This window comes from Paenibacillus sp. 10L310 (genome assembly GCF_056395745.1).
The window spans coordinates 576,716-634,386 of sequence record NZ_JBFTKC010000003.1 but is presented as its reverse complement, the minus strand read 5'-3'; the positions used below and the strand labels follow the sequence as shown (position 1 = coordinate 634,386).

Sequence of the window (57,671 nt, the reverse complement as noted above, 5' to 3'; positions counted from 1 at the left end):
GCTGCAACAGCTCATCATCGGCACACCTCCAAGGAGCTTATGAGTGACTCCCAGCGTTTCTATAAACGGGATTCAAGCATAGATCATGACATACAAATAGGGAATTCTTCACGATTCCTACAAGAAGAATATATGAAAATTGTACATGAGAAAATTCTGTCTTCAATAGATCATACGAGAGAAATCAGTGTTCACAAGCCAGATCAGGGTGAAAGAAATCTTCAGGTCAAAGGACAACTGGCTCAGTTCAATCAAGCCTTGCGGAATATTGATTTTGAAACGCAGATGCAGTATGTACAACAATGGGGGCAACGCAAAGATTTCGAAAACGGATTAGTCATGCGTCCACCTGTTCTGGCTAAACTGAAAACACGCCAATTCCCAAGTGTGGTACATCAGTCTCTCCGAATGGAAAGAGATACGAATAAAGAACTGCTTTTAGCGGAAACACAGTTATATAGACGAAGCGCAGAGCATGATATTATTTCTTTAAACGAGATCATAAATTTGGATCGGAGCCGACTGACAGCACCTACCTTGATTAATAAGGAAGGTCTATGGGGAAGTATGGCTAAAGGCGTGCAAACCTATATGGACAGATCTTCAGCCAATAGGTATCATCCTGCATTTGCGTTAAGAGATATTCGTAGTGGGCCCTGGGTGATCCAAAATGCTTTTCCAAGAGGACAACGTATTATAGGTCATAATCCGGCAACAATAGATCAGGAGTTTCCATGGGGCAAAAGAATCATAGATCATAATCCTGCTTATATTGAAAATGTGAATACGCAAATCAAGGCTCACCGACTTATTGTTGTACTTGGAGCAGTTGAGGACACGAATAAGCAAATTCTTGCATCAAGGGATGCTACGGAGTTCGGAAATGTCTTGCGAAATAAATCCGAAGCACATCGAGATACAGTAGAATTCGCTAATGTTGAGAGGGATAAACCTGAGGGCACTCGGGTAGATAAAGAAGCTGCACATCTCCTTCGAGAATATTCAGAAGGACGCAGGGTCGACAAATTTGAATCATTTGTATCTTCCCAATTCGATACGGGTCATGTTGGTCCGCGAACCATGTATATTCCCAAAACAGAAGTGCATGCCGAGCGAACGGATACATATGAGATAGAATTAAAATCCTCAAGTGCGGGTAACCGCATTACTGAGCAAGGAATCTGGTTACCTCAAGCTTTACGTGGAGAACGTGAAGATAAGACATTGACAATTGAAGATACGGTCTACGAGGCGCTGAAGAGTAGGGATAGTAAAAACCTTTTTCTTGACGATGATATGTATGTAGCACTTAAAGGCAGCAAAGAGCTCAATATAGAGAAATTGTGGCAATCCCTAAAAAATATGACGCAGAAGCATATGGTTTACTTGGATGACTTACTAAAAAAGTTCATCAGTGATGGTGGAACGATTGGAAACAAATTATATCCGGTTCATCTGGAAGATTCATTGCTGGCAGCTGAATTATTAGAACGCCCTGCGCTTGTATTGGAGATGATGATTGATGCGGTGTATCAGACCGATGATGTCGCCTTTATGGATGAAAACCTTCTCACTGGAATTCGAGAGAGAATCGATGCATTAATTGAAGTGGGTATCTTGAGTTCAAATAAACAAAGTGATAATGGACTCGTTACATTCAGTTCAGAGGGTATTAGAGAATTGAAACAAGTTATCATCGACATGGACATGCCAGAAGCATATCAAGAGCCCGATGATGCATGGACAGACACACCATATCTAGATGCAGATCACCTACCCCGTCAGGGGAATGTAGATGATAAAATGTCCGAGTCCTTCAAGGAAAAAGACAGTGAGTATAATCAAGTAGGGTTGCTGAATGAGCAAAATACGGGTTCAAAGTTTGATCGGCGCGGAGAAACCATCGAGGTGACTTATGCGGATTGGGATGCCAAACCGATTACTTTTAATTTTGATACTCCACTTGGTTTTGTTGATTCATCTCCAGGAGTTTTCGATGAGGATCTATCAGAAATGAACGCTGCTCACTTACAGGAAAAGTTCGGCATGGTGAATGAAACAGTCGATGGCTCTAATCACGATCGAGATGGATTATTTAACGAGCAAGATTATGCTACAGGAGAATCTATCCTTCGGTCAGGCGAGCACTCTAATACATACGTTGCGGGTTCGACAGATCTGCGAGAACTGCATATTAGCGAAGAGTACTCCATTGGTGCCCGTTTCAGTCAACAAGCGGATGTGAGTGAAGAATATAACTTAGGCAGTCCTGTTAGTCGTGAGCTTCAACAGACTGGAGAGATAGTCTCAGGAGCTTCTTCACAAATGAGAAAAGCACAGGTCATTCAGTTGTATACCTCCAGCACTTCTGGAATTCGTCAAGCAAATACAAGTGAGGGATATGAATTAGGAGATCCATTTTTACGCCAAGGTCTATCTAGTGAAGGCTATGGCCTTGGATATCAGGATTTGCGTGAAATGCAATGGGATGATGGTTATATGGGGGAAACGAATCATCGACTGGGTGTAACAGCAGAAGGATCATTTTACAGTTATATGGAATTAAAACAGGCAAACATGAATGACGGAATACAATTGGCCATGAACTCAGGAAGATTTTCAGAGCAATCAGGTCGAGTTGAACATGCTACTCAATTGAAAGATTCATGGGTGAATGAAGATTTTCTGGGTCAGGTATACAAACTTGGTAACCTGGAACAGCAGTGGATAGCTGATAAGCCGCAACAGGGAAATCTGGAGAGCCAGTGGGTTGCTACCAAATATCAATATGGTTTGATAGATCAATATCTTGACAGCGGGGATAAACCTAAGTACGCAGACGTGCCAGTAGAATCCATTGGAGGTTTGCCGCTCAAATATGGGCAGATTGAAGAGGAGTTGCAGGCAACTAAATACCGGTATGGGAACTTGGAAGAGCAGCTACTCGGAATTAAACCTCAGTATGGACAAATTGAAGAAATGCTATTTTCTACCAAGCCTCAATATGGCAATTTGGAAGAAAATCTTCTCGCGACTAAGGGTGGTAAAAGTTCCGAATATCACTTTACCAACAACGGAGATAAACGTGCAAGAGATACGTATGTTGAGGAACAACGGAACGGATCAAAGAGCGAGCGAAGGACAAGTCTTGAGGAAGATATAGAGGGAATTCTAAATCCTCTTCGGGCTACATTTGAATCCGGTTTGTTAAGCACAAAAGGTAATTCCCAGGCTGATTGGGAGCAATCTTTAGTGAGTGACAAGGCGAGCAATTATTCTTCAATTGTTACTATATCTGAAGCATTAAAAATTCAACAGCATGGGCATGTGGGAGAGCAATTGAATGCTAGCAAGTTGGAACAAGGTGCTTCTCTTCTAGATGGTTCAGAAGGAAAGAAAGTACAAGTGGATGGTGAATTAATCGATTGTACATGGACAGGCATGAACTCAGGGCACCACGCTAATGTTGGGGCAGGATTATCCGGTGAAACCGGACCACTTGATTCTACGGGGCATTACGAAATAACGACTGCATTTAAGAATATTCTTAATGGTGAATTAAATACAGAAGATACTAACATGTCAATCAAGTTAAGTGGATCTGGACAAGAAGTGGATGATTTTTCATATGCAGAATTTGAGGGCAGAGTGGCGCTTGTTCAACAGGATGTCATCACTGCAGAACGAGAGGATGAACGAATATCTCATCTGGAAAACCAGACACGAGAGGCAACATTTGCGAATGCTCGTTTGTCTGAATTGCAGAATCCGGAGGATACATTCGCAACCTTTGAGGAACGATGTACGCAGGTGATCACGGGCTTTATTTTCGCTGAACGACCTGAGATGCGTGCAGAGTATTTGGAACAGCTTTTTGCATTTTTGCCTGAACGAACAGCGCATCTTATGAAGATCTATCACGAAGCCAAAGTGGAAGGACGGGCTTCTGATGTTGAAGTCGATTCGGTGTTGGCTTATCGGGATCGGATTACTGAGGGATATCTGCCTCTTATGGATACTACCGCGCAGGGACTTGTTTTCGATTATACCGATAATCTGTTGGACCACGGAATGAATCCCGAAGACTGGGAGGGTGGTTTTGGCGTGCCCGAAGAGTATGATCCTCATGACCCGTTTAACGTTTATTTCCCATACTCCAAAGAGATGGATGCACTTGAACTTGTTCAGGCGGATGATTGGGTTCAATTCGGAGGCGGCGATTGGAAACGGGATGAGCTCCTCGGCAAGTTTTACAGTAAAAATGAAACTTCTCAAATCAACGGATGGTACCGGAATAATTTTCTGGGCGATCAGTATAAATTCTCCGTTGATTTCAAGGTAGATGAGAACGAGAAGGGTGACGATGGCGTTGGTATTATTTTTAAAATGCGAGATACCAATAACTATTGGATGTTCATGGTCAATGGTGGTGATTCTACAAATGCTCTAGATATGAGGACACCGATGCAGCTGTATCATGTCGTCGCGGGTAGAAAAGAGTCTGTAGGTTCTCCGATGCAACCTTTTAAATGGGAGAGGGATCGATGGTACACAATCTCAGTATCCATCATGAAAGGTAAACTGCAAATCTATACCGATTCCAAACTACAATACGATTTAACGGGCACTGATTAACTCAGTGTTCTTTTTTTCGTATAGAGCGAGTACGAGGTGATTTTTATGGGTCATACATTTGGATTATTTACAATGTCTCAAAAAGGCGTGTTGTTCGCCAATATGAGAGCTAAGATAGCTGATAAAGACGATTATGCCAATCCTAACCATCCAGAGCATCTCCCGGAGAGTCCCAATGCACCGAGAAGTGAAACGGACCGGCATGGCGAAGAAAATAATCCTATTCTAGGTGATCCTGGTTACGGTCAGATAGGACGATGGCAGACGGTTCAATTGGATGCCCTGGAAAACAGTATTGATCAAATCATTGAGCAATATCTGAGAGATAAGTCTTGGTATGCGAGTGTACGATGCCGTGAAGCTTTATGGAATATGTATCGCAGGATTGAATGGTGGGTAGAACAACAGCAGCCTCCAGATAAAACACAATATCAGCGAGTACTGCAAATGGTGAAAGACTGTATTCACAAGATTCTTGAAAACGCCCAGAAGCCTGGAGGTAGTCATCATGGTGTGTCATTACCGATCTGTCCGGCACCCTACTACCATCATTTTAGTGGGAATTACTTTAATCATTTTGATGCAACCGTATATGAGATCCCGCTCTTTTCGATGAAAAAGGACGTCCCGTTCTCGAATAAATTCCCTGATTTCTTCAGATATGTATCATCAACGGAGGATCAGGAATGGGTAGCTGTTCACTCCGTAGGCCGAAATGAACAATCTGGCTCCGAGATGATCTTAAAACTGGATTTAGGGCTTCTGGAGATTGGAAACTCATCCAAAATCACGTTTAACTGGCGTGTGAAGCGTTATGGACAGATCAGGTTCAAGTACCTGGCTAGCGCCAAGCGCGGTAATGGCATGCTGTTCTATATTAATGGGCAGCAAGTCGGAGGTGAATGGAGCGAGAACAGTGGATGGCAGGAAGCTGCATTTACGTTGCAGCCAGGACAGATGTACAAGTTCGACTGGTTAATCCGCAAAATGAGACCCGAAGTATGGCAGAACAATGGTATCTATATCAAGGATGTTGAAGTCGTTGAGATTGTGGATACACGCAAGCCGCCTGCGCCGAAAGATTACGATCTGGATGGTGAGGACGTATATGAGTATGGAAACTGGGTTGTAAGATCACCGCAAAGTGTGGCACAGGCGCATTTTAAAGGACAGTTCATTACGGATGATTTGCGTAAGAAAACTATGACAATGGATCTGGATAACGAATGTGATGGAACGGTTTCATTTGCTTACAAGATGGGGGTGGATGAAGAGCCGTATCCCAATCATGATTATCAGTTGTTTTTTGATGATGAATTCTTTCAGCGGACCCAGCGTGGAGATGGAGATCATGGTAGCTATGCTCGCTCAGTGCACGGTGTGGAATGGAAACTGAATGGGGACTATTCAGAAACAGAGACCAACCAGGCTAAAATCGAATATGAAATTGTTGCAGGGCCGGATACGACGGTGGATTTGAGAGGTTCACTCGAAGTAACTTGTCCTCCGCGAGAAATTGATCATTGGGAGCCGTTTCATCTTGGACAAGGTATTGGGAAATATCAATGGTTAATGTCGGGAAATCCGAGATGGATTCGTAAAGAAGATATTTTACGTTTGGACGAACCAACGGAAGGGAATATGATAGCACAGACAGAGGTGATATTAGATCATGAGGGGTGGTTTGTATTCAGTTACGCGCATTCGCTAAGACCGACTGAAGCTTTTGAAGTAAAAGTTAACGGAATGTTAGTACACTATACCTCCATGCAAAGTGCTAGGGAACTAGTGCGTATTCCATTAGAGGCTGGACACAACATCATAGAGTTTCATATTCAAGATAGATTGACAGAGGAGCCATTTAAATATCAGAAGAATCATTTGTTCACCTATGGTAATAACACGGGTAATACATACCGTACAACGTCACCGCTAGGTTCATATGTTGATGTGACACGTGGATGGGATGTAACCGATGCTGGAGCATCTACACAAACAAATGGAGATACAATTACATACAGCGCAGAGCTCAATCCTGGTGCCAAATTAGAAATTAAAGAGCACATGCGAATCTATCCTGCAATGGATTCCAATTATGACCCAGATAAAGGTACTTCAAGAGATAAAGAAATATTTGGAGAGTTATTTAATGAGAAGGATGTTTATAAACCGTCTTTGAAATTTATTGGTGGTTGGAAATGGAAAGATATCAAACCTCCGCAATATAACCCTGACAATCCCCCTGATCCAATCCCGGTTGGAGATGGTGTAATGTGGGCACAGGGACATAACCAAAATTTTATTTGTGAATTTACAGCTTCAATGAATAACTCTGGATATATATGCTGGCAGTATGGTGGCGACTTTGATACGGGGGAGAAGTTAGAACTACAAATAGATGGCATCAGCGTATGGACAGGAAGTCGATCTAACGGTGATAAAGGTACAGATTGTATGTATCCCCTTCCCGCTGGTAATCATATATTTCGCTGGATATATCAAGATGGGAAGGCGTATACTCCTGGTGTCAGAGGTTCAGGAAGTTCAGGAGATTCTGGAAATAGCAGTGGAAATGAGCCAGGAAATGATCAAATAGGAGATAAAGTCACAGATCCTTTTGGACAAAGATGTTTTCTAGCAGGTACCAAAACACACAAAATTGAATATGGGCAATCCCCATATGACGGAAACTCGGCACAATCTAGCCAGTGGGGATGGAAGAACGATGGATCACTTTATAGTGATAATGGTGTGCAGGGTATTAAAGTACTGGATGAAGGTAAGACAGTCACACGGTATTTTAAAGCTCCACCTACTGGAAATATCTTATACAGTGAGCAAATTACCGTTTATCCGGTAAAAAATAATAAAGTTCAGGGTTTAAGAAGAATTATTCCAACTATCATTCCAAGTGCAGGAGTAAAATCCCCTGAATTTTTAGGACAACCTTATTATTCTATAAACGTTAAAGGTACAGAGCCAGGAGATAATAATTCTGATTTTGATAGTAAATACACTAAAAAAATAGAAATTTCTTTTCATTGTGAAGGCAAATTTAGACTTAACTACAAATTTATTAGTTACCTAGTAGACAAGAACCCAAGAGCTAAACTTAGAGTATATTTCTATCCTGAAGGTCAGTCAAAACAAAAAAAGCTAATCCATGAAGAGAATAACAACAGAGGATACAATAGTACCACTGTTGATTATGACAGTTTCACCAATGAATTTTGGGAAAGATCGGCAGCATCCTATCAATCTGATGTAATTAATGTACCCCGACCAGGTAGATACACTGTAAGTATTGGCGTCACGGATATCTATCCAGATAATGATCAAAACAAGCAAAATGTCCGCTATCATGCGACTATTGGTAATTTGCAGATACATACTGAAGACCCTTACAGTAAAAATAAAAATAGTTTGATTGGGTATCCCGATTATGATTATGAAACGAAAGTACAAGCAGTAATATGGGATTTAACACTAAATATGCAAGCGGGAAGTGCCACTTATAATTTATTAAACGGAGAGCCTAGAAAATTTACAGACAGCTTTAAAACTTTAACACCTGGTCATACCTATCGAATTGAGTATAGCCTTCATAAAAAAAGGGGTGAAACTACGGCTTCTGGATTGGATGCTGGTGGATTCACTCTCAGCGGAGGTAGCTTTTTAGAGACATGGGATGCTTTCTGCGGAGACGCTCAGGGATTACTGTATGGAGAAGGAGAGTCTCCGCATCCAAGTGAAGACTCATGGAATCCGCCCGGACCAGTTACGACTGCGCCAGATGGTGGAAGTCATGCTTGGCTCGATGTAATTCGTTTATATAAAAATACAAGTAGAGCTTGTTCGGGAACTAAAATTGTCATCGAAACTCTTGAAGAAGGGCAAGTAATTGATACTCGACCAGTTACAAATGAAGATGATCAAATCATTTCTATTGAGGTAGAAAATACATCAGATCAGAAGAAAAATTACGAGATCCGCATTCGATTTGAGCAGGGCTGCCCGGGAGATGGAGCGATGATCTGGGGCGGATCGATGCAACTTGACGATATTAGCAAATTAGATCCATCCTGGGCAGAAGTGACCCACTTCGAAGTTTGGAATAACAAACCAATCTGGATGGGCGGCTGCGATAACAGTAATATGCGCGTAAAAATTACACGTGAGGACGGAAAAGTGTTATGGGATGAAAAGTATTACGGGGACGGGTATCGTGGCTTCGAACTGAATGATCTGGCTCCCAAGCCTTATAGCAAGTATAAAGTGGAGATTACAACAGATCAGAAGGGGCAGATCAGCGAATGGACAGGAAAACGATATCTGACAACCTTCCGGCTGCATGACTTCAAAGCCTACGAAAGATGGGTGTGGGTACCTGAGCCGTTTGATTGTCAATTGGATTTCTTCATTGACGATGAGCTGATCAAAACATTCACCCAAGAGGGTGGATACTATACTTTTTCACATCCAGTGCCCAAAGGCAAACATGAGTTCAAATGGGTGTTCACCTCCCTTCAGGAAGTGGGTACGCGTAGCTACGAATACGCTAATCTGGACTGGATGGAACTGACCAACTGGATATGTGATGACGTCTATGTCATTCCTTACTGCGAAGGTGGTGGGGGAGACAAGTGTGTGGAAGCACTGATTAAATGCCTGCTGGAAGTTTGGAAAGCAAGACCCAAGATGTGTGTGATCGGTAAGCGGATCTGGCTGTTTACGTAAAGAAAGGAGGATCTGGATGGGAATTGTGAAACGTCAGGAAAAAGGGTTAATCTATTTTGATGATTTCAATAAATCCGAACTTGACTCAGGGTGGGAAGTATTGACTGACGATCCTGGAAGGTACAATGCTGATCATGGGGTACTTGAACTAAGACATGGAGAGTCTCCAATATATATGTTTTTCACGGAGTTAACGGGAATTGAAGAGTTCGTGTTGGATGTCAAGAATGAGTATAATCCAACTGTTGAGGGAGACTCCGGGGGACTTATTGTATATGCAGACGATGAGAATGTGGTGAAACTGGAAGAGTATTTTGATGCGGAAAAAGGGATAGCGAGAAGTTATCCTTGGATCCGTCTGGTACGAAGTTTTAATGTATATTCCGCATACTGGTCAGAGGACGGGAAGATATGGCGGTTTATTGGTAATCAGGAAGTCATCTCCTCTGTACCTAAGATCGGGCTTTTCTTAGAATCAGGAACACAAGGTGAACCACTACTCATTAATCATATTCGAATTCAAAGAAGTGCCAGAGTGAAGGTAGATAATCTGAAACAAGGCTATCAGGTTGAACTCCGGGATCAGGCAGGAAAAACTCTTGAAAAGAAAATATGTAAATATGAGAATACCTCCATCATGTTTGACTTTCAACGATATGGTTATCCGTTTACAGGCAGCTTTGCAGTGACTTTGCCTGACGGCAATAGATTTGAGTCTTCAGACATATTAAGTATATACGGTGGCGATACATATTACTTTGAACCTAGAGTGGATCTTTACTATCGTGAGTATAGCGACAATGGAGAATTTCTTGACATGCGGTTACAAGACAACCAGGAACGTTTCCTCGGTTATATGTCCTCTGGTCAATCCGTAACGGAGAATGTATTGTTTATTGCCAAAAATTCATTGAACCAAGGTGTTTTTCAAAATGTTAACTTCGAGCTTGCCTCTTATCGGGGAGATCAGTACCAAAACGTAGTTCGGTTAGCGCCCGATGTTGAGGGAGAACCAGGAGCCTGGAGTATGCAAGTGAACGCAACCGAGATAACTCCAGAAAGCCCTTATCAATTCTGGGTGAGAGTAGAGAGGCTGGATACCAGCACCAATTATGAAGCCCAGGTCACGTTCGGGATCAACGTTTCTTCAACGTATATATAGCTCTAAACTTTAAGTGCTCGACCACGTATAGATTCAATAAGGGTTGAGTTGGAGGTGAGAATATGTCTGTCCGCTTTAGCGGGACAAGTTCAGGAACGAACAATGGCAAGTTGCTTGACCACAATAGTTTGTTAAACAAAGGGACCCGATCCCACAAAGAAATTGATGAGCATCTTTCAGAGATGGAGGAAGCCAGAAGCGTTTATGTCAGCCTCCCTGAGCGTTTGGAACAGATGGAACTTGTAGGCAAACAGAATGAAACAGGGATAACCGATCATGAATTGCGTATTGCTGATCTGGAACCTCGGGTATTGAATCAGGGAATATTGTTGGAAGACCAGAAGTCCAAGTTGGGTGAAGTTGAGAAAAACGTAACGGATCTCAGCATGGATGTTCATGAACAAAATGAACGGTTGGAGAGTTTGGAAAATGAATTAGGAAATACTCGGGGGAATCGTGAATCACTTGCAGATGTTATATCAGATATAGAGCATTCCATTGATGAACTAAAAACGATTCCACTATCTGATTTAGCAATAAGAGCGGCAGCTATCGATTCTAATGGTCTGCTTAAGCTTCAGATCAATGGTGGTTATGCAAGCATTAGCAGTATACTCGTTCAAAAAGAGGAGTCCCTCTATTCCTTTATTGCTGAGCAAGATACCAGATATTATATATTTCTAAAAAATGATGGAACCTTCGTACATCAGGTGGTTCCCGATGAACCCGATAACGGCATGATTTTGGGATCTGTCACGACAGGTGCGACCTTCGATGCGGTATATCTTAAAGACCAACGCTATTATCTAACCAAAACGGTGTCTACAGGAGATTTTCAAGATCTCCAGGCAAGAATCACAGATGCTCAATCTCAGATCAATGAATTAGACGGAGAAGTGGTCAGGTGGATTGATCATACCGGAGACTTGTCCAAACAAGTTGAAGGTTTTGGTGAGACTAAGGCTGAAGTTTCAGACGCTAGAACAGACAAAGATGGCTTTGAATTTGATAAGCTGCCGGATCGTTTAAATCACATGCAATCCAAGCTGGAGCTTGCTGCATCCAGGGGGACGATGGAAAATCAATCGATTTTTCGAATTGAGTACCCACCTGATATAAGGCTTTCAGAACAAAAGAGCTTTTATTGTCCAAAGTATAGTATTGGTTCTGATAGTGTAGAAGTACTTCTGGATGGCATTAGGGTAACTCCTGGGGAAGATTATATCGAATATACGGATACGGAAATTCGTTTTCTCTATGATATTCCGGTTGATTCACGTGTGACATTGCTTAGCCGAGGGTCGATCATCAATACGTCTTCAACTTCAGAGTATGAGTATGACTCCAAAGGCAGAATGAAGCGTGAGATTATTACTGGAGGTATTAACCGCGTTATTGATTATGAGTACGATCTTGAGGGGAATCTTCTAGAGGAGCTCATTACGGAGAGTGACGGGCAAGTTAAGACGATAACCTATGAACGGGAAGAAGGAAGAATTAGACGCAAGTTGAATAATGGGGCAATGTACTTTTACTTACAAGGTAGTTCAGCCTATGATGACCGCCCTATTAAGCAACGTGTGTCTGTGCTTGAAGATATGGAAGAACAGGACGTTTATTTTGAGTATGACGCTCTAAGCGGCCTAATTATCAAAGAGATTACATATAACAACGATATAAAACCATTAGTGACAAAGATTATTGAATACGGTTATAACTCTGATGGTAGTGTGGATACCGAGATGGTCGACTTTAATGGTTCGAAAATAGTAAAAAAATATAAGTACGATTCGGATGGAAATATCCTTGGCGTTCAAAAAAGAAAGGTAGGTTGATAGAGTGGAATCACATTTCTCAATGACCAAAATTAAAACGGGATTTCGTCCTTTGTTCGACAAAATGGTAGGTACGAACCTTACGCCAATTGCAGAGGAAGAGGTGGAACTCCTGATGTTTATGTTGCGGAGCGATATTATCTTCGATGGGACAGGGCAGCAGTACCTTCCGATGCTGGAAGCATTGGAACAGGCAGTTCCTATTGAGTTAATGGACGAAATTAGTCAGGAGCTAGTGGATCATGATTTACAGCGTCAGGAAGCAGATAGACAAGTGCAAATTCGCACCGTATTTCTGACAGCGCTGAAAGAGTCGATGCTTCAGGAATTGAAAGTTCGATATGGCATTTAAGGAGGTGAGCGCATGACAGCAACAGTGGTACAAGGGTTTAGACGGTACGAGTTTACGAGCACCGTGACCAGTTTTTTGAGTACATTGGCAAAGGAGATGAATACTTATCCATATGAGGATGTCAACTGGAAAGTAACTTATTATCCTAAAGATCCGTATTCTCAGCCTAAAGCTTTTAATGCTCCTAACCAGGGACAAGTGTATGGCAATCCGCTGGGATCCATAACTTTAGAAAATTTGAATAATAAATCACTGTTTTTTTCCCTTTGCTTAAATTATCCAGTAGTGTATAAATGGACCTTGTATGGATATCAATTAAGATGCGGACTAACCAGGCCTTCAACTGAAGAGGAATCATATCCAGATGTTTCTTACAATATAGGAGAAGAAGCAAATATACCTTTCCATACTTCAGCAGGAAATGTGACTTATGATATCGCTTATAAATGGACTGTTTTCCCAATGAAAGAAGCGATTTTTATTTTTGGAGAAGCGCTGAGTAATATTGGATATGCCTATCCATTCAGGCTTTACATGGGTAAGTTAAACGCGTACGAGAAGGAAGATTCTGCAGTTGAGGATTCTTTTGTGGGGATATTCTCTCATGCACCTATTGGCAGTGATGGTAACTGGGCTAATAATAATCTGTATAATATTGGTAGGGGGGTAGTTAGAGCTTCACGTAACAATAAAAAGTATGAACTCTATAATTTCTGTACAAGTGCTCAAGCTACCTCGCCAGGGCTGGGCAATCGATATTTTATTTCCCCATGGTATGTATTCCAGCCCCAAGAAGGAGTACGAGGTGAATTTCAACAAATGAAGTCTGTAGTATTTAAAGACGCTAACCAACATCCAGACGGGTCGATGATTGATCTGGATGGTAAAAGGTACCATGTATTTCACGTTACAGATCAACAACAACCGACAAGTTACAAATATTGGGTCGACATCTCAGGTCAGACTAGAAATATTCAACCCTACTTCTTTGACAGCAACACGCTCTTGGGAGATGGACAACGAGCCATATTATTCGAATTACCAACGGAGGTGTCCAAGTAATGGCAGTACCTAAACGATATTCATGGGTGAGTGCAATATCAGAATTTTCGAACAACGCCGAAATACAGATGGCAGGTGACTCATGGTGGGAAGTGAAAAAATATGCGGCTGCCGCAGTTGGCGGCGGGGGTAACTGGGGAAACACTGTTTTCAAAAATCTGGCAGATAACAGTCTGTGTTTCACAATGGCAAATCACGCAGCGTCATATAATGCCGTAATCAGATGGGGAATGATGAATAATCCAACTCCTAAGGTGGATGTATATATAGATTCTCCAGGAAAGGTGCTCTCAGAAACACCGTTTTCAGCTAGCGGTAATCAATATAATATCACATACAAATGGACTTTGTTCACAACTAAAGACATGGTACTTATTCACGGGGAATATCAAAATTATACAGGTTATGCGTTTCCTATTCGAATTTTTTTAGGTAGATTAACAGCACTTGAATTAGAGGACCCAGCGATTGCTAATGATTTCGTAGGTATATTTACACATATGCCTTCGAACGTAAATAATAATAACAATTTAGCTTCTGGTGATTTTAATGTGGGGAGAGGCGTGGTGAGAAAGTCCCGTAATGGGACTCTTTACGAGTACTATAACTTTACTACAGATGCCCAGCTTACATCTCCGGGTGTAGGTGGACGATACTATGTTAACCCATTTATGGTATTTAATCCATCCGAAGGAGTACGGGGACAATTTGCTGACATGTTCACAGCTTGTTTGAAAGATGCTTCACAACATCCGGACGGATCCATTCTTGATTTAGGTGAGAATAAGTATTATGTATTCCACGTTATTGATCAACAAATGCCTGCAACTTCTATACATGCACAATGGTACACATCATCTAACAATATTAGATATTGTAATCCTTGCTTCTTCGGCAGCAACCACGTCATGGGTGGACAACGGGTCATACTATTTAAAATATAAGGAGGTTTCCTAATACATGTCATTCTTCAATGGTAAAGTCAAAATGAATATGTTGTTTCAATCCTTAATTAATGGTTTCAAAGGAATTGCATCCTCTCCTTGGTCAATTTATTTTGAGACCTCAGATGCCTTTGTTATTAAATCGATAGGTTCATCTGGCAAAGACAAGCTATTTATTAAGTTTGAAAAAGGGAATACGAAGGAAACAAACGGCAACTATATTATCGTGACGGTAGCTGAAGATGTATTGCTGGCTGACGGAAGTATACCGGATGGGAAAATGTTTAGTACACGGAACTTCTACTGTCATACTGCTGTTGTTGACTCTAATTTGCTGACTGTCTATCAAGTTTCGGTTACAGCAGATCGTGTAATTATGTGGTTGGCTGGGGATGTGAACTCGGTAACGGGTATATCCAATTTGGGGTATTTCGGTCTGATGTATCGCTATTCCCAAGAAAATCACTCGGGTGCTCAGGGGATCGGAGTGAGCTACCAGGGATTCAATGGTATACGTACAGTCAAGGATCTGGATAATATTCAGACCAATAACGTGTACAAATCATACTCCGCGATGGTACCGACCAATCCGGGTTGGGGCGCGCTCTACCATCTCTCACCATGTATTATGGCCAATAATGCAGAAGGTCCGCGAGGTGAACTGCATGATATTTACTTTGCACCTGCAGCAGGTGTAAGCCACGGAGATGAGATTACAGTGGCGAACAAGACATACAAGGTATATTCTCTGACCACAGGAGGTTCAAGCTTCCTACCGGGTAACACCGTAGCTGTATTGATGCAGTAGAGGGGGGAGAATATGGCTGTAGCAGGGACAGAGCAATCCATTTACACGCCTTCACAAGTCGTGATAAAGCGTAATTCAGGAGTTCTTTATACATATCTAAGCAGTACTTATTATTCTAATAGAACAAAGGCGAGCTCTAGCTATGACCCTGAGAGGGCAGGCCAGCAACATAATTCAGGAGTACTTTACACATACGCTCAGGGTCCATATCGTTCCAATGCGACGCAATCTTTATCCCTGTATACGAGCAAAAGCTCTGGTAAAACGGGGCAACTGAAACTCAAGGGAGTCCAGTACGAGTACACGGTTGGAAAGCTTCATCATCTCACTTCAGAGAACCCATCGGAGCAAAATATTTATTCCATTTGGGGGTATGATCAGGAGGAGCTCCCTCAGTATTATACAGGCCGTTTTATGTTGACTGACACCCATGGTGTAATAATAAGCCATACCAAAGAGATAAGCATTTACGATAGCGTGGGTTATCTTCCAGTACATAACACGCCAGAAGCTCGATTCACAGGTAATCTTGGTATGGCAGGTTATCTGGGCTCTTTAACAAAGCAAGCAAATGGTCGATGGGTACATGTTACCAAGATTGTTTTGCCTTCAAAGGATTCATTCAAGGGAGTTATTCGATCAATTATTGTAGGTCAGAGAACCCCTGCCTCATCGGAGGGTGTAAAAATACAATATATTGTAAAGCACATTTACAAAGACGAAATGAATGAGTTTCAAGGCTATCTTTCTGGTCAAGGAGGCAATATAGATCCAACTGTACCAACCACGATATTGCCACGGAAGTATCCTGCTACCTATATTCCAGTTCGGAGGAGGGCAGGTCAATGAACAAAACATGGCGAATTATGCAGGAGCTGAAAGACGTGTACAAACAGGTAGAATTGTCTCATATAGTTGAAGCACTAAACGGGGGTGGAGAAACATTAATCGTTTCGCTCCCCATGGAAAGCCCCCGTTTTCTGATTAAGACGGTACGTGTTATCCCCACAGAGGAAACGAATGTGGAACTTCACATACTTGATAGTGCAGACAAATTGAAAGCCCAAATTTTATACTTTAATACAGCAGAATTCAGTACAGGCAACTTCATAGACGGGATATACGACAATGTGGATTTACCTTATGACGATAAGGATGGTACATCTCATTTCCATTTTGAAATCATTAATCCAGGTTCCGTGCCTTCAGGTTTTACCATTGAAGTAACGGGGTTGACGGTCAGATAGGAGACAACGATCATGGATATCATTACTTATGGTAAAGTGGTCAAGCTTTCAAACGAGATCAAGGAAGCCAGGGAAGACAGCGGGACTCTAGATGCTCGATTGGTCAAGATTGCATTAGGTAAGATTACAACAGTAAATGCAAAAACAGACCTTCCCCCACAAGGGATAACGGAAGCTATTTATGCCGTACTCACGGATGAAAGTAATCAAAATTTGCCAACATTATATATGTATGGCGAAGAATATACACCTCTTACGGGATCTAATGTTAGCTATAAATCCAATGGCATCCTAACAGTTAACGGGTTGGAGGTCATGGTATATGAGCATCCAGATTTCCATAGTGCAGACATCTTAGCAGATGGCATTGAGAAGAAAGTGTTTACTACTGAAGAACGAATTAAACTAGAGAATATTGAAGTTAAGGCCAATTATTACACACATCCTGACACACACAGTGCCGATATGATCAGCGATGGAGAAACCCATGTGAGCATGACTTGGGGTGAACGAAAACGCCTGAATGTCATTGATCCGTGGGAATCGATCAGCGATTTGGTAGATTATACGGATGTGGTTACATATTTTGCTTTTGACAATCAGGGAAGAGCTATTCGACAAGTCGTTACAGACAACTACACCGAGCAGCTTGTTAGAGAACCTGTACTTACCATGCCGGCTTCTCCAGAAGGTTATGCACAGAATGATTCCTTCTTGGTCATTTCGATTGGTGAGATATATCGATATGATGGTCTAGACTTCGTGCAGCTTCCTACTTTGGTTGATGTCATCTATCAGTATGATGATGAGGGAAGATTGGTGGCCAAGTCCATCACCAGGTTGGGAACAACACCTGTTCAAACTAACTTCCAATATATATATGACTCATACGGTAATCGTATAGCGGTTAAGAAATACTAATACGGAAGGATAGCATATGCTGTCCTTTTTTTCTTTTAACAACAAAATAATTTGTGTTTCCCACATCTGCATTGAAGAAAGATTAGCATTAACAATCAGCTGATCAAGACGTATAGAGAAAGTAGTATGAGAACGTAATTATTCCGGGAGGTAGTGTACGATGAATATTGAACTTACTGCTCATTTCTATTTCAAGGGAAGTGGGAAGAAAAAAACGGTGAACTGGATGGAAGATAATCCAAGATTACAACAGAAAGAGAAAGATTCGGATAAGGTCGTACGCGAAATCCCGTTAACTGGGGATGAGGTTAAGCAAGAATATCGCCGACTTTTCACCAAACACAAGAACGAGGGGAAATCGATTACGTTGGAAGATACAGACGATGTGGTTCATATCATTGATCTTACCGATGTGCGAAATATTGAATTGACCTCTAAGGAGGGGAATACAGATGATGTACAGGCTGACCTTTGCACTGAATGATGAGGAAATTGTCACTACCGAGATGACCTCGGATAAGGAGGATCTGGTTGGAGCAACGGAAGAAGCGTTCGATTTGATCGAAAGAGACTATGGTGCCAATGTCGTTTTGAACCTGGTTGCGTTTAGTCTGCTCAAAATAGAGCTTACCAATGAAATGATAAATTAAGCGTAAAAGCTAACTAATGTTAGCTTTTCAGCACCAACTTCTAATTTATTTGAATAATTATAAAATATAGTTAATAAAGTGATATACCCCAAGCCTAGTTCTGGGGTCTATTCCTTTTTCATGAAAAGTTGATAGTGACTTGATTTAATGCATCCATTGAAACTTGTCTTGTACAAGCAGTTTTGATTAAACTAGGTTGAATTCATATGTTCAGGGGCAGTAGAAGGGGTCAGGATGATTGGCAAGGAGGGATGGGACATTGAGATAAAAGACTTGGAAAGAGAGCTCGCAAAGTTGGCATCCAGAATAAGAAAAGATTTTACTGAACGCGGGCCGGTAGATACCAGAGTCTCTATCATGAATCATTTTATCATCTTAAAGTTTACAGCAAAATTCACCAAGCCTGAAGCACTCATGCTGGAACATATGCAATCTCACTCAAGTCAAATTTTCGCCGAATACAAGATGAAGCTAGCATATATGATGAGAGAAGATTTCAACCCCGTTTTCTCCTATATCAACATGGGTCTGAAGATCGAAGACATCGAAACAACATTTTTTGGTCATGATTTTGCAGAGCAGATTACAGTCTTCAAGATGAACAAGGATGTTGAAGTGCTGCTGAAAAATGATGAGATTAACATGCCTTAAGACCTATAAACTAACGTTTGAATACTGGACAGGTTCTTAGGAACTAATTTTTGTTGTTGACAATATCCTACATATTTCCTTATACTACCCTTATGGCGATCGAATAGATTAATAATCTTGACGAAGCCTATAACCTTGTTAAAGAACTTGAAGGCCATATCTTCGGTAATTGGGACGAAATAGATGTCAGACCAAGACCGACACATTCCACCATTTTGGTATTTTCCAGTGGTGCGCTCTGTGTTGGTCTTTTTGTTTGTAAAAAATGCTACTTTACCTTTCACCGTGTACTTCGTATATAGTCAGTAAAAGGCATATAAGCGAACGAAATAAATAAATGTTGCGAACATTAGTTCGTATTTGTTATTCTGAATGTAATAGGATGGGAATGGGGAGGCGGATCAAAGGGAGATTTCTTGATCGTTTGTATGTAATTAGGCTTATTAGCTTCAATTGTGTGTAACAAGACTACATATGGTATATGAGATTTCGGGAGCAAAAGCGGGAATGCAGAGTAAGATCATGCTGGATAGCGAATAGATTGTGAAGAAAGAATACGATTACTGATAATTAAATAGTTAATGGGGGAAATGAATAATGTCTGCTACAACTGCTATGGGTTTTGATGATTTATTTGAGATTGGGGATATAGACATGTTCCTGAACAAAGCTCAGGAGAAGTGTCGTCACAAGCTTAGAGGTAAAACGTTTGCCGGGATGGAGAAAGAGGATGTGACCCAGGAGATTATGATCAAATTAGTTAATTCCCTGGACAAGTATGATGCAGAAAAGGCCAAAATGTCGACGTTTGTTGATCATCTTATCGAAAATAAAATCAAGGACATGTACCGCAAGTGTATGTCTGAGAAAAATCTCAGTGTGGTTAACGCTGTACAGATCATGTGCACGTATCAGGGTGGTGGCGATGAATCGGAAAGCTCAGACATCGCATTAGCGCTTGGTCATGCTGGGTTTGCTTATGAGAACTTTGAGTTTGTAACAGATATTATGGAAAATATGAGGCTGAACGAACGTGAGAAACAAATCTTTAAGCTTCGGACTTCGGGGTATGAATTTGTAGAGATTGCAGGAATGCTAGGTGTATCCAAGGCACGGATATCCCAGTTATGGAAAGCGATTCGTGAGAAATACGAAGCATTGTAGTCATAAGTGGCAATTAATAGCCTAAGTTTGATGAAGATAGATTCAGTAACCTACATAGAACAGAGAGAGCACCCTTAACTGGGTGCTTTTTTATGTCGTATAGAGAGATTAGTACAGAAAGAAAGGCGGAACAAGGATGCTTAGTGTGGTGGTTTTAGGATTTTCTGTGGAACGTCTAGAGGGGTATTCGGATATCGCTTGGGCAAGTCATGATTCTTCGACAGCTTCTGATTTAAGCAACAGGGAGTATACCTTGATCATTGAGAAAGTAGTGGTACAGGCTGATGCTGTCTTGGTTAATCTGGATATGGATTATTTGACCTCTACTGATATTGTGATCATGCATCATGCGTATATACATAAAAAACCGATCTTGGCTGTAGGTTTCAGGCCATTGGAGCCTGTCATCGAAGATTTTGTCTCCAAACGAGTGGCTGATCTGGACGTGGCTGTACACCATATGCGGACGAACTATATGGTCCTAAGCAGCGGAACCAATCCTTCATCTGCGGCTCCAATTTAACTGCCGCTCCGATAACACGTATAGAGAATGTAAGGGCAAGAATATTCGCGAGACTTTAACTAATGGAGGAATAATTCAATGACACATATGATCAAAGCAAAAGATGATAAATTAACGGAAGAAATCGTAGCCAGTATGATTGGAAAGTATATCCACGCGCCGACCAATATGCATGAAATCCAGACGCCAACCGGCGCAACAACAAAAGCCAACGTATGGTTTGCTGGTCGTGTAGCTGGTTACGAAAAAGCCGTTATTGGATTCAACTACGAAGAGGGTACCTTTCATGAAGAACTACAAACATTTTATAACGTTCATTTAACGGATGGTATGGGGTACATTCTGACAAGTGCTTACGAATTGGAGATTCATGAACTGACCGAAGAGGAGTTTAATCAACTCATTGAAGAGAAAAAGGAAGAGGAACAAGAGTCATCGGGTGAAGAGCAATGAAAGTGTTAAACTACGCTTCGGATTTAGCTGTAAAAACGTTTGTGTCCGCTAGCGCTGCAGGTGTGGAAGAATTAATCAACGCATGGATGTTATCCAAGCCGCACACGTTCGTTACCGGACTGGAGTTTACCTCCACCGTTGATCCATCCAGTAACACGTTGGAATATGCCGCAATCATTGTATATCAGCCAAGTGAACAAGACCAATCCTAACTTATGTATGAGATTATTCCTTCTATAATATAGAGGCTTTCAGTAAGGAGGTGGGCGAATCTGTTGCTCACTTTAGAAAGAGTAATAGGTATTGTTGTTGCGGTGGTGGTGTTAGTTTCACAATACCAAGCAATGGAAGCAGAGCAGGTAAAGCCAGTAAAACCAATGAAGCAAGAAAAACAAGAGAAGCAAGAAAAGCAAGAAAAGCAAGAAAAGCAGGGAAAACAAGTTAAAGATGCATTGGTTGCTCCTACGCACATACAAATGACGGATATGCTTGAGCAGTATATAGAACTCCACCATGAGAAAACAGTGAGCCGGGCAAAGCTGCTGAAGTATGTAAGGTGGGTAGTTCAATATTCGAAGGATACGGATATCGATTCCGTCTGGATTCTGGCTATGATGTGGCAAGAGAGCCGGATGTTAGAGGTAAGTGTATCATCCCATGGAGCGATTGGTTTACTTCAGATTCTTCCAAGCACAGCGAAATCGTTTGGAGTGAGTAAACAGGAGCTACTTCAGCCTGAAACGAATATCAGAACAAGCATTATATACTTGGAATATCTTATGGATAAGTACGACGGAAATCTTCGTACGGCAATTATTGCGTACAATCAGGGGGAGGGCAATGTAAATAAGGGAAAGGCTCGCCCCTGGTACTACAATCAAGTGAAGGAACATCATAACAAGATGCTTCAAATAATCGAAAAAGGTCAATAAACATTATTTAACAATAGAATTTGAATACTATAAGACCGTTTATCAATTTTACATAGGGAGATCCAAATGGGAAAATTTCCAGAACATATTAGCACGAATTTGCAGGTAGATAAGAAGCACTACACAATGGATGACGTAGAAAATATTGAACGTTGTAAGCTCGATGAGCATTTCCTCGGGGATTGTATTTTGGTCAATGAGAACTTGATTTGGCATTCTGTTCATAAGTATATTGGAAAGCCCGAAATGATTATTAAGAATCATTGTGTGGAGAAGGATGATATTCTTCAACTGGGCCGTCTGGGATTCATCAAAGCGGTTAAAGCATTTGATACGGGGCGTGGCGTAAAATTCAGTTCGTTTAGTGTTACTGCGATTGTCAGAGAAATCAGATGTTTTCTGAGAGATAGTGCAAGCATTATTCGTCCAACTCGCACAGCTACGGAATTAATTAACCGAATCAATCGACTTGAGCACGATATGGGCTACCTCCCACCAGCACATGAAATCGCATTGTTGCTTGATGAGGAAGAAGAGAAGATCAATAAAGCACTTCAAGTGGGTAAAGGTGTGAAATACCTGGATGAGCCTGTAGGTGCTGATGATCAACAAACTCAATCCGTGACGTTGATGGATACCATCTATAGCGGGGAGAATATTGAAGAAGATATTCTGGACAAGTTATACGTTGATGCGGTTATTGATTCGGTCAAGCGCAAGCTTAGTGAGAAAGAAGTGACTGTACTGAAGCATCGTGTTGAAGGGTTTAATCAAACCCAGACCGCAGATATGGAAGACATTAGCCAGATGAGAGTCTCTAGAATTATGCGAAAAGTAGCTAAAATGCTGGATAAAAAGGATCAGGCTTGATTGTCGTCTGAGCCCTTCATATCTTATATAATGTCTCATACATAACGTCCCTCCCGCATCCAAGCGTGAGGGATTTTTGCTGTTTTTGCCCTATGGGACATACTCCAAGTTGTCCGAACATAAGATAGTACAAGATTCCAAGTGACCCGGAGGAATGAATTGATGCGAAAAATAACGAAAGTCATTGCATGCATGCTTATCCCTGTCTTCTTGTTGTCTTCATTAGGGACTACTCAAGCCCAGGCAACGATTCAAGGTCCGTCTACACATGCGCAAAGCGCTGCTCTCATTGATGTCACATCAGGCCGGATCTTATACAGCAAAGATGGGGATAAGGAACTGCGCATCGCCAGCCTGACCAAAATCATGACGGCGATCGTAGCAATCGAACACAGCAAGCTGGATGATAAAGTGAAAGTGTCTCCCTCGGCTTTTGCCAAAGAAGGATCTTCTCTCTATCTCAAGTTAGGTGAAGAGATGACGCTTGAAAACATGTTGTACGGGCTCATGCTCCGTTCAGGCAATGACGCGGCCTCTGCGATCGCAGAACATGTCGGTGGTTCGGAAGAAGGCTTTGTCCTGTTAATGAACAAAAAGGCGGAGCAAATCGGTCTGACGCATTCTCATTTTATGAACCCTCATGGACTGGATGCAGAAGGTCACTATTCAACAGCTAACGACTTGGCACGATTAACGGCATATGCATTGCACAATCCGGTGTTCAAACGCATCGTAGCCACGGAGGACAAATCCGCACCGAACCCCAATGAAAGCTGGGAATACTCTTGGCACAATAAAAATAAAATGTTGCGGATGTATGAAGGTGCGGATGGAGTGAAAACCGGCTACACAAAAAAAGCTTTCAGATGTTTGGTCAGTTCCGCTACACGTAACGGACAGCAGCTCGCCGCAGTAACGCTGAATGACGGAAACGATTGGAACGATCATGCTCGGATGTTAGATTTCGGTTTTGAGTACTTCCCGTTAGTAGAGGTCGCCAAGCAAGAACAGCCTGTGCAAAATACAGATGTCGTTACGGGCCGGGGATTCTGGTACCCACTGGCTAAAAGTGAAGAAGGCTCATTGACCAAGAAGTTGATACTACACGAAAATAGAGGACAGTCGGAAACGGAAGGCAAGGAACAATCGACAGATCCTTCGTTTGGATTGGCAGGTCGCATTGATATGCAACTTGACGGCAAACTTGTGGGCTCAATTCCCGTGTATCGTAAAGGCAGTTATATTCCTCCTGAACCGAAGACAGAAGATGCAACGCTGGGTGGAATCGGTGATGTCTCTTCCTGGGCAACTGCATGGCGTGCCGTGTTAAGCCACCTGTTGTCTCCTTAGCTAAATCGCCATTGAAGGGAGGATATAATCCATGATTAATCTAATTTGGCTGCTCATGATTTTAATCGGATTTGTTTTTGCAGCCGTCAACGGCAATATCGAAGTGGTCACGCAAGCCGCTTTTGATGGGGCGGCAACGGGAGTCACGGTCTGTTTTGGACTGATTAGTGTGCTTGTGTTCTGGATGGGCATGATGAAAATGGCTGAAGATGCGGGTCTCCTGGCTCGGATTGCCAAGCTGCTCGGTCCGGTTGTGGGCTTCCTGTTTCCCGATGTGCCCAAAAATCATCCGGCGATGGGTTATATTCTCTCCAATATGAGTGCCAATTTGCTGGGACTAGGAAATGCGGCTACACCGATGGGAATCAAAGCCATGCAACAGCTACAGGAGCTTAATCCAGACAAACAAACCGCTTCTCCTGCGATGTGCACCTTACTGGCTCTGAATACGGCTAGCATTACCATTATTCCGACAACGCTGATCGCCATCCGCTTAAACTATCATTCCGCCAATGCAACAGAGATTGTGGGAACAACATTGATGGCTACCATTATCGCTACACTTGCTGCTATAATCGCCGATCGCTGGTATCGAAACAGGGCTTTACACAAACCGCCGCGCATACAGAAAAGTGGCAATCCCGGCATGAAAGGATGAGCACCTTTGTTAACCTTCATCAACTGGATTTCCGTCTGGGCCATCCCGGTTATTATCGCGTTTGTTCCATTATATGCGTTTACCAAAAAGGTCCCGGTTTACGAATCCTTTGTTGATGGGGCCAAGGATGGTTTCTCCACTGCAATCAGTATTATTCCACATCTCGTGGGCATGATGGTCGCAATCAGCGTATTTCGTGCCTCGGGTGCACTGGATTTTGTGATTAGTCTGTTTGCTCCGCTGGTGTCCTGGATGGGTGTTCCGGGCGAAGTGTTACCACTCGGAATACTGCGTCCTTTAACGGGTACAGGCTCTCTGGCGTTTACAACCGATCTGATCAAAACCCATGGCCCTGACTCCATGATTGGACGTATGGCATCTACGATTCAGGGGAGTACAGACACCACGTTATATGTGCTGACTGTTTATTTTGGGGCTGTAGGCATACGTAACGGTCGATATGCACTCAAAGTAGGGTTGTTTTCCGATGTCATTGGTTTTATTGCTGCCCTCGCCATTTGTTTGCTCGTTTTTGGTTAAAAGATATCTCCTTTCCTTCCGATATATTAGATATGCTAGAATAATAGCGGAGGAGAGTGAGACATGCAGAAGAGTTGGAAACGAATGCTCCGTGTCGGAATGTCAGGCGTGCTTGCTATTGCAATGCTCGCAGGGTCAACGGGGCTGGCGGCAGCTCAAGCCGTTCAGACGATACATTTTACAGGTTACTTCGACAAACAGCTGCGTGCACAAATGGCAGTCACAGCGGATTCTTTTCCAGTCGTGAATGTACGTTTGGTCAAGCAGGATGAACCCGATATGGTATATTATGATGTTGGTACCTCAATATTGATCTCAAAGGATGAAGTGCTCACGAATTATCATGTCGTTCAGAGTTTTGCTGAACTGTCTGATGGTGATGAAGGTACACTGACTGTTGCAAGTCCGGGTTCCTTGGGTAAGCCTGTAAAGGCAAAAATTATTAAGACAGACCCGGTGACAGATATGGCACTGCTGAAGCTGGACAAGGAAATAGACGCCCAACCGGTCACGTTTGCAAATGCAAGGGATAACCAGGTTGTTTATACGATTGGATTCCCCAAAAATCCTGCTGGTGATCTTGTCATCCTGGATGAAGATTTTCCTTCAACCTTCAATACGATAGCCAAAAGCAGAGTGTTTAGTTCCCAAGCTTTGGACGTTCCAGGTAAAAAGGGAATCGGCAGTATTGTGAAATCCATGGCACAAGGTAATTCAGGTGGCCCTGTTCTGGATCAGAACAACCGGGTCATTGGTATGATGACATTTGTATACGGTGGACGTACCTATTATATTACTTCCAAAACATTGCAGACTTTCATTAAAGAGAGTACCAAACCTGCCAAAAAACAGGTTGCAGTTGCCGGCAAAGTTTCCAATTAAATGATTTGAGGAAAAGGCTTATCTTTACACCATCTGTGTTCAACAGGTCGTGTAAAGGTAGGCTTTTTTTTGCGGCGATCTCCAGGGGAAGGTAGTCTAAAATGCATATTCGTGTCGCCAGTTTACAAAATCCTTGGATTATCCTTGTGATTTCCTTGCGTGATGGGTATCATTAGTGTGAGGTGACATGACAAACATGGAAAGATTACAAAAAATTATCGCACAGGCAGGCATTGCATCCCGCCGCAAGAGCGAGGAACTAATCCTGTCCGGCAAAGTAGAAGTTAACGGGGAGGTCGTAACCGAACTGGGTACAAAAGCGAACCCCGAAGAGGATATGATTACGGTTAATGGAAAACCGATCCGCAGTGAGAAAAAAGTGTACTTGATGTTAAACAAGCCAAAAGGCGTAATCACAAGTGCATCTGACCCGGAAGGTCGGAAAATTGTATCCGACTACCTGAAAGGTGTCAAGGAACGCGTATATCCTGTGGGTCGTCTGGATTATGACACAGAGGGCTTATTGATCCTTACCAATGATGGTGAGTTTGCACATTTGCTAACGCATCCGAAGCATCACGTACCCAAAACGTATCATGCAACGGTTAAAGGTGTGCCACATGGTACAGCTTTGGAGAAATTAAAGACAGGCATTATGCTGGATGACGGCATGACTGCTCCTGCAGAGGTAGAGTACAAAGATGTGGATACAGCGGCTAATGAGTCGGTCATTTCCATTACGATCTATGAAGGACGTAACCGTCAGGTTAGACGTATGTTCGAGGCAATCAACCATCCAGTAACCCGCCTGAAACGGATTTCGTTTGGTGGTATTTTGCTACAAAACCTGAAACGTGGTCTGACACGTCATCTGACCAAAGAGGAAGTCAACAACCTGATTACCCTCGCACAATCAGAGCCAGCCAAAAAAATGAAAAAAAGGTAATGTGAGGACACATAATTTTCATAAAACCGCCGCAGTTTTGTGACGAAATTCGCTATAATTGTTCATAGGATGTTCACAGTTGTCTTATACCAATAAGATGCGAATGCTACAGTCACTTAAAAGGGGAGCAGCACATGGGGAAATCAAGAAGAACGGTGCAAATCGTCATTTTGTTATTGATCCTGGTGTTGGGCGGATATGCGATTACCACATCGGTATCCGGCTCGAATGGCAAGCCAAAGGAAGGGGACAAGTCTCCTTCTTTTGAACTGCTGGGCCTGGATGGTCAAGTTCATACGTCTGATGAGTACAAAGGAAAAGCGATGGTGATCAATTTCTGGGGCACCTGGTGTGAACCTTGTGTTAAAGAAATGCCTGCACTTCAGGCGCAAGCTGACAAATGGAAGGACCAGGGAGTACAATTTGTCGGAATTAATGTTGGAGAAGACCAGATGACCGTGGATAATTTTGTACGGCAGGTTGGGGTTACGTTTCCAATCATGCTTGACAGGGAGAAAAACTCGGTTCGTGATTTCGGGATCTCTCCGATGCCAACAACATTCTTTGTATCCGACACGGGCAAAATCTCTACCATTCATATCGGGCAACTTGATTTGGACACACTTGACGCTCAAATTTCGCAACTGGCGAAGCAGCCCTGACAGGAGGTCTATTCGTGTTCCAAAATACCAAATGTGAGTGCGGACACCAGAATCCGGTAGGCACTGTACTATGTGAAGCATGTGGGAAACCGTTGCTGGAGTCTGAAGCTAAATCGGATGAAGTGCTGGAAATGCGTTATGATGGCATGGCGCGCCGTTCACAGCGTAGTAATCCTAATATCATTGACCGCATATGGAACTTTTTTTCTTCCGTTAAAATTGCCGTCTATATGATTGTTTTTACGCTTGTAGGTTCTATGCTTGGCACGATCTATCCGCAAGAAAGTACATTTCTGAATATCGATCCCTCCGTGTACTACAAAGAAACATACGGTCAGTTGGGTCATATCTATTATCTGTTGGGTTTATCCCATACATACGAATCCTGGTGGTTTATTCTACTGCTGGTGCTGATTGGGGCATCATTGGTGATATGCAGTCTGGATCGCGTCCTACCGCTCTACAAAGCACTCAATAAACAGAGAATACGTAAGCATACGCAATTTTTGACAAGACAGCGTCTGGTGTACCAAGGTACCATCGAAGAGGCACCAGAAGACTGGATTAAGAAAGCGGTTACGCCGTTGAAAAAGAAAGGATACCGCGTGCACACCCTGGGGGATGCATTACTCGCCGAGAAACAACGATTCAGTCGATGGGGCCCATATGTCATCCATATTGGACTCATTATATTTTTGCTGGCGGTGCTCGCACGAGGTCTTCCAGGTCTGAATTTGGACGAGCACGTCGCTTTTCCTGAAGGTGAGATCAAAAAGATCCCGAATACATCGATGTATCTGCAAAATGAACAGTTTAATGTTGAATTCTACAGTGAGGACGAAGTACCCGAGCAATTCCGTAACCTGAATAAGACCGTTCCAAAACTGTTCGAAACAAAAGTTGTTTTGTATGAATGTACAGCAGATTGTTCGGATCTCTCGAAGAAACCTCAGTTAGCTGAGGTGGCCAGACATGATGTACGCGTGAATCATCCATTGAATTATAACGGTCTGAAAGCATATCAGTTTGATTATGATCTAACACCGACCATTCGTTCCGTAACGCCTGATCTGGTCAATACAGAGACGGGTGAAGTATATGGGCCAATTAAGATCGATATGGTAGATACCCAAAGAACATTTGAAGCTGGTCCTTATAAGCTCACGGTAAAAGAAAAGTTTATGGACTTTGGATTGGATGAGAATGGTCAGCCCAAATCAAAATCACCTTCACCTAATGCACCTGCTTTTCTCTTTCTCATCAAGGGACCGGATCTGCCCGAAGAGGGGATACAATATCTGTACTTTGCGAAGCAGATTGATAAACAACGGTTTCAACAGGATGCAATTAACCAACAGCTGATTGGAGCTGAGATTCCTTTACAGCTGGAAGTAGACAGCATGGACAAGGTCGATATTATTCAGTCCGTAAGTTATCTCAATATAAGAGTGGACAAGGCAATGCCTTTTGTGTGGGTAGGAGCCGGTATTGTTATGTTGGGTCTGGTCATGGGTTTTTATTGGCATCATCGCCGCATCTGGATTCGTTTTGATGATAAACAGCTCACATTGGGTGGACATACCAACAAAAACTGGTTTGGCTTCAGGCGTGAAGTTGCGGCCGTCTTGAAACAGATGAATCTGGAAGTGGAAGAGAAGTCGTTGGATAACGGGGGGAATCAGGCATGAGTTTATTGGATTTCAGCAGCGACGCATTTATCGTATCTTTCTTTCTCTATTGTGCTGCATTCTTGTTATATGCTGTCGCGGTCATGGGCAAAAAATGGAGTAATCGTGATCCTCTGGACCATATGAATCGTTGGGGTAAAAGAGCTTTTATCGCTTCGACTGTCGCCTTGGCGGCACATATCGTATTTTTTGTAACCCGATGGGCTGGGGCAGGTCATATCCCGGTTAGTAACATGTATGAGTTCATGTCTTTTCTGTCCATGATGATTATGGTTGCATTTATTGTTGTATATGCCATATACCGCAAGTCATTACTGGGTTTGTTTGCGTTACCACTTACCATTATTATTATGGCGTACGCCGCTGTATTTCCTCAGGAGGTACAACCATTAATCCCTGCACTTCAGTCCATCTGGCTGAAAATTCACGTGACGTTGGCCGCGCTTGGTGAAGCATTCTTCGCCGTGGGTTTTGCCGCAGGGTTCATGTATTTGCTCCGTACTGTTGATTTCAGTGGTAAAGACAAATCTTCAAGACGTCAACGAGGATGGGTTGAATTCACCCTGGTTACGATTGTTGTAGTCATCGGATTTATTGGAACGGTATTTGCCTTTCGTACAGCTGGTTACGAGGCGGTTTTTGTACAGAAAACGGTCAGCATTGACACAGAGGTACAGGAAAATAGTACAATAGAGAAAGTGATTTATCGCATGCCTCCGATTTTTGCACCATATAATAGCGAAGTGGAGAGCATGACACCGTTTCTTGGCATGAAAAAACCTTTACTTGAGACGCCTTCCTGGATGAACGGGGTAAATGCCGGGCGCAAGCTGAATACGGTGGTTTGGTCACTTATTGTAGGTCTGATCCTGTATGGAATTGTACGACTTCTTGTGCGCAGACCACTTGGACAAGCGTTACAGCCAATGATGGATGGAATCGATGCCGATGATCTGGATGAGATAAGTTATCGCGCGATTGCCATTGGTTTTCCGATATTTACGCTGGGAGCATTAATTTTTGCCATGATCTGGGCTCAGATTGCCTGGAGTCGTTTTTKGGGTTGGGACCCCAAAGAGGTGTGGGCATTGATTACATGGCTATATTATAGTGTGTATCTGCATTTGCGTTTATCCAGAGGTTGGCAAGGTCAGAAGTCTGCATGGCTTGCAGTTCTTGGCTTCCTGGTCGTCATGTTTACGCTAGTTGGGGTGAATCTGATCATTGCCGGATTACATTCTTATGCTGGGGCCGACTAGGACAGTCTCGTATTGCAAAGGTTGAGTTTAGAAGCGGGAAACACAAATGTACCTTTTTATTGAAGGGTATTCAAATATTGTTCGCCAGATCGAACATAATAGAAGTGATGAGGAGTTATTGCAAAGGGGCTGGAGAGGCATGGCTGAACATGAGAATCGAATACTGGTCGTGGATGACGAAGAGAGAATCCGCAGGCTTTTGAAAATGTATCTTGAAAAAGAAGGTTATGAAATCGATGAAGCTGAGGATGGGGAAACTGCACTGCGTAAAGCAACAGCAGGGGACTACGGGCTGATTTTGCTTGATGTGATGTTGCCGGGTATGGATGGAGTTGAAGTGTGTACCCGTCTTCGTCAGGTGAAATCAACGCCGGTTTTGATGCTCACTGCAAAAGGTGAAGAGATTAACCGGGTTCAAGGCTTCGAAGTTGGCGCTGATGATTACGTTGTAAAACCATTCAGCCCGCGTGAAGTGATTTATCGCGTCAAAGCGATTTTGCGTCGAGCTTCCGCGACAGCTTATCTCTCCAAGGAGAGCAATTCGAGTAACAACATCGTGTTCCCGCATCTGGTTATTGAGCATGATGCCCACCGGGTAACCGCTGGTGGCGAAGAGATTAGTCTTACACCAAAAGAATATGAATTGCTGCACTACCTGGCAACATCTCCCGACAAAGTTTTCTCCAGAGAAGAATTGCTCAAAGATGTATGGAATTACGAATTCTTTGGCGATCTTCGTACCGTGGATACGCACGTGAAGCGTCTTCGCGAGAAACTTAACAAGGTATCGCCTGAATCGGCGGCCATGATTACGACGGTGTGGGGTGTGGGTTATAAACTGGAAGTACCGAAGTAGTTTTAGTTTCTGGAGATCACTGGTCGGGAAGTTATGGATCACTATTATCTGCCTTGTGGGTTGTGTACTTATAGCGCTGGGTCTTTTTTTGCTGCCCTACATTGATACGAACTTTGCAGAATCCGAATCCAGAGATATTAAGCGGTTGTTCACCTATATCTGTATTATCGGATTCAGTTTAACCACGTTTTTTGCATTGTTTCTATTCACTAAAATAACGCAGCCCATGCAGCAATTGATTCAGGCAGCCAATGCGATTCGCAAAGGGAACTACGGAACACGTCTCTCCCTGGTAACGAGTGATGAGATTGGTGAACTTGCCAACACATTTAATCATATGGCTGCCCAACTGGAAGATAATATTCGAAACCTTAACCATGAGAAGGAACATTTGGCGAGTGTGCTTCGCAGCATGACCGATGCGGTGGTTACATTTGATGGTGAAGGCAAAGTTATTCTGACGAATCCGCCAGGAGAGAAGATCATGCAGGCATGGTATGATCTCGATTGGGCAAAAATGGACGAAGGACAAGAATCCGAGCAGTCTGACAAGACTTCGCGTGATGTACCTGAGCCCCTTCTTCCTTTGTTCAAAATGGTGATGGAGCAAGGCGGGGACCAGAACTCCAATGTTCACGTACAGCAAGGTGTCTGGTCTGTTCAGATGGCACCGTTGTATGCTGACAGTGTTGTCAGAGGGGCTGTGGCTGTCTTGAGAGATGTAACAGAAGAAGTGCGTCTGGAGAAAATGCGGCGTGATTTCGTGGCTAACGTATCTCATGAGATACGTACCCCATTATCCATGATGCAAGGTTACAGCGAAGCGCTTCTGGACGGCATGGCAACCTCACCCGAAGAGAGCGAAGAACTGATCCAGGTCATTCATGATGAGTCCTTGCGGATGGGCAGACTGGTTAAAGACTTGCTTGACCTTGCGCGGATGGAAGCTGGACACACGGATATGGTGATGAAGGAAGTTGACCTCGGAGAGCTACTTGAACGTGTATATCGGAAGTTCTCGGTGCGTTCAAAAGAACAGGGAATCCAACTGCACTTTGAGTTCGAACAGCCAACTATTGAACTTCAACAGGCAGATGAGGATCGACTTGAGCAAGTATTTACGAATTTGCTGGATAATGCGTTCAGACATACGCCTACTGGCAAAAATGTAATGATCTCAGCCGAGCGGGTCACTTATCTTCGTGCTCCATTTGTCAGAGTTTCTGTGAAGGATCAGGGAGTGGGTATCCCTTCATCCGACTTGCCATTTATTTTCGAACGATTCTACAAAGCAGACAAGGCTCGTGTTCGGGGAGAAAGTGTAGGTACGGGGCTTGGTTTAGCGATTGTGAAAAATATTGTTGATGCGCATCAAGGTATGATTACCGTCAATAGTGTGCTTGGCGAAGGAACAGAGTTTATTTTGCAATTTCCTTTAGATTCATCGAAATAGCCTGAATTTCATACAAAAAGTGCGGAAACACCCTCTTATGGAGGGTGTTTTTTTGTTGAAGACTACCGTTTAATCTTGTTCAACGTGGAACAAGAATGGTCTTTTTTTGACTAAAAAGAGTGTCCAAGATAATTTTCCTTCCTATGTGACATAAGCTTGAAAAGCAGGCAAGATAGAGGAGGATTGAGTTAAGCATGTCCGATGATCGAAAAAGGGTCAATATTAAAGCTTTCCTGGAAGGCAGATCTTTTAGAGCAGGCTCTCCGTTTATTCCAATAACCACAAGCGAACTGGAGCAGTTTGAATCCATACTGCGTTCTTTGGCTGTGGCTATTCCTGCTGCAATCAGTCAGCCGACTTCAGCCAATATACTGTCATTACAGAATGGATTACGCCAGTTACTTACTTTTGTAAATCAGTCCGGATTTCGTGCCGGAGTAAAGGCAGAATTACAAGCCGTATTGGAATTAACGATTGCAGGTTCAGAGGTTGTTCCTGTTCCTCTTATTAATCTCGCAGGTAACTTGCAAAACTTACTGGATGACTTGTTAAGTGTGACGCTGCTTCTGGAAGTACCTCCTGCAGAAAAAGATAAACTTGTGGGATTAATTCGATCGATCTCCATATCGCTAAGCCGTGCGACGACAACTCTTGGAACTGGAGGGATTACCGGACCAGCCGGCCCACAGGGAGTGCCAGGAGTCCCTGGAGTCCCTGGGGTGAAAGGGGCTACTGGAACACCGGGAGGAATTGGACCAGTAGGACCGGTTGGCCCAGTTGGTCCACAGGGAGCACAGGGTCCGGCAGGAGCACCAGGTGTGGGTTTGAACAATATTACTGCATTTGATCCTGCATTGGGACCAACTTATGCTCAAGGCCAAGTAGTAAGCTACGAGGGTAGTCTTTATGTTGCCAATGTAAATGGTCCTTTGGGTACACCCGGAAGTTCTCCAGACTACACTCTTTTGCTGTCGGGAGGAACGACTGGAGTAACGGGAGCAACCGGAGCTGGTTTGACAGGAGCCGTGGCATTTAATCCAGCGCTCGCCCCGGGTTATCCAGCAGGTCAAGTAATTACGTATAACGGTAGTACTTACATTACGAGTGTAGCTGGTCCTCTAGGAACACCAGGATCTTCATCGGATTACACATTAATCGCTGCTGCGGGGGCGACTGGTGCAACTGGAGCCACAGGTGCAGGATTAAGTGGCATCGTGCCATTCGATCCCGCATTAGCCCCAACATATCCAGCTGGACAGATCGTCACGTTTGGTGGCAGTACTTACATTACAAATGTCGCTTCGCCAACGGGTACGCCAGGAAGTTCTCCAGACTATACATTGCTTGCAGGTGCAGGACCTACAGGAGCCACAGGTGCATCAGGTGTAACGGGAGCAACCGGGGCGGGATTGACAGGCCTAGTGCCATTTGATCCAGCCGTAGCCCCAACGTATCCAGCAGGTCAGGTTGTAACGTTCAACGGCAGTACGTATATTGCGAATGTGGCATCACCAACCGGAACGCCGGGGACTTCACCAGATTACACGTTGCTTGCTGGCGCAGGAGCAACAGGTGTGACGGGTGCAACTGGTGTTGGAGTAACGGGAAGTACCGGAGTGACAGGAGCGACTGGTCTTACAGGGTTGACTGGGGCGACGGGAATTACAGGAGCCACGGGATTAAGCGTAACGGGATCAACAGGAGTAACTGGAGGAACTGGGGCAACTGGTGAAACAGGAGCGACAGGCGTAGGTTTGAGTGGCATTGTACCATTTGATCCAGCCGTAGCCCCAACGTATCCAGCGGGTCAAGTAGTAACGTTCAACGGCAGTACGTATATAACTAATGTCGCATCGCCAACCGGAACGCCGGGCACATCGCCGGATTACACGTTGCTTGCTGGCGCGGGAGCAACGGGTGTGACAGGTGCAACTGGAGTTGGAGTAACGGGAAGTACCGGAGTTACAGGGGCATCAGGGGTCACGGGAGCGACCGGTGTAGGTTTAAGTGGCATTGTACCATTTGATCCAGCCGTAGCCCCGACGTATCCTACAGGTCAAGTCGTAACGTTTAACGGTAGTACGTATATTGCAAATGTGGCATCGCCAACCGGAACGCCGGGGACTTCACCGGATTACACATTGCTTGCGGGCGCAGGAGCAACGGGTGTGACGGGTGCAACTGGTGTTGGGGTAACAGGAAGTACCGGAGCATCCGGCGAAACAGGAGCGACAGGTGTAGGTTTAAGTGGTATTGTGCCATTCGATCCAGCTGTAGCCCCGACATATCCAGCGGGTCAGGTTGTAACGTTCAATGGCAGTACGTATATTGCAAATGTAGCATCACCAACGGGAACGCCGGGGACTTCACCAGATTACACGTTGATCGCTGGAGCAGGAGCGACAGGTGTGACGGGTGCAACTGGAGTTGGAGTAACGGGAAGTACTGGTGAAACAGGAACGACTGGTCTTACAGGGTTAACCGGGGCGACGGGAATTACAGGAGCGACGGGACTAAGCGTAACGGGATCAACAGGAGTAACTGGAGGAACCGGGGCAACTGGTGAAACAGGAGCGACCGGTGTTGCAGGGTTGACCGGGGCGACGGGAATTACAGGAGCCACGGGATTAAGCGTAACGGGATCAACCGGAGTAACTGGAGGAACCGGGGCAACTGGTGAAACAGGAGCGACAGGTCTTACAGGGTTAACCGGGGCGACGGGAATTACAGGAGCCACGGGATTAAGCGTAACGGGATCAACCGGAGTAACTGGTGAAACAGGAGCGACCGGTGTTGCAGGGTTGACCGGGGCGACGGGAATTACAGGAGCCACGGGACTAAGCGTAACAGGATCAACAGGAGTAACTGGAGGAACCGGGGCAACTGGTGAAACAGGAGCGACTGGTGTTGCAGGGTTGACTGGGGCGACGGGGATCACAGGAGCCACAGGAGTAAGTGTAACAGGTAGTACTGGTGCTACAGGGGAAACAGGAGCAACAGGCGTAACGGGATTGACTGGCGCAACGGGAGTAAGCGTAACAGGTGTGACAGGAGCAACGGGAGTCGGCATAACCGGAAGTACCGGAGCAACTGGTGTCACGGGGGAGACCGGAGTCACAGGTATAACCGGTGCAACGGGAGTGGGCGTAACGGGAAGTACCGGAGCAACTGGTGTCACGGGTGGAACAGGAGTCACAGGTATAACAGGAGCCACAGGAGTTGGCGTAACAGGAATTACCGGGGCAACTGGTGCGACTGGGGGAACAGGAGCGACAGGTGTAACTGGAGCCACGGGAGTGGGCATAACAGGAAGTACTGGAGTAACTGGTGCGACTGGGGGAACAGGAGCGACAGGTATAACCGGAGCCACGGGAGTCGGTGTAACGGGAAGTACCGGAGCAACTGGTGCGACTGGTGAAACCGGAGTCACAGGTGTAACAGGAGCCACGGGAGTCGGCGTAACGGGAAGCACCGGAGCAACTGGTGTCACTGGTGAAACCGGAGCGACAGGTATAACGGGAGCAACAGGAGTCGGCATAACGGGAAGCACTGGGTTTACTGGTGTCACTGGTGAAACCGGAGCGACAGGTATAACCGGGGCAACCGGAGTCGGCATAACGGGAAGTACTGGAGTTACTGGTGCGACTGGTGAAACCGGAGCGACAGGTGTAACGGGAGTGGGCATAACAGGAAGTACTGGAGCAACTGGTATCACTGGAGGAACAGGAGCGACAGGTATAACAGGAGCAACGGGAGTTGGCGTAACAGGAATTACCGGGGCAACTGGTGCCACGGGAGTGGGCATAACAGGAAGTACTGGAGTAACTGGTGCGACTGGAGGAACAGGAGCCACAGGTATAACAGGAGCAACGGGAGTTGGCGTAACGGGAAGTACCGGGGCGACTGGTGCGACTGGGGGAACAGGAGCCACAGGTATAACGGGAGCAACGGGAGTCGGCGTAACCGGAAGTACCGGGGCGACTGGTGCGACTGGGGGAACAGGAGCCACAGGTATAACGGGAGCAACGGGAGTCGGCGTAACCGGAAGTACCGGAAGTACCGGAAGTACAGGAGTTACCGGAGCAACAGGTGCAACCGGAACATCTGTAACATCTAATTCGGCTTTTGCTGAGAACACTAATGGTACGATTGTTGTAATATTGGGTGGTACACTCGTTCCATTACCAAATAACCAAAATATTGGCACAGGTATAACCGTTAATGGGGCTAATGACACCTTCACGTTGACCAACGCAGGTCGTTACTATATCTCATACAAAATAAATCTGACAGCTGCACTTGCTATCCAATCTCGAGTTTTACTTAACGGTGCACCAATTCCAGCGAGTGTAGTATCTCCAGTACTTTCTCTCAGTCAGCTGCAGTCTGACTTTATGGTTACCGTTACCGCTGGTTCAACAATACAGTTACAATTATTCGGGCTTGTTGGCGCAGCTGTTCTGTCTCCTCCGGGGTCTACACTAAACATTATTCAGTTAAGTTAATAGTTCGATTTCGTATTAAGACTATTTCCCAGTGAGCAAAAGAAGCGGAGTTCATATCCAATTCCACTAATATTTTGTTTGAAAGCTTCTTCACCGATATTTCAGCGAGTACATGAAAAAAGACGGGAACCACTAGGGTCCCGTCTTTCCTTTTACATATAGAAATATATTTAATTATTCCAGAACAATTTCAACAGCAGTATTGATTTCAGGCAGCGCAGCAAGCTGCACAAGCACATCTTTTGGAACAGCTTTATCTACGGTCAGAATCATGATCGCTGCACCACCAATAATTTTACGTCCAACCTGCATGGATGCGATGTTGACATCGTTTTGTCCAAGCAGGGTTCCTACACGTCCGATAATACCTGGTTTATCGTTGTGGGAGATCAAAATTTGATGACTTTCCGGAGCGATATCTACCGGGAATTTGTCCAGACGAACAATACGTTCTCCATAACCTGCAAGCAATGTACCTGCTACACGACGTTCCTCAGCATCCTGAGTTGTAACCAATGTTACGGTAATCAGGTTAGTAAATCCTTTAGTTGTTGAGGTTTGGCTTACAACCACATTCAGATCACGGATTTTGGCCAGATGCATGGAGTTAACGATGTTGGCTTCCCCACCCAAATGTCTGGCGAGAATCCCTTTCACAATGTAACGTGTGAGAGGAGAAGTATCTACTTCAGAAAGTTCACCAGCATAGTCGATCCGAATCTCCTGCACTGCATTTTGTGTAATCTGTGCTGCAAAACTACCCAACGTTTCACCCAGTTTGAAATACGGCTGCAATTTGTTCATCACGGTTGGTGCAACAGCAGGCATGTTAACTGCGTTCTTGAACGGTTCATTGCGCAGAATATGAAGAACTTGTTCCGACACATCGATAGCCACGTTCTCTTGCGCTTCTACTGTGGACGCACCAAGGTGAGGCGTAACGATAATGCTTGGGTGATTCAGGAACGGGTGATCAGCGGCTGGCGGCTCGCTTTCGAATACGTCAAATGCTGCACCAGCAACAATACCTTGATCAATGGCTTCGACAAGTGCCATCTCGTCAACTACACCACCACGAGCACAGTTGATGATACGCATGCCTTTTTTCATCACTTCGAATTGTGGACGTGAAATCATATGCCGTGTTTCCGGTGTTAATGGCGTGTGAACGGTCATGAAGTCCGCATTGCGAATGATATCATCTACACTAGCCAGCTTCACTTGCAGCTTCTCGGCACGCTCCTCCGTGAGGAACGGGTCGTAAGCAAGAATGTCCATTCCAAATGCTTTGGCGCGCTTGGCAACTTCACTACCGATCCGTCCCATACCCAGTACACCGAGCGTTTTATTTCTTAATTCCACACCCAGGAAGGTTTTACGATCCCACGTACCCTGAATAGTCTTGGCATATGCCTGAGGAATGTGTCGTGCCAATGCCATCATCATGGCAAACGTGTGCTCACAGGTTGTGATGGTATTGCCATCAGGTGCATTAATAACGATGATACCGCGCTGTGTAGCAGCTTCCAGATCAATGTTATCTACACCAACACCTGCACGTCCGATCACCTTAAGGTTGGTACCAGCCGTCATAATACGATCTGTAACACGAGTCTGGCTGCGAACCAAGAGGGCATCATAATCACCAATAATGGCAACAAGTTCATCTTCACTAAGACCGGTTTTCTTCTCAACAACAACATCATTTGCATCCACCAGTTGCTGGATCCCCAGATCACTGATTGGGTCCGACACTAACACTTTGTACATGGTTTCTTCCTCCTTAGGTATGTGTATCTATATCGTCAAGGTCTGACCTCAGCGAAGAGGTATTCCTTAAAACCAGGTTGATTCTTCCGCCCAACAACGCGGTGTCGCAACAGAGGGGGAAGGTGAAGCAAATAGAGTGATCCCACAGATATCCTTTAAAATAAATCAAAAAACTCTCAATCCACATACTGCTTGCGCAATAAGGGACGAGAGTTGTCGTGGTACCACCCTAATTCACCGCCGTTTCGCAACGACAGTCTTAGCGGTCAATGAAGACCGAAGAGGATAACGGGTCTAAACCGATTGCACCTACTCCAATTTCAATGCAATAACTCAGGAGCGCTCAAGACCATTTGCCTGCCACCGATTCACACCTACCATCGGCTCTCTGTAAGACGAAGCAACGTCTTTTTTCCATCATCGTGTTTAACGTGACTAATTTTTTCATAATGTATCATGGCTGACATGAGCATGTCAATAGGCTTAAATGTTTTAAAATGTTTTGCAGATGTCTTTAGATTCACACATAAACAGAGTCACCATAAGTAATACAATAGTTAATATACCTATCACAAGAAGATGGAAAGTAAGCTGTTTGGTGAACTGAATTTTACTGCTTTAATGAAGTAATGGCACGGACATATAACCAGGACTTGGGGCAGGTCTTGAACCTAATTGGTTTTTTGGCTATCATTTAGTATACTATCCGATTGGACAACGTAATTGTTATCCATCAAATTTAACTCAAGAGGACAGACGCATCCGATGAAAAAATTCAAGTTTCCCAAGTTCAAGATTCAGAAGGCTGAGCCACAGCAGCTTACCGAGCGTTTGCTTTTAATCAATCTATACTTTACACAAGGTCTGACACTGATTATCGGAGTTGTGTGGATCTTATTGCAGAAACGAAACTTGTTAGATGTACTCGCATGGCCTGACAATTACCAATTTATATGGTGGGGTCTGGGTCTTGCAGGAATAATGCTTGTTATGGACTTGGTACTGTCGTATGTTATACCTCAGGAAAGCATGGATGACGGTGGAATTAACGAGATGTTGTTCCGTGGGCGTCCGATCTGGCACATTGTATGTATAGCAGCCATTGTTGCTGTGTGTGAGGAATTATTATTCCGTGGAGCCATCCAACATGCCATCGGTCCTTACTGGACAAGTATTTTATTTGCAGTTATCCATATTCGTTATTTGCGCCACTGGATTCCAACAGGCTGGGTGTTTGTCTCAAGTTATGGATTGGGTTGGATTTACTTGCAGTCCGGCACATTATGGGCGCCTATATTATGTCACTTTATTATTGATTTGGTGTCCGGATTAGCGATACGTTTTCGGAGGGGATCATGAATCAGCCATTAAGTAGAATGAAGACATATGGCAGTCAGCGCCATCGTCAATCGGATAAAAAAGAGAAATCCGAGCGTCAGGTGGCTTCTCAAGTAAGCATCGTTGCTGAAACGGCAGCAGCTGCTGAGGTTGGCGGAATCACACCAATTACTTCCGTTTCTTTACCTAGATCACAGCGCAAGCCCTATACAGAAAAACTGGAAAGTCCAGTACTTCCTCAAAGGGCACCATCACGCTCCAAGAAAACGCCAAATACAACGGAAGAATCGATCCCCGAAGCGGGTTCGCTTCCTACACGGACAGAATTACATCCTTCACGTCGGTTAAAATTGAGCAAGAGGTTTGTGAATTCACTCATTTTTATTTTTGTCATGTTAACGATTAGTCTGGTTTGGTGGGGGGTTGAAGGGGCACCCGCTCTCAATACGTTCCTTCCCTTGCCGTGGTAATGCTTTTACTCGCAGGTTTAATCATTTTGATGGGAGTTTTACTGCTTTTTCATATGTGGCGTGAAGCCCATATTCATCTAATGATTGAAGAAGAGGTTGAAGTGCCTCATCTGCCAACATCCTTTGACGGGGCTAAGATTTTGTATGTATCCGACACGCACAAGCGCAAGCTGAAGCAGAAGAATCTGGCAAACGTTAAAAACAAAGTGGACTGGGTTCTCATCGGTGGGGATGTTGCGGAAAAAGGAATCTCATGGTCTTTAGTTAGACATAACATGAAAATTTTATCGAACATTGCTCCTTCATTTACGGTGTATGGCAACCATGACAAGAGGGCTGGTACCGCTCAACTTGCGCGAATCCTTCGCGAATCGGACGTTAGGCTCCTGCAGGATAATGTAGAATATCTGCAAAGGGGCAACGACAGATTGAGCCTGATCGGTATAGACTATCGTTCCAAACAGGGCGATGTATTACTACAGCAGATCAGTAACCATTTTTGCAAAATTGCTATCGTTCATGATCCTTTGCAGGCCCTTCGCTTGGAAGAAAATGCAGATCTTATTTTAAGCGGTCATACACATGGCGGACAATTGGTTTTACCATTTTTCGGACCTGTGTTCCTGAGCAAAGCGTATCGTCCCGTATCGAATGGGTGGTACTCCCTGAAGCGAAGTCCGGAGGACATTCACCAAGAAGGCAAAATGCTTGTTAGCAGAGGATACGGTACAAATCATCTTCCTCTCCGACTAAGTTGTCCTGCGGAGATGCATATCATCACGTTAAGAGTGCCCGCGGAAAAAGCACTCACAGAGAAACAGCCTTGATCCATTGGATCAAGGCTGTTTTATTTTAATGCGCAAAATTACAATTTAACGAGCTTCCAATTCAATTGCACGCGGATCAACAAAGGAATAACCTTTCTTTTCGAGCTTGGTCAGCAACTCATCCAATGCTTCAACCGTCCATGGCAACTCATGCATCAAAATATTGCTTCCGGGATTTAACTGATCGAGTACATTTTGGATGACTTTTTCCGGGTTGTCTTTGGTGCTTTTATCCCAATCGAGAGAACCATTAGACCAAGTCATATATAACATGCCATTTTTCTTCACAGCAGCCTTCAGTGCATCATTTCCCGAACCAAAAGGTGGACGGAAGAATTGCGGTTCCTCACCAATGGTATCCTTCACTATTTTTTGGACATCTGTAACCTGTTTTGCCGCCTCAGCGTTGGACATTTTTTTGAGATCCTCATGATCCCAGGCATGATTGCCTACAATCTGACCCCGATCATGTATGAGTTTGAGCAATTCCGGATGGCTTTTCACCCGATATCCATTGACGAAAAATATCGCTTTAGCGTTATGTTTATCTAAAGTGTCGATCAGTGAAGTAATCATTTTTTCTTCTTTGGGTCCATCATCAAAAGTTAACAAGACTACTTTGCTTGGGCTCGCTTCATCGTTTGGTTTAATATAATAATTTTCATTCATATGATACGTCTTTTCCACTTTCTCTTCTGTAGAAACCTTCTCCGAAGATTCAGGTTCTTCTTCTGTCGCAGTTGAATCTTCCGTTGAAGACTCGGGCACACCAGTTCCGGGTTCTCCTGTTTCAGTTGGGTTAGAGTTACCTTGCTCTTCTTGAACCGTGGTAGTTGATTCGCCCGCTGGTGTGGAATTATCAGATGTTTTTTCTTCCGCTGTCCCACAAGCTGACAACAGCAAACTTGCAGCAATGATCAATGCGGCGGTATGTCTAAACATGATTTCAACTCGCTTTCCTGTAATTATACGGAATGAGATCGCTCACTACCGCAAACACTAAATATGATTTTAACACTTGAAGGAGGTTGGTGTAATGAAGGCTTCATCCTTTTTTTGGGGCATTGTCATTGGTGTTGCAGCCAGTTCATGGCTGTCCAAAGGCAAATTGCCCATGATGTCATCGGGTTCATCAAGAAATATGATGGATCAGGCAAAACATAAGATGATGGAAATGACTTTCCCGGGTATGGACGGGTTCACAAGCAAGCAAAATCAACATGGTGAATCCCACAAAAATCCGGCAGCAAAGACCGCAAGAGCAATCACACCGCAGGAAAAAGAAGCGAATATGAGCATGCTCAAAGATTTTATTCGCACCAATCCCGATGTGAAGCATGAAGTTGAGCAAATTTTAAGCCAAACAAACACAACAGTACCGGGTTTATAAACCAAAACCTCCAATTAGAATCATCCACAGTCTTGATTTGCTGTGGAATGATTCTTTTTTTGTCGATTTTACTTCGTGCATTTAGAGGTATAAAATGATAACATAACTACATAGATTTATTTTCAGCACATATTGTTTTGTGCTTCATAATCTGTTATAAGACTTGCTTATAAAGGGGAGATCCTGTATGAAAATAGAACGACTAAGTCACGATAAGATACGGATTTTCCTGACCTTTGACGATCTGAGCGAGCGCGGAATACAAAAAGAAGATATGTGGCAGGAAATACCTAAGGTTCATGAACTGTTCACTGAAATGATGGATCAGGCCTATTCCGAACTTGGATTTGATGCCACAGGTCCACTCGCTGTCGAAGTATTCGCACTTCCCGCTCAAGGGATGGTTGTCATTGTCACACGTGGAAAATATGATCCGCAACAATATGGTTTAGGTCATGAAGATGATCTTCCTGAAGAAGTATATGAAATGGAAGTTACACTCGAGCAAAGCGATTCCATTGTTTATGCATTCAAGGACTTTGAAGTGCTCATTGAAGCTGCACATATGTTGCGTCAGCATGTTACGGATGCTGGGAGACTTTATTCCTATAAAGACAAGTGGTTCTTGCATTTGGAGCCAGATGAGGTAGATTCCACCAAACATGCGGCATTGATTGCCTTGCTTGCTGAATTTGGCGAAGGCTCCTCAGTTACTCCAGCAGTCATGGAAGAGTATGGTAAGGTTGTTATTCCTGCACAAGCGATTGATGTTATCTGCACCCACTTCAAACGCCAGGATTAATCTCTAGTTGTAATCGCGTCTTTAGTCAGAGGAGGGAATTTCGGTGCTTTTGTTTTCGGTCTTAGCGGCAGCAGTTGCTCCGGGTCTCGCCTTGTTAACATACTTTTACCTGAAAGACCGTTATGATTATGAGCCACTTCATATGGTATTGCGGGTTTTCCTCATGGGTATTCTGATGGTACTGCCTGTGATGATTATTCAGCGTGGCATGATGATGTGGCTCGGGGATAATCCTTATCTTGAGGCCATTATGATCTCAGGTGGTGTGGAGGAATTCGTTAAATGGTTCGTACTTTATCATATCATCTATAATCACACCGAATTTGATGAGCCGTATGACGGGATCTTATATGCAGTCGCTGTTTCACTTGGATTTGCCACTGTTGAGAATGTGTTGTATGCCTTTGCGGGGAATGCATCCGTCTCAGCCATGTTCCTTCGGGCACTGCTCCCTGTTTCAGGGCACGCTATGTTTGCGGTAATCATGGGTTATTATATGGGTAAAGCCAAGTTTATCGGTGGTAAGAAAAAGCGGTGGTATCTGGTTCTTTCTCTGGTGTTACCTTTTTTCTGGCATGCATTGTACGATGTCATCATGAACACCATGGTGAATCATTGGTTGTGGTTTATAGCGCCGCTAATGGCGGGCCTGTGGTATGGGGCAATGGGTAAAATCACACGAGCTAATAACCGTTCTCCTTTTCGTTTTGTGAAGCGGGAGGAAGAGGTTAAATTATAAAAATACGGACACACTGGTGGACATAAAGCGCATATTGCGCCTATGACTCCGGTGTGTTTTTATTTTTACAGATAAACTCCCGGGGAATGACCGACAGAAACGGAGATCGTTGTGATGAGAATTAAAATTAAAATCAGATGCAAACAATGCGGTGAACGATTTACATTACGAGGCAAGAAAGATCGGGGCCGGATTGAGACGGGATTCAAGCAGTGCCTATGTGATAACAGAGACCAGTTCGAAATTGAAGAAGAGGGCATGGCAACTGGGATTCAGCTGAATTAAAAGGAGGACCCAAACGCTACTTTAGCAGCCTGCTTGTGTAAGGACTGGAAATCGCATGCATAAGAGATCTTTCTTCGATCCACAATAGAGGTAGTGGTTTAGAAGAAAGGAGACTCTACCGATGTATAAACGATTAAGTTCAGTTATGTTTCCGATATTTGCGGTTCTGCTGGTCGGTGCGCTCGTGTGGGGCTATCAGGAGAATCAGGAGAAGAATGCAATTCTGATCAAGGCAGAGAATCAATATCAGCGTGCATTTCACGATTTATCTTTTCATATGGACAAATTGCATTCGGAGATTGGCAACACCTTGGCGGTTCACTCTACATCACAGGGGATGCATCGCAAAGGTCTGATGAATGTATGGCGACTCACCAGTGAAGCGCAGAATGAGATCAACCAACTGCCACTCACCATGCTGCCATTTAACGAGACAGAGGAGTTTCTCTCGCGTATTTCCAACTTTGCCTATCGGGCGTCGATGCGTGACTTGACGAACGAACCGCTAAGTGAGAAGGAAATGGGCAACCTGAAAAAGCTGTATCAGAATTCATCCGAGATTACCAAGAATCTGCAGGATGTGCAGCAGAAAGTCCTGACGGACCGATTGCGCTGGATGGATGCAGAGACTGCCATGGCAACACAAGAGCAAACCATGGACAACACGATCGTTGATGGTTTTCGTACTGTAAACAAAAAGGTACAGGAATACCCGGAGCTTGATTGGGGTCCTTCCGTATCCAACATCTATGCAAAACGATCAGTCAAGAAACTGGACGGCTTGCCGGTGACCAAAGAACAGATTCAGAGCAAGGCTGCAAAATTCTCTGATGCGGATCGTAGCAAAATCCAAGTGCAGGAGAACGGCAAAGGAACAGACTGGGAGTCCTACACTGCCACGATTGATCATGCCAACAATGGCAAACTGATGATGGATTTCACCCGTAATGGCGGAATGCTGATCTCTTACAGTGATACGCGTCCAATCGGAACCAAAAAAGTGTCTCGTCAGAATGCCATGGCTAAAGCAGATCAATTTCTAATGAACAAAGGCTATAAGGATATGAAGGCTGTAAACTACGATGAATATGGTAATCTGGGTAACCTTACTTATGTGCGTAAGCAAGGGGACACCTTGATTTATCCCGAGAAAATGTCAGTTCGTGTTGGTTTGGATACAGGCGAAGTAACCGGCTTCCAGGCGAGTGACTTTGTTTACGAACATAATGACATGCGCAAAATTCCGAAAGCAACTCTTACGGAGCAACAGGCGCGGAAAAAGCTTAATTCGGAGTTCGAAGAAAATTATGTTCGCAAATCCCTGATTGAGAATGATTACAGCAAAGAAGTATTGTGTTATGAATTCGGAGGGAAAATTAACGGTTCTCGTTACCGGATATACATTAATGCGAATACAGGAATAGAAGAAGCGGTTGAAGAGATCAAACCGGTCAATGCAACCTCATAAAAAGATGGATAATTTGAATTTGAAGTTGAGCGAATAACTGCGGCAGACCACGATGTGGTCTGTTTTTTTCTTGTTCAATGTGAGAAAGGTCATGGTATAATAGTCCTTGTACATACGAAGATAAATACATAAAGTGGCGGTGAACAGCTTGTTTCCGAAAATAAATGAAATTTTATACATCCACATTGCTTCTGCAGATGAAAAAGAGGAACACAAAGAGTACAAATCACGCATTGCAGATATGGATGACAGCAGTTTTCTGATTGAGGTCCCGATGCAACAAGGAAGCAGCCGTCTGAAAAGGCTCTTTTTCGGAGATGAATTGTCCATTTCATATATTACGGAGGATGGGGTCCGGCATTATTTTAATACCTACGTCACGGGATTTGAGGAAGATGTGGTCCGTCTTGTCCGTATCCGCAAACCGCTTCCGAGCGATATATCCAAAATACAACGGCGCAGCTTTCTTCGTGTTCATGCAAACCTCGAATTGGCCATCCAGAGTGAAGATCTGACCCGTGCTGTCGGATTGACTGAAGATATTGGCGGTGGTGGATTGTCCATCTACGGCGAAACAGGTTTCTCAATAGCTGAAGGTCAAAAATTGAAATGCTGGTTGCTGGTTCCCTACCGGAATTCAACCATTGAACATGTGAATTTTGAAGCTGAAGTTGTGCGGATCAAAACCCTGGAAACTGGCAGACAGCTATGCATGCTGAAATTTGTGCAGATTTCAGATTCGGAGCGCCAGAAAATTATCAAGTTTTGTTTTGAGCGGCAACTTGACTATCGCACGAAATAGGAATGTTGTGGCATAAAGATAGGGAACTGTGGGTACCGTAATGAAAAAAACGGAGGTATTGCCTTGAATCGTCGTCATGCAACCCGCAGATATGAACGACTTTATTATGTTTTCTCCAGGCGAATGGAACGAAAGGTTACGATTCTGATTACAGTCCTTCTAATCCTGCTTGTGGTATATCAATTGCTGCTGTTGGTACCAGGCTTCAAAAAGAATTTGACCACCATTGACCGCCTGGAAGGAACGCCAATTGAAGTGCAAACGATGAATGATTACAAACGTCGTTGATTTGTCTGTTTTTGCATCCATGTGTAGAGTGTGGTATAATTTTCACGATGCAGGCAATGCCTGTTTTTTTATTGAGGTTTATCGTTTGAGGAGGAATGCCCCGTTGGCAAGCCAGAACACATCAGAGAACGGGAAAATGAACGTTGCAATTGACGGACCTGCCGGTGCCGGGAAAAGCACGGTGGCCCGATTGGTTGCAGAGGCGCTCGCGTATGTATACGTCGACACAGGCGCAATGTACCGTGCGGTAACCTTGCATATGCTTCGGAAAGGTATTACACCGGAAGATGTGACACAGGTACTTCAGGAAGCCCAAAAGCTGGTCATTGATTTACAACCGGATCCCGACGGACAGAAAGTGTTCTGTAATGGGGAAGAAGTAACCTCGGAAATCCGCTCCCGTGAAGTGACGGGAATCGTGTCCCGATATGCGCAAATCGAGGGGCTGCGTACGCAATTAGTGGATACTCAGCGGCAAATGGCTTTGCGCAAGGGCGTCGTCATGGATGGACGCGATATCGGAACGACAGTACTGCCCGATGCGGAAGTGAAAATCTTCATGACTGCCAGTGTGGAAGAGCGTGCGCTTCGCCGCTTCAAAGAACTGGACCCCTCTGAAGGACTGACGTTGCAACAGCTGGAGCGAGACATTGCCACCCGTGACAGATTGGATGAGAATCGGGAAATTTCCCCATTGCGTTGTGCTGAGGATGCTATCGTCCTTGATACAACGGAGATGAACATTCATGAAGTGGTTGACAAAATCGTATCTTATTGCACAATGGTCAGAGGAGAGATCGGTCTATGATTTACACATTTTGCAGCACATTACTGCGGATCATTTATACCATTCTTTTCCGCTTGGAGGCCGTTGGACGGGAGAATATTCCGAAAGAAGGCGGCGTACTTTTATGTTCCAATCATATTAGTAACTTCGATCCTCCAACCGTTGGTATCAAACTTCGCCGTCAGGTACGTTTCATGGCCAAAAGCGAATTGTTTGAAATTCCGGTACTCGGCCGAATTATTAAAGCCGTGGGCGCTTTCCCCGTTAAACGTGGAGGTGTCAGCAAGGAATCCATCAAAACCTCACTCAATATTTTGCGTGATGGTCAAGTGCTTGGAATCTTCCCCTCGGGAAGCCGTCACAATGATGGAGGTATCGGCAAAAAAGGGGCAGCGAGTTTTGCTCTCCGCAGTGGCGCTACAGTTATTCCTACTGCTATTATCGGTAACTACAAAGTTTTTCGTAAGATGAAAGTTGTATATGGAGCACCAGTAAGTTTGGACGAGTTCAAGGAAGACCCATCTGGAGAAGCTCTGGAGAAGGCGACTGAAAAGATTATGTCCAAGATTAACGAAATGGTGCAAACGGGCGTGCCAAGCAAGTAATGGCTTCGTCGGTAGCTGAGTGCATGTTTCCATATTTTTGAGGGAGACTAAAGCTTGAGCACTCAGTGATGAAAGTGTTTTGAACTCTGCTACAGGCAGGTTTGAATATAATGGGGTTTTTGAATTGAGGAGGGTATTTGACATGTCGGAAGAAATGAAAAATCAAGAAGCAACCCAAGATGAGTTGGATCAATTCGTTTCCTTGAAAAAAGGAGATACCGTAAAAGGAACCATCGTCAAATTGGAAGATAACCAAGCCTATGTGAGCATTGGATATAAATATGACGGTGTCATTCCAATTCGTGAACTGTCTTCATTACATGTTGACAGCGCGTCTGACGCAGTAGAAGTTGGACAAGAAGTTGAAGCTAAAGTCCTTAGCATCGACGACGAGAAAGAAAAACTCGTTCTGTCCAAACGTGCAATCGACAGCGAAAACGCATGGGATCAATTGCAAAAGCATTTTGAAGACCAAGACGTATTCGAAGTTGTTGTAGGTGATGTTGTTAAAGGCGGTCTGGTAGCAGACGTGGGCGTACGTGGATTTATCCCGGCTTCCATGGTTGAACGCCATTTCGTTGAAGACTTCAGCGACTACAAAGGACGCACACTGCGTGTTAAAGTGAAAGAGATCGACCGTGAGAACAACAAAGTGATCCTTTCCCAAAAAGACGTACTGGAGCAAGAATTCGAAGCAAACAAAGCTACAGTAATGGCTGGTTTGCAAGAAGGTCAAGTGATCGAAGGTACAGTACAACGTTTGACTCAATTCGGTGCATTTGTTGATGTGGGCGGAGTTGACGGTTTGGTTCACGTATCCGAGCTGGCTTGGACACACGTTGAAAAACCATCCGACGTACTGTCTGAAGGTGATAAAGTTAGTGTGAAAGTGCTGAAAGTTGATCCTGAAAAAGGCAAAATCAGCCTGAGCATGAAAGCTGTTCAACCAGGTCCTTGGGAAACAGCAAGCGAAAAATTCAATTCCAGCGATATCGTAACAGGTGTTGTAAAACGTCTGGTAGACTTCGGTGCATTTGTTGAAATCGCTCCTGGTGTTGAGGGACTTGTGCATATCTCGCAAATCTCCCACAAACACATCGGCACTCCTCATGAAGTGCTGAAAGAAGGACAAGAAGTTCAAGTTAAAATCTTGGACATGAACCCTTCTGAGCAACGTGTAAGCTTGAGCATCAAAGAAACAGAAGAAGCTCCAGCTCAACCACAAAAATCAGAAAGACCTTCAAGAAACAACGCTCCGCGTGAAGAAATCAACAATCCAAACGTTTCCTTGAACAATCAAGGTATGAGCACTACGCTTGGAGAACTGTTTGGAGACAAACTCAGCAAATTCAAATAAGTTAACAATGCATGGTTCTAAGTTATATACTGCATATTTTGCTGAATAACAAAAGCAAGATCGGCGAGCCCAAGGCGGGTTCGCCGATTGTTTTTATTGCGAGTAATTTGGCATGAAACGTTAGCCAAGATATATCTTTTTTGCTATGATGAGTATCGTAAGTATGGACAGGAGGAGTGGAATGTATGGCAAGACCCGTTGTGGCAATTGTCGGACGACCGAACGTGGGTAAATCCACCATTTTCAATCGGATCATCGGCGACAGACTGGCCATTGTGGAAGACAAGCCGGGCATTACCCGTGACCGTATATATGGAATCGGTGAATGGAACGGTAAACCATTTAGTATCATTGATACAGGTGGTATCGAAATTGATGGTGAAGATGTAATCTTAAAATCGATTCGGATGCAAGCAGAGCTCGCTATTGAAGAAGCGGATGTTATTGTATTCATGTGTGATGCAAAAGCAGGTATTACGCAATCGGATGAAGAGGTAGCAGAGATGCTCTACCGCTCAGGCAAGCCTATTGTTGTAGCCGTTAACAAAGTGGATAATATCGGACGAAGTGAGCTCATTTATGAGTTTTATGGATTTGGTTTCGGTGATCCCATCGGCGTATCCGGAAGTCACGGTACAGGTGTAGGTGACTTGCTTGATGCAATTGTGGAGAAGTTGCCAGAACTTGAGGAAGAGACTTACGATGAAGATGTCATTCGTGTAGCTCTGATCGGACGTCCTAATGTGGGTAAATCTTCACTGGTGAACGCTATTCTGGGTGAAGAGCGTGTCATTGTAAGTGACGTGGCTGGAACGACCCGGGATGCGATTGATACACCTTTTGAAAAAGACGGCCAACGTTACGTGCTGATTGATACAGCAGGTATGCGTAAGCGTGGTAAAGTATATGAAACAACTGAGAAATACAGTGTAATGCGTGCGATGCGTGCGATTGAGCGTGCAGATGTTGTTCTGATTGTCATTAATGGTGAAGAAGGCATTATTGAACAGGACAAGCATATTGCAGGATATGCATTCGAAGCTGGTAAAGCGTCATTGTTTGTTGTGAACAAATGGGACGTGGTAGAGAAGCATGACAAAACGATGAAAGAGTTTGAGAGAAAAATTCGGGATCACTTCCTGTTTATGACTTATGCTCCAGTCGTATTCTTGTCAGCCCTCACAAAACAACGCTTACAAAAATTGTTACCGGTTGTGAAAAGGGTAGCAGATCAACACTCGTTACGTGTACAAACACATCTACTTAACGATGTGGTGTCTGATGCGGTTGCAATTAACCCTCCGCCAACGGATAAAGGACGGAGAATGAGAATTAACTATGTGACTCAGGTTGCCGTTAAGCCACCGACCATGGTTGTTTTTGTGAACGATCCGGAATTGATGCACTTCTCATATGAGCGCTACCTGGAGAATAAAATCCGTGCAGCGTTTGACTTCGAAGGAACACCAATTCGCATATTTACTCGGAAGAAGTCCGACGAAAGTTAGGGGAGAAGTGTGTGATTTTACAAATCGCAGCGATTGTACTGAGTTATCTGCTCGGTTCGATCAGCTTTAGTGTCCTCCTTGCCAAAGCGATACGGGGGATCGATATTCGTCAGCACGGAAGCGGAAACGCGGGAGCTACCAATACATTGCGTATTTTGGGTAAAGGACCAGCAGTTGCTGTTCTGTTACTTGATGTACTTAAGGGTGTTGCAGCTGTATGGATTGGAATCTGGCTGAGCGGCGGTTCTGCCTGGATTCCTGCACTCAGTGGTATAGCAGCCATTGCAGGACATAACTGGCCGCTTTACTTCCATTTTCGTGGAGGAAAAGGCATTGCCACAGCCATTGGTGTTCTGGTAAGTCTTGCTTTCCTGCCTGCGTTATGTGCTGGGGTGATCGCCATTCTGTCTATTGTATTGACACGCTATGTTTCATTGGGGTCTCTGATTTTTGTAGCATTTACACCCATCTTTATCATGGTATTACCCGGATATTCAATGAATATCTTCTGGGGGAGTCTGATTATTTGTCTGTTTGCGTTCTGGAGACATCGTACCAATATTGCGAAGCTCGCCAAAGGACAGGAAAATAAATTGGGATCGAAAAACCCTGGAGGGGGTAAACGAGTTGTCTAAAAAAGTTGCTGTTCTAGTCGCTGGGAGCTGGGGAACAGCTCTCGCCAGTGTACTCGCCGCCAATCAGTTGGATGTGATGATGTGGACACGTGGTGAAGACCAAGCTAACGAAATCAATAACAAGCACACTAATACTCGCTATCTTCCGGATGCGGAGCTTTCAACACGGATTCAAGCAACAACTGATATGGAAGTTGCGGTGGAAGGCGCTATAGCTGTGTTAATTGTTGCGCCTTCATCAGCCATGCGTGCAGTTACGAACCAGCTTAAGGCTTATTACAAGCCTGAGATGTTAGTCATTCATGCAACCAAAGGTTTTGAGACAGAAAGCCTCAAACGGATGTCCACAGTCATTTCAAAAGAGCTTGAATGTGAAGAAGGACGTGTGGTTGTTCTTTCTGGTCCAAGCCATGCGGAAGAAGTGGTGAAGCGTTGTCCAACGACGGTGGTTGTAGCTTCACTGGATAAGGCATCTGCCGAGTCTGCCCAAGCTTTGTTTATGAATGCTTATTTCCGGGTTTACACGAATCGGGATATGATCGGTGTTGAGTTGGCGGGTGCATTCAAAAATATCATTGCTCTTGGTGCAGGTATGTCGGATGGTCTTCAATTTGGTGATAATGCCAAAGCCGCTTTGCTAACACGTGGTTTGGCAGAGATCACACGTATTGGTGTTGAGATGGGAGCAAATCCGCTAACGTTTTCGGGACTTGCTGGAATCGGGGATCTGGTTGTAACGGCTACAAGTCAGCATAGTCGGAACTGGAGAGCAGGTTCCATGTTGGGCCAGGGACAGAAGCTGGATGATGTTCTGAAGTCCATGGGCATGGTGGTAGAAGGCATTCGAACTACGCAAGCTGCCTATTTCATCTCACAAAAATACGGTGTACAAATGCCAATTGCGGATCAGTTATATCACGTTTTATTCCAGGAGAGACAGCCACGTGATGCGGTTGAAGCCTTGATGGGACGTGACCCGAAGACTGAAATGGAAGTCATGAAGCTTGAAACCTGGGAGCAATGGCATTCCTGATTGTAATCAGCCTAAACGTACCTTGTGAAATAAGAAGCTTATTCACCTTTTCTGTAGCAGACTCATACTATACACATGAGTATTGCCGGAGGAGGGGAGACGAATGGGTAACAACATTTCCAAAGATGCACTGAATGCAATCAACAAGAAAACGGGTAAAACGATAACGGAAGGTGCCGTTAAGAAATTGGCAAGCACGGTGAAACCAACGACGATTCAAAATGAAGCTCAGTTGCGCCAATTGATCAAACAAGTATCCGCCATGGCGAAAGTTCCGGTATCTGAGGATACGGTTAAGGATATTGTGAGTGCGGTCAAGAAAAGCGGATTGAATCCGAGCAGTATGGAATCGTTAATGAAAATGATGATGAAAAAATAATAGATCACACCTGCATGTGCAGGTGATCCAGTAAGACAAAAAGACGAGTCGGCTTCTGCCGGCTTGCTTTTTTGTCTTTTTTTTGGAAAGTTGAGCTGAATTTCGTGTTATAATGGTTGCAATTGTCACAGTGTCAGTGATGAATATCGGACTGAAGGGGAGACTGCTGGATTATGAGTGCAATGGACAAGATGTGGCTGTCATTGGTGGCCATCCTCATTATGGGACTATCTGTATTCCTGATTACGTTTGCTCGTGCCAAAACAAAAGGTATTGTACGGGGGATTCTTTCTCTGATTGCATTTTTGATTATGCTGATTGGCTTGTTCGGTGGAATCGCTTCTCTGACCTGATTTCCCATGCCTGAAGGATAACATCCGCATAAGCACATCATAAGAACTGACACAATGAACACGGATGAGGGGAGTGTGAGCCTATGGGGCCGCATGATACGGAGGGTCGGACAGAGCGTTATCCGGAATTACACGCGGCTTTGCTGGAAACGACCAAAGCCTGGAACACACAGCCACAGACATGGTTACTTGGAGGAAGTTGTGGGTTGCTGCTTCAAGGAGTGGAGTTGCAACAGGCTCCGAGAGATATTGATATCTATGCGGATGTTGCTGCTGCTAAAGAACTTCACCGTAGCGCTCCAGGGGAAATGCTTGACGAGCCTACAGTGGATAAGACAGGACCGTATGCTTCTCTGCTGAGCCACTATCAGGTGGGTGAATGTGCGCTGGAACTGGTTGGTGGTTTCGAAATATGGGCTCGCAAAAGTTGGTACCGTATTGAGATTGAACATGTACTTGCTCCGCATGCACCAGTAGCACAAGTGGGTTCATATAGCCTGCGACTGATGCCGCTTGCGCATGAGCTTTTGTTTAATCTGCTACGAGGTCGTGAAGATCGTTATGTCCCCATTGCGAAACAGATGCGCGAGCAGCCAGATGCACATCAACCTATAATGATGCTGTTAAGTCAACAGAATGTCTGGACAAGCCGCTTCAGAGCCGAAGTGGAAGAGCTTGTTGGCTTTACATGGCCCCAGTAGGTTGAGGGAGGAAAATGATGGACTATAAAGTTACTTTTTTACCTATGAACAAATCGATAGCGCTCAAACCAGGGGCAACACTTCTGCATGCAGCACGACGTGCTGGAGTCAAGATTACGACCCGATGTGATGGCAAAGCGGCTTGCCTGATGTGCAAAGTGAACGTGGATGAAGAACATCGGACGGAACTGTATCCACCAACAGATGCAGAAAAGCGCAAGCTGGGTTCACTGTTGGAAGCAGGTACACGACTGTCCTGTCAGGCCAAGGTGTGTGGATCTCTATCGGTTCATGTTCCAGAGGACCCGCTGAAGGCAGCCATTCGGAAACAACTGGAACGTCAACAACAGGAAGACGACTGGTTCTGAGCGTTATGACATTGATTCTCTAATGAGTTATTCAAGGAGGACACGAATGATTAGGAACAAGCCAAAATGTGTGGAAGGAAGCGGACGGCAGCGTCTGAAACATCAGACGGGCGGTCTGCTGTTATTCCTGTTGTTTGCTTTTACAGCAAGTGGTTGTATGTATCCATCCCAGAGCAATTCAGACCCTAAGATAGCCTATCGGGAAAGCGTGAGCCGCATCCAGAGTGCGGTCGAGGCATTTCAGCAAGATGAGGGGATTTTGCCAATCATCAATGCAGATATGGAAACGCCAAAATATGAAAAGTTCAGAGTGGACCTGCCCAAGTTGAAACAACTGGGGTATCTGGATGAAATACCGGGGACTGCTTTTGAAAGTGGTGGGAGCGCTTACTTCCTTATTCAGGACGAAGAAGTGAATCCGACCATTAAAGTGATGGATCTTCTGACCGTACAGAAAGTAAACGATGTGCAACGAATGGTTAATCAATATAAGTCCGTACATAACAATAAGCTGCCAAGCGGGGAAGAACTGTATCCGGGGTTATATGTTGTGAATATGGAGCAGGCTGCTCAGGCAGGTACTCCTTCCATTACGCTGAATAGTGTATATTCAGGTCAGGCGTTACCGTTTATGATGGATGACGAAGGCAAGGTCTATGTAGATTATGCTTTTGATATTATGCAGGCAGTGGAAAAGTCTGACGTGTCTCCAGCAGAGACTGAAGATGTTCGGGATTTGCTGGTGGAACACTCCTACTTCGTACCTGTAAAATCGGTTTTCTACGCTTGGAAAAATAATGCGCCGGTTGCCCAGCCCATAAAATAAGCATGGTTGCAATTCAAATGATTTAGCTGTATGACCACCATGGCTCTAATGGTAAAAAGAGATATTCCAAATAAGGGATATCTCTTTTTTCTTTTGTCAGTATGAGCAATAACCGTCATAAAAGCTTCGCGGATCACATAAAGTAGATTGAAATAAAGACGCGCAGTCCGAGATCGGGGGATTCTCCTAATGTCATCACCTTAAGATAAAAAAACAAAAATACGCGTCATATTGCCGCATACGGATACATAAGATGATACTAGTCCAATTGCATGTACGAGTTAACGCCGCTCTCGCCGGTTTCATCAGAATGCAACGTTCGGCGGCGGACGACTTCCGGGCACTCACAAAGGCGGCTCTACCGTTGCAGGGATTTCAGTCTTCTGATTGAAAAAACGAAGCGGATGCTCTTTAGCATTTTTCCTTCGGAGTAATTTAGGGAGGGGATTTCATTGGAGAAAGTGGACATTTTTAAGGACATAGCTGAGCGGACCGGAGGGGATATTTATCTCGGGGTTGTCGGCGCAGTCCGGACGGGAAAATCAACATTTATTAAACGATTCATGGAAACGATCGTATTGCCTAACATCGCAAGCGAGGCTGATCGTGCCCGTGCAGTGGATGAACTTCCACAAAGTGCAGCAGGCAAAACCATCATGACAACCGAGCCAAAATTTGTACCGAATAACGCAGTCCAGATCAAGGTGGCAGAAGGACTTGATGTCAATGTGCGCCTTGTGGATTGTGTAGGTTACGCGGTGGAAGGAGCCAAGGGATACGAGGATGAGAATGGTCCACGCATGATCTCCACGCCTTGGTTCGAGGAACCAATTCCATTCCAGGAAGCCGCCGAAATTGGTACTCGCAAAGTCATTCAGGAGCATTCTACACTGGGTGTTGTGGTAACAACAGACGGCACAATCGCCGAAATCGCCCGCAGCTCCTATGTGGAATCTGAAGAACGGGTCATTGCGGAATTAAAAGAAGTGGGTAAACCGTTTGTCCTGGTCATCAACTCCACTCGGCCTCGTAGTGAAGAAGCCCTGCAATTGCGTAGTGAGCTTGCTGCCAAATACGACATTCCGGTGATGACACTCAGTGCAGCGACCATGACGGAAGATGATGTGACGGGTGTACTTCGTGAAGTGCTCTATGAGTTCCCTGTGCATGAAGTGAATGTAAACTTGCCGAGCTG

At 44.4% G+C, this 57,671-nt stretch carries 55 protein-coding genes and 1 other annotated feature (2 of these 56 running past the window's edge); of the genes, 53 read left to right on the top strand and 2 right to left on the bottom strand.

The annotated features are described in order from the left end of the window. The 31 genes from AC1DE7_RS11905 to AC1DE7_RS11755 form a co-directional block, all read left to right on the top strand. On the top strand, positions 1-4,635 hold the 3' portion of the coding sequence (locus AC1DE7_RS11905; protein WP_477534424.1) for a hypothetical protein. It extends 951 nt beyond the left edge of the window; the window shows 4,635 of its 5,586 coding nt (coding positions 952-5,586); its start codon lies beyond the left edge, outside the window; the stop codon is at positions 4,633-4,635. Between the two features lie 735 nt (positions 4,636-5,370). Further along, complete coding sequence (locus tag AC1DE7_RS11900) at positions 5,371-9,372, top strand: hypothetical protein (RefSeq protein ID WP_477534423.1); 4,002 nt, start codon at positions 5,371-5,373, stop codon at positions 9,370-9,372. A 16-nt stretch (positions 9,373-9,388) separates the two neighbouring features. After that, positions 9,389-10,534, top strand: a complete 1,146-nt coding sequence (locus AC1DE7_RS11895; protein ID WP_477534422.1) for a DUF1349 domain-containing protein — start codon at positions 9,389-9,391, stop codon at positions 10,532-10,534. A 62-nt stretch (positions 10,535-10,596) separates the two neighbouring features. Next, entirely contained in the window at positions 10,597-12,369 is a 1,773-nt protein-coding gene (locus tag AC1DE7_RS11890) for a hypothetical protein (RefSeq protein ID WP_477534421.1), read from the top strand. 22 nt (positions 12,370-12,391) lie between these two features. After that, complete coding sequence (locus AC1DE7_RS11885; protein ID WP_477534420.1) at positions 12,392-12,721, top strand: hypothetical protein; 330 nt, start codon at positions 12,392-12,394, stop codon at positions 12,719-12,721. A gap of 12 nt (positions 12,722-12,733) precedes the next feature. Then, positions 12,734-13,783, top strand: coding sequence for a hypothetical protein (locus tag AC1DE7_RS11880; RefSeq protein WP_477534419.1), 1,050 nt, complete (start codon positions 12,734-12,736; stop codon positions 13,781-13,783). Further along, positions 13,783-14,727: a hypothetical protein gene (locus AC1DE7_RS11875; RefSeq protein ID WP_477534418.1), complete on the top strand. Its 945-nt coding sequence runs from the start codon at positions 13,783-13,785 to the stop codon at positions 14,725-14,727. Before AC1DE7_RS11880 ends, AC1DE7_RS11875 begins: the two co-directional genes overlap by 1 nt. A gap of 16 nt (positions 14,728-14,743) precedes the next feature. Next, complete coding sequence (locus tag AC1DE7_RS11870) at positions 14,744-15,535, top strand: hypothetical protein (RefSeq protein ID WP_477534417.1); 792 nt, start codon at positions 14,744-14,746, stop codon at positions 15,533-15,535. 12 nt (positions 15,536-15,547) lie between these two features. Next, positions 15,548-16,384, top strand: coding sequence for a hypothetical protein (locus AC1DE7_RS11865; RefSeq protein WP_477534416.1), 837 nt, complete (start codon positions 15,548-15,550; stop codon positions 16,382-16,384). Continuing rightward, positions 16,381-16,782 (top strand): hypothetical protein, encoded by a 402-nt coding sequence (locus AC1DE7_RS11860; RefSeq protein ID WP_477534415.1) that lies wholly within the window; start codon positions 16,381-16,383, stop codon positions 16,780-16,782. Before AC1DE7_RS11865 ends, AC1DE7_RS11860 begins: the two co-directional genes overlap by 4 nt. A 12-nt stretch (positions 16,783-16,794) precedes the next feature. Beyond that, entirely contained in the window at positions 16,795-17,703 is a 909-nt protein-coding gene (locus AC1DE7_RS11855) for a hypothetical protein (protein WP_477534414.1), read from the top strand. Positions 17,704-17,863: 160 nt separating this feature from the next. Next, a complete protein-coding gene (locus AC1DE7_RS11850) occupies positions 17,864-18,187 on the top strand; it encodes a hypothetical protein (RefSeq protein WP_477534413.1) in 324 nt (107 codons plus the stop codon). Then, on the top strand, positions 18,156-18,353 hold the full coding sequence (locus AC1DE7_RS11845) for a hypothetical protein (RefSeq protein WP_477534412.1): 198 nt from the start codon (positions 18,156-18,158) through the stop codon (positions 18,351-18,353). Before AC1DE7_RS11850 ends, AC1DE7_RS11845 begins: the two co-directional genes overlap by 32 nt. A 273-nt stretch (positions 18,354-18,626) precedes the next feature. Continuing rightward, positions 18,627-19,004, top strand: coding sequence for a Na-translocating system protein MpsC family protein (locus AC1DE7_RS11840; protein WP_477534411.1), 378 nt, complete (start codon positions 18,627-18,629; stop codon positions 19,002-19,004). 597 nt (positions 19,005-19,601) lie between these two features. Next, on the top strand, positions 19,602-20,168 hold the full coding sequence (locus AC1DE7_RS11835) for a sigma-70 family RNA polymerase sigma factor (RefSeq protein WP_477534410.1): 567 nt from the start codon (positions 19,602-19,604) through the stop codon (positions 20,166-20,168). Between the two features lie 136 nt (positions 20,169-20,304). Then, positions 20,305-20,691: a hypothetical protein gene (locus AC1DE7_RS11830; RefSeq protein WP_477534409.1), complete on the top strand. Its 387-nt coding sequence runs from the start codon at positions 20,305-20,307 to the stop codon at positions 20,689-20,691. Positions 20,692-20,769: 78 nt separating this feature from the next. Then, positions 20,770-21,144: a hypothetical protein gene (locus AC1DE7_RS11825; RefSeq protein ID WP_282320899.1), complete on the top strand. Its 375-nt coding sequence runs from the start codon at positions 20,770-20,772 to the stop codon at positions 21,142-21,144. Next, positions 21,141-21,356, top strand: coding sequence for a hypothetical protein (locus tag AC1DE7_RS11820; RefSeq protein WP_340905622.1), 216 nt, complete (start codon positions 21,141-21,143; stop codon positions 21,354-21,356). Before AC1DE7_RS11825 ends, AC1DE7_RS11820 begins: the two co-directional genes overlap by 4 nt. Positions 21,357-21,419: 63 nt before the next feature. After that, positions 21,420-22,076, top strand: a complete 657-nt coding sequence (locus AC1DE7_RS11815; RefSeq protein WP_477534408.1) for a lytic transglycosylase domain-containing protein — start codon at positions 21,420-21,422, stop codon at positions 22,074-22,076. Positions 22,077-22,142: 66 nt separating this feature from the next. Further along, positions 22,143-22,946 (top strand): sigma-70 family RNA polymerase sigma factor, encoded by an 804-nt coding sequence (locus AC1DE7_RS11810; RefSeq protein ID WP_076251194.1) that lies wholly within the window; start codon positions 22,143-22,145, stop codon positions 22,944-22,946. Between the two features lie 162 nt (positions 22,947-23,108). After that, on the top strand, positions 23,109-24,296 hold the full coding sequence (locus AC1DE7_RS11805) for a D-alanyl-D-alanine carboxypeptidase family protein (RefSeq protein ID WP_127550946.1): 1,188 nt from the start codon (positions 23,109-23,111) through the stop codon (positions 24,294-24,296). A 31-nt stretch (positions 24,297-24,327) separates the two neighbouring features. Beyond that, positions 24,328-24,954, top strand: coding sequence for a nucleoside recognition domain-containing protein (locus tag AC1DE7_RS11800; protein ID WP_036607746.1), 627 nt, complete (start codon positions 24,328-24,330; stop codon positions 24,952-24,954). Positions 24,955-24,960: 6 nt separating this feature from the next. After that, complete coding sequence (locus tag AC1DE7_RS11795; protein ID WP_127550944.1) at positions 24,961-25,494, top strand: spore maturation protein; 534 nt, start codon at positions 24,961-24,963, stop codon at positions 25,492-25,494. A gap of 63 nt (positions 25,495-25,557) precedes the next feature. Beyond that, positions 25,558-26,376 (top strand): S1 family peptidase, encoded by an 819-nt coding sequence (locus AC1DE7_RS11790; RefSeq protein ID WP_282320904.1) that lies wholly within the window; start codon positions 25,558-25,560, stop codon positions 26,374-26,376. Between the two features lie 196 nt (positions 26,377-26,572). Next, the gene (locus AC1DE7_RS11785) at positions 26,573-27,322 is read left to right on the top strand and encodes a pseudouridine synthase (RefSeq protein WP_036607741.1); all 750 of its coding nucleotides are present in this window, start codon (positions 26,573-26,575) and stop codon (positions 27,320-27,322) included. A gap of 134 nt (positions 27,323-27,456) precedes the next feature. Then, entirely contained in the window at positions 27,457-27,984 is a 528-nt protein-coding gene (locus AC1DE7_RS11780) for a redoxin family protein (protein ID WP_017687661.1), read from the top strand. Between the two features lie 14 nt (positions 27,985-27,998). Beyond that, positions 27,999-29,672, top strand: coding sequence for a cytochrome c biogenesis protein ResB (gene resB, locus AC1DE7_RS11775; protein WP_477534407.1), 1,674 nt, complete (start codon positions 27,999-28,001; stop codon positions 29,670-29,672). After that, positions 29,669-30,931, top strand: a complete 1,263-nt coding sequence (ccsA, locus tag AC1DE7_RS11770; protein ID WP_477534406.1) for a cytochrome c biogenesis protein CcsA — start codon at positions 29,669-29,671, stop codon at positions 30,929-30,931. The genes resB and ccsA overlap by 4 nt, the downstream gene beginning before the upstream one ends. Before the next feature lie 139 nt (positions 30,932-31,070). Continuing rightward, positions 31,071-31,787 carry a response regulator transcription factor gene (locus AC1DE7_RS11765; protein WP_036607918.1) on the top strand — a complete coding sequence of 239 codons (717 nt, stop codon included), beginning with the start codon at positions 31,071-31,073 and terminating at the stop codon, positions 31,785-31,787. Between the two features lie 55 nt (positions 31,788-31,842). Continuing rightward, positions 31,843-33,240 carry an ATP-binding protein gene (locus AC1DE7_RS11760; RefSeq protein ID WP_255319938.1) on the top strand — a complete coding sequence of 466 codons (1,398 nt, stop codon included), beginning with the start codon at positions 31,843-31,845 and terminating at the stop codon, positions 33,238-33,240. 194 nt (positions 33,241-33,434) lie between these two features. Next, on the top strand, positions 33,435-37,745 hold the full coding sequence (locus tag AC1DE7_RS11755; RefSeq protein ID WP_477534405.1) for a BclA C-terminal domain-containing protein: 4,311 nt from the start codon (positions 33,435-33,437) through the stop codon (positions 37,743-37,745). A 174-nt stretch (positions 37,746-37,919) separates the two neighbouring features. Here the strand turns inward: AC1DE7_RS11755 and serA are convergent, their stop codons facing one another. Continuing rightward, entirely contained in the window at positions 37,920-39,515 is a 1,596-nt protein-coding gene (gene serA / locus AC1DE7_RS11750; RefSeq protein WP_047843574.1) for a phosphoglycerate dehydrogenase, read from the bottom strand. A 199-nt stretch (positions 39,516-39,714) separates the two neighbouring features. Then, positions 39,715-39,945, bottom strand: a binding site (T-box leader). A gap of 335 nt (positions 39,946-40,280) precedes the next feature. Here serA and AC1DE7_RS11745 point away from each other — a divergent pair. Genes AC1DE7_RS11745 through AC1DE7_RS11735 form a run of 3 tightly spaced genes read left to right on the top strand, consistent with a single transcriptional unit; the run spans position 40,281 to position 42,150 of the window. Then, on the top strand, positions 40,281-40,874 hold the full coding sequence (locus AC1DE7_RS11745) for a CPBP family intramembrane glutamic endopeptidase (RefSeq protein ID WP_036607728.1): 594 nt from the start codon (positions 40,281-40,283) through the stop codon (positions 40,872-40,874). Beyond that, positions 40,871-41,323 carry a hypothetical protein gene (locus tag AC1DE7_RS11740; RefSeq protein WP_315372560.1) on the top strand — a complete coding sequence of 151 codons (453 nt, stop codon included), beginning with the start codon at positions 40,871-40,873 and terminating at the stop codon, positions 41,321-41,323. Before AC1DE7_RS11745 ends, AC1DE7_RS11740 begins: the two co-directional genes overlap by 4 nt. A gap of 29 nt (positions 41,324-41,352) precedes the next feature. Further along, the gene (locus AC1DE7_RS11735) at positions 41,353-42,150 is read left to right on the top strand and encodes a metallophosphoesterase (protein WP_477534451.1); all 798 of its coding nucleotides are present in this window, start codon (positions 41,353-41,355) and stop codon (positions 42,148-42,150) included. A 45-nt stretch (positions 42,151-42,195) separates the two neighbouring features. Here the strand turns inward: AC1DE7_RS11735 and AC1DE7_RS11730 are convergent, their stop codons facing one another. Then, positions 42,196-43,092: a polysaccharide deacetylase family protein gene (locus AC1DE7_RS11730; protein ID WP_076249993.1), complete on the bottom strand. Its 897-nt coding sequence runs from the start codon at positions 43,090-43,092 to the stop codon at positions 42,196-42,198. A 94-nt stretch (positions 43,093-43,186) separates the two neighbouring features. On the opposite strand from AC1DE7_RS11730, the gene AC1DE7_RS11725 reads away from it, so the two are divergent. The 19 genes from AC1DE7_RS11725 to spoIVA all read left to right on the top strand — a co-directional run. Beyond that, positions 43,187-43,540 (top strand): hypothetical protein, encoded by a 354-nt coding sequence (locus AC1DE7_RS11725; RefSeq protein ID WP_036607724.1) that lies wholly within the window; start codon positions 43,187-43,189, stop codon positions 43,538-43,540. Between the two features lie 187 nt (positions 43,541-43,727). Next, entirely contained in the window at positions 43,728-44,342 is a 615-nt protein-coding gene (locus AC1DE7_RS11720; RefSeq protein ID WP_017687675.1) for a genetic competence negative regulator, read from the top strand. A 43-nt stretch (positions 44,343-44,385) separates the two neighbouring features. Then, positions 44,386-45,081, top strand: coding sequence for a glutamic-type intramembrane protease PrsW (gene prsW / locus AC1DE7_RS11715; protein ID WP_017687676.1), 696 nt, complete (start codon positions 44,386-44,388; stop codon positions 45,079-45,081). 114 nt (positions 45,082-45,195) lie between these two features. Beyond that, positions 45,196-45,366 carry a hypothetical protein gene (locus AC1DE7_RS11710; RefSeq protein WP_164783335.1) on the top strand — a complete coding sequence of 57 codons (171 nt, stop codon included), beginning with the start codon at positions 45,196-45,198 and terminating at the stop codon, positions 45,364-45,366. 121 nt (positions 45,367-45,487) lie between these two features. Next, entirely contained in the window at positions 45,488-46,834 is a 1,347-nt protein-coding gene (gene ypeB / locus AC1DE7_RS11705; protein WP_036607717.1) for a germination protein YpeB, read from the top strand. A gap of 148 nt (positions 46,835-46,982) precedes the next feature. Further along, positions 46,983-47,636, top strand: a complete 654-nt coding sequence (locus AC1DE7_RS11700) for a flagellar brake protein (protein ID WP_036672025.1) — start codon at positions 46,983-46,985, stop codon at positions 47,634-47,636. Between the two features lie 63 nt (positions 47,637-47,699). Beyond that, positions 47,700-47,924, top strand: coding sequence for a hypothetical protein (locus tag AC1DE7_RS11695; protein WP_076317426.1), 225 nt, complete (start codon positions 47,700-47,702; stop codon positions 47,922-47,924). Between the two features lie 103 nt (positions 47,925-48,027). After that, entirely contained in the window at positions 48,028-48,732 is a 705-nt protein-coding gene (gene cmk / locus AC1DE7_RS11690) for a (d)CMP kinase (RefSeq protein ID WP_036607714.1), read from the top strand. After that, on the top strand, positions 48,729-49,316 hold the full coding sequence (locus tag AC1DE7_RS11685) for a lysophospholipid acyltransferase family protein (RefSeq protein ID WP_036607713.1): 588 nt from the start codon (positions 48,729-48,731) through the stop codon (positions 49,314-49,316). Before cmk ends, AC1DE7_RS11685 begins: the two co-directional genes overlap by 4 nt. Positions 49,317-49,458: 142 nt before the next feature. Further along, positions 49,459-50,673 carry a 30S ribosomal protein S1 gene (gene rpsA / locus AC1DE7_RS11680; protein WP_036607712.1) on the top strand — a complete coding sequence of 405 codons (1,215 nt, stop codon included), beginning with the start codon at positions 49,459-49,461 and terminating at the stop codon, positions 50,671-50,673. A gap of 185 nt (positions 50,674-50,858) precedes the next feature. After that, on the top strand, positions 50,859-52,181 hold the full coding sequence (gene der, locus AC1DE7_RS11675) for a ribosome biogenesis GTPase Der (protein ID WP_017687684.1): 1,323 nt from the start codon (positions 50,859-50,861) through the stop codon (positions 52,179-52,181). Between the two features lie 11 nt (positions 52,182-52,192). Next, a complete protein-coding gene (gene plsY / locus AC1DE7_RS11670) occupies positions 52,193-52,816 on the top strand; it encodes a glycerol-3-phosphate 1-O-acyltransferase PlsY (RefSeq protein ID WP_127549793.1) in 624 nt (207 codons plus the stop codon). Then, positions 52,809-53,849 (top strand): NAD(P)H-dependent glycerol-3-phosphate dehydrogenase, encoded by a 1,041-nt coding sequence (locus tag AC1DE7_RS11665; RefSeq protein WP_477534404.1) that lies wholly within the window; start codon positions 52,809-52,811, stop codon positions 53,847-53,849. Before plsY ends, AC1DE7_RS11665 begins: the two co-directional genes overlap by 8 nt. Positions 53,850-53,952: 103 nt before the next feature. After that, a complete protein-coding gene (locus AC1DE7_RS11660; protein WP_017687687.1) occupies positions 53,953-54,228 on the top strand; it encodes a stage VI sporulation protein F in 276 nt (91 codons plus the stop codon). A gap of 173 nt (positions 54,229-54,401) precedes the next feature. Then, positions 54,402-54,581 (top strand): DUF2768 family protein, encoded by a 180-nt coding sequence (locus tag AC1DE7_RS11655; RefSeq protein ID WP_036607705.1) that lies wholly within the window; start codon positions 54,402-54,404, stop codon positions 54,579-54,581. A gap of 83 nt (positions 54,582-54,664) precedes the next feature. Further along, positions 54,665-55,282, top strand: coding sequence for a hypothetical protein (locus AC1DE7_RS11650; RefSeq protein WP_477534403.1), 618 nt, complete (start codon positions 54,665-54,667; stop codon positions 55,280-55,282). 17 nt (positions 55,283-55,299) lie between these two features. Next, positions 55,300-55,650: a 2Fe-2S iron-sulfur cluster-binding protein gene (locus AC1DE7_RS11645; protein ID WP_036607701.1), complete on the top strand. Its 351-nt coding sequence runs from the start codon at positions 55,300-55,302 to the stop codon at positions 55,648-55,650. A 46-nt stretch (positions 55,651-55,696) separates the two neighbouring features. Next, complete coding sequence (locus AC1DE7_RS11640; protein WP_340984782.1) at positions 55,697-56,476, top strand: hypothetical protein; 780 nt, start codon at positions 55,697-55,699, stop codon at positions 56,474-56,476. A gap of 452 nt (positions 56,477-56,928) precedes the next feature. Continuing rightward, a protein-coding gene (gene spoIVA, locus AC1DE7_RS11635; protein ID WP_017687692.1) for a stage IV sporulation protein A crosses the window boundary here: on the top strand, positions 56,929-57,671 show its 5' portion. Its footprint extends 736 nt past the window's final position; 743 of the gene's 1,479 nt are visible here — the first part of the coding sequence; its start codon is at positions 56,929-56,931; its stop codon lies off the right edge, out of view.

Coding starts and splice junctions, on each gene's coding strand:
- AC1DE7_RS11655 (WP_036607705.1), top strand. CDS start 54,402: ATGAGTGCAATGGACAAGATGTGGCTGTCATTGGTGGCCATCCTCATT.
- AC1DE7_RS11765 (WP_036607918.1), top strand. CDS start 31,071: ATGGCTGAACATGAGAATCGAATACTGGTCGTGGATGACGAAGAGAGA.
- ypeB (WP_036607717.1), top strand. CDS start 45,488: ATGTATAAACGATTAAGTTCAGTTATGTTTCCGATATTTGCGGTTCTG.
- AC1DE7_RS11865 (WP_477534416.1), top strand. CDS start 15,548: ATGGCTGTAGCAGGGACAGAGCAATCCATTTACACGCCTTCACAAGTC.
- rpsA (WP_036607712.1), top strand. CDS start 49,459: ATGTCGGAAGAAATGAAAAATCAAGAAGCAACCCAAGATGAGTTGGAT.
- serA (WP_047843574.1), bottom strand. CDS start 39,515: ATGTACAAAGTGTTAGTGTCGGACCCAATCAGTGATCTGGGGATCCAG.
- AC1DE7_RS11890 (WP_477534421.1), top strand. CDS start 10,597: ATGTCTGTCCGCTTTAGCGGGACAAGTTCAGGAACGAACAATGGCAAG.
- AC1DE7_RS11640 (WP_340984782.1), top strand. CDS start 55,697: ATGATTAGGAACAAGCCAAAATGTGTGGAAGGAAGCGGACGGCAGCGT.
- AC1DE7_RS11720 (WP_017687675.1), top strand. CDS start 43,728: ATGAAAATAGAACGACTAAGTCACGATAAGATACGGATTTTCCTGACC.
- AC1DE7_RS11785 (WP_036607741.1), top strand. CDS start 26,573: ATGGAAAGATTACAAAAAATTATCGCACAGGCAGGCATTGCATCCCGC.
- AC1DE7_RS11830 (WP_477534409.1), top strand. CDS start 20,305: ATGCTTAGTGTGGTGGTTTTAGGATTTTCTGTGGAACGTCTAGAGGGG.
- AC1DE7_RS11870 (WP_477534417.1), top strand. CDS start 14,744: ATGTCATTCTTCAATGGTAAAGTCAAAATGAATATGTTGTTTCAATCC.
- AC1DE7_RS11810 (WP_076251194.1), top strand. CDS start 22,143: ATGGGAAAATTTCCAGAACATATTAGCACGAATTTGCAGGTAGATAAG.
- der (WP_017687684.1), top strand. CDS start 50,859: ATGGCAAGACCCGTTGTGGCAATTGTCGGACGACCGAACGTGGGTAAA.
- AC1DE7_RS11735 (WP_477534451.1), top strand. CDS start 41,353: ATGGGAGTTTTACTGCTTTTTCATATGTGGCGTGAAGCCCATATTCAT.
- AC1DE7_RS11740 (WP_315372560.1), top strand. CDS start 40,871: ATGAATCAGCCATTAAGTAGAATGAAGACATATGGCAGTCAGCGCCAT.
- AC1DE7_RS11650 (WP_477534403.1), top strand. CDS start 54,665: ATGGGGCCGCATGATACGGAGGGTCGGACAGAGCGTTATCCGGAATTA.
- AC1DE7_RS11805 (WP_127550946.1), top strand. CDS start 23,109: ATGCGAAAAATAACGAAAGTCATTGCATGCATGCTTATCCCTGTCTTC.
- AC1DE7_RS11790 (WP_282320904.1), top strand. CDS start 25,558: ATGCAGAAGAGTTGGAAACGAATGCTCCGTGTCGGAATGTCAGGCGTG.
- AC1DE7_RS11725 (WP_036607724.1), top strand. CDS start 43,187: ATGAAGGCTTCATCCTTTTTTTGGGGCATTGTCATTGGTGTTGCAGCC.
- AC1DE7_RS11900 (WP_477534423.1), top strand. CDS start 5,371: ATGATCTTAAAACTGGATTTAGGGCTTCTGGAGATTGGAAACTCATCC.
- AC1DE7_RS11820 (WP_340905622.1), top strand. CDS start 21,141: ATGAAAGTGTTAAACTACGCTTCGGATTTAGCTGTAAAAACGTTTGTG.
- AC1DE7_RS11845 (WP_477534412.1), top strand. CDS start 18,156: ATGATGTACAGGCTGACCTTTGCACTGAATGATGAGGAAATTGTCACT.
- AC1DE7_RS11645 (WP_036607701.1), top strand. CDS start 55,300: ATGGACTATAAAGTTACTTTTTTACCTATGAACAAATCGATAGCGCTC.
- AC1DE7_RS11825 (WP_282320899.1), top strand. CDS start 20,770: ATGACACATATGATCAAAGCAAAAGATGATAAATTAACGGAAGAAATC.
- AC1DE7_RS11895 (WP_477534422.1), top strand. CDS start 9,389: ATGGGAATTGTGAAACGTCAGGAAAAAGGGTTAATCTATTTTGATGAT.
- AC1DE7_RS11730 (WP_076249993.1), bottom strand. CDS start 43,092: ATGTTTAGACATACCGCCGCATTGATCATTGCTGCAAGTTTGCTGTTG.
- AC1DE7_RS11745 (WP_036607728.1), top strand. CDS start 40,281: ATGAAAAAATTCAAGTTTCCCAAGTTCAAGATTCAGAAGGCTGAGCCA.
- AC1DE7_RS11660 (WP_017687687.1), top strand. CDS start 53,953: ATGGGTAACAACATTTCCAAAGATGCACTGAATGCAATCAACAAGAAA.
- AC1DE7_RS11780 (WP_017687661.1), top strand. CDS start 27,457: ATGGGGAAATCAAGAAGAACGGTGCAAATCGTCATTTTGTTATTGATC.
- AC1DE7_RS11800 (WP_036607746.1), top strand. CDS start 24,328: ATGATTAATCTAATTTGGCTGCTCATGATTTTAATCGGATTTGTTTTT.
- AC1DE7_RS11880 (WP_477534419.1), top strand. CDS start 12,734: ATGACAGCAACAGTGGTACAAGGGTTTAGACGGTACGAGTTTACGAGC.
- AC1DE7_RS11860 (WP_477534415.1), top strand. CDS start 16,381: ATGAACAAAACATGGCGAATTATGCAGGAGCTGAAAGACGTGTACAAA.
- AC1DE7_RS11850 (WP_477534413.1), top strand. CDS start 17,864: ATGAATATTGAACTTACTGCTCATTTCTATTTCAAGGGAAGTGGGAAG.
- AC1DE7_RS11710 (WP_164783335.1), top strand. CDS start 45,196: ATGAGAATTAAAATTAAAATCAGATGCAAACAATGCGGTGAACGATTT.
- AC1DE7_RS11835 (WP_477534410.1), top strand. CDS start 19,602: ATGTCTGCTACAACTGCTATGGGTTTTGATGATTTATTTGAGATTGGG.
- AC1DE7_RS11855 (WP_477534414.1), top strand. CDS start 16,795: ATGGATATCATTACTTATGGTAAAGTGGTCAAGCTTTCAAACGAGATC.
- AC1DE7_RS11685 (WP_036607713.1), top strand. CDS start 48,729: ATGATTTACACATTTTGCAGCACATTACTGCGGATCATTTATACCATT.
- AC1DE7_RS11875 (WP_477534418.1), top strand. CDS start 13,783: ATGGCAGTACCTAAACGATATTCATGGGTGAGTGCAATATCAGAATTT.
- AC1DE7_RS11755 (WP_477534405.1), top strand. CDS start 33,435: ATGTCCGATGATCGAAAAAGGGTCAATATTAAAGCTTTCCTGGAAGGC.
- AC1DE7_RS11885 (WP_477534420.1), top strand. CDS start 12,392: ATGACCAAAATTAAAACGGGATTTCGTCCTTTGTTCGACAAAATGGTA.